The 55368-nt window shown below is 70.3% G+C and carries 53 protein-coding genes, 1 tRNA gene and 1 pseudogene (2 of these 55 only partly in view); 27 read left to right on the top strand and 28 right to left on the bottom strand.

The features are described from left to right. The 5 genes from RSP45_RS09065 to RSP45_RS09045 all read right to left on the bottom strand — a co-directional run. Positions 1-598 carry the 5' portion of an NAD(P)H-dependent flavin oxidoreductase gene (locus tag RSP45_RS09065; protein WP_415391663.1) on the bottom strand. The gene continues 416 nt to the left of window position 1, outside the view, so the window shows 598 of its 1014 coding nt (coding positions 1-598); the start codon lies at positions 596-598; its stop codon lies off the left edge, out of view. Between the two features lie 77 nt (positions 599-675). Then, positions 676-1455 carry a RadC family protein gene (gene radC / locus RSP45_RS09060; RefSeq protein ID WP_324329069.1) on the bottom strand — a complete coding sequence of 260 codons (780 nt, stop codon included), beginning with the start codon at positions 1453-1455 and terminating at the stop codon, positions 676-678. Positions 1456-1627: 172 nt separating this feature from the next. After that, positions 1628-2785, bottom strand: coding sequence for a molecular chaperone DnaJ (gene dnaJ, locus RSP45_RS09055; protein ID WP_415391662.1), 1158 nt, complete (start codon positions 2783-2785; stop codon positions 1628-1630). 132 nt (positions 2786-2917) lie between these two features. After that, a complete protein-coding gene (gene dnaK, locus RSP45_RS09050; protein ID WP_073068002.1) occupies positions 2918-4831 on the bottom strand; it encodes a molecular chaperone DnaK in 1914 nt (637 codons plus the stop codon). 282 nt (positions 4832-5113) lie between these two features. After that, complete coding sequence (locus RSP45_RS09045; protein WP_415391661.1) at positions 5114-5935, bottom strand: ABC transporter permease; 822 nt, start codon at positions 5933-5935, stop codon at positions 5114-5116. A gap of 145 nt (positions 5936-6080) precedes the next feature. Between RSP45_RS09045 and cysQ the strand changes: the two genes are divergently transcribed. From cysQ to RSP45_RS09005, 8 genes are all read left to right on the top strand, one after another. Beyond that, a complete protein-coding gene (gene cysQ, locus RSP45_RS09040) occupies positions 6081-6881 on the top strand; it encodes a 3'(2'),5'-bisphosphate nucleotidase CysQ (protein WP_415391660.1) in 801 nt (266 codons plus the stop codon). A gap of 2 nt (positions 6882-6883) precedes the next feature. Then, positions 6884-7684 carry a 3-deoxy-manno-octulosonate cytidylyltransferase gene (locus tag RSP45_RS09035; protein WP_415391659.1) on the top strand — a complete coding sequence of 267 codons (801 nt, stop codon included), beginning with the start codon at positions 6884-6886 and terminating at the stop codon, positions 7682-7684. 196 nt (positions 7685-7880) lie between these two features. After that, positions 7881-8771, top strand: a complete 891-nt coding sequence (locus tag RSP45_RS09030) for a UTP--glucose-1-phosphate uridylyltransferase (RefSeq protein ID WP_073067994.1) — start codon at positions 7881-7883, stop codon at positions 8769-8771. Between the two features lie 3 nt (positions 8772-8774). After that, positions 8775-9776, top strand: a complete 1002-nt coding sequence (gene galE, locus RSP45_RS09025) for a UDP-glucose 4-epimerase GalE (protein WP_415391658.1) — start codon at positions 8775-8777, stop codon at positions 9774-9776. Continuing rightward, on the top strand, positions 9740-10822 hold the full coding sequence (locus RSP45_RS09020) for a glycosyltransferase family 2 protein (RefSeq protein WP_415391657.1): 1083 nt from the start codon (positions 9740-9742) through the stop codon (positions 10820-10822). Before galE ends, RSP45_RS09020 begins: the two co-directional genes overlap by 37 nt. Positions 10823-11000: 178 nt before the next feature. After that, complete coding sequence (locus RSP45_RS09015) at positions 11001-11999, top strand: glycosyltransferase family 2 protein (protein ID WP_415394032.1); 999 nt, start codon at positions 11001-11003, stop codon at positions 11997-11999. After that, positions 11996-13687, top strand: coding sequence for a beta-1,6-N-acetylglucosaminyltransferase (locus RSP45_RS09010; RefSeq protein WP_415391656.1), 1692 nt, complete (start codon positions 11996-11998; stop codon positions 13685-13687). Before RSP45_RS09015 ends, RSP45_RS09010 begins: the two co-directional genes overlap by 4 nt. Positions 13688-13752: 65 nt before the next feature. After that, a complete protein-coding gene (locus RSP45_RS09005) occupies positions 13753-15132 on the top strand; it encodes a hypothetical protein (protein ID WP_415391655.1) in 1380 nt (459 codons plus the stop codon). Between the two features lie 6 nt (positions 15133-15138). Here RSP45_RS09005 and RSP45_RS09000 read toward each other — a convergent pair whose 3' ends face one another. The 5 genes from RSP45_RS09000 to RSP45_RS08980 form a co-directional block, all read right to left on the bottom strand. After that, positions 15139-16053, bottom strand: coding sequence for a DMT family transporter (locus RSP45_RS09000; RefSeq protein ID WP_415391654.1), 915 nt, complete (start codon positions 16051-16053; stop codon positions 15139-15141). Next, on the bottom strand, positions 16050-17063 hold the full coding sequence (gene queG / locus RSP45_RS08995) for a tRNA epoxyqueuosine(34) reductase QueG (RefSeq protein ID WP_415394031.1): 1014 nt from the start codon (positions 17061-17063) through the stop codon (positions 16050-16052). Before queG ends, RSP45_RS09000 begins: the two co-directional genes overlap by 4 nt. Positions 17064-17115: 52 nt before the next feature. Continuing rightward, complete coding sequence (locus RSP45_RS08990; RefSeq protein WP_073067980.1) at positions 17116-17796, bottom strand: glutathione S-transferase family protein; 681 nt, start codon at positions 17794-17796, stop codon at positions 17116-17118. Between the two features lie 92 nt (positions 17797-17888). Further along, positions 17889-18680, bottom strand: coding sequence for a monofunctional biosynthetic peptidoglycan transglycosylase (gene mtgA, locus RSP45_RS08985; RefSeq protein ID WP_415391653.1), 792 nt, complete (start codon positions 18678-18680; stop codon positions 17889-17891). Between the two features lie 94 nt (positions 18681-18774). Beyond that, a complete protein-coding gene (locus RSP45_RS08980) occupies positions 18775-19395 on the bottom strand; it encodes a DUF1269 domain-containing protein (protein ID WP_415391652.1) in 621 nt (206 codons plus the stop codon). A 170-nt stretch (positions 19396-19565) separates the two neighbouring features. Between RSP45_RS08980 and RSP45_RS08975 the strand changes: the two genes are divergently transcribed. Continuing rightward, positions 19566-20570 carry a c-type cytochrome gene (locus tag RSP45_RS08975; RefSeq protein ID WP_415391651.1) on the top strand — a complete coding sequence of 335 codons (1005 nt, stop codon included), beginning with the start codon at positions 19566-19568 and terminating at the stop codon, positions 20568-20570. Between the two features lie 115 nt (positions 20571-20685). Here RSP45_RS08975 and RSP45_RS08970 read toward each other — a convergent pair whose 3' ends face one another. The 3 genes from RSP45_RS08970 to RSP45_RS08960 all read right to left on the bottom strand — a co-directional run bounded on the left by RSP45_RS08970 (position 20686) and on the right by RSP45_RS08960 (position 23274). Further along, complete coding sequence (locus RSP45_RS08970; RefSeq protein WP_415391650.1) at positions 20686-21318, bottom strand: response regulator transcription factor; 633 nt, start codon at positions 21316-21318, stop codon at positions 20686-20688. Beyond that, complete coding sequence (locus tag RSP45_RS08965; protein WP_415391649.1) at positions 21315-23036, bottom strand: PhnD/SsuA/transferrin family substrate-binding protein; 1722 nt, start codon at positions 23034-23036, stop codon at positions 21315-21317. The genes RSP45_RS08970 and RSP45_RS08965 overlap by 4 nt, the downstream gene beginning before the upstream one ends. Before the next feature lie 153 nt (positions 23037-23189). Continuing rightward, positions 23190-23274: transfer RNA gene (locus tag RSP45_RS08960), tRNA-Leu, on the bottom strand. 222 nt (positions 23275-23496) lie between these two features. On the opposite strand from RSP45_RS08960, the gene RSP45_RS08955 reads away from it, so the two are divergent. The 12 genes from RSP45_RS08955 (at position 23497) to RSP45_RS08900 (ending at position 33219) form a co-directional block, all read left to right on the top strand. Further along, on the top strand, positions 23497-24483 hold the full coding sequence (locus tag RSP45_RS08955) for a complex I NDUFA9 subunit family protein (RefSeq protein ID WP_415391648.1): 987 nt from the start codon (positions 23497-23499) through the stop codon (positions 24481-24483). Continuing rightward, positions 24483-25286, top strand: coding sequence for an undecaprenyl-diphosphate phosphatase (locus tag RSP45_RS08950; RefSeq protein ID WP_073067970.1), 804 nt, complete (start codon positions 24483-24485; stop codon positions 25284-25286). Before RSP45_RS08955 ends, RSP45_RS08950 begins: the two co-directional genes overlap by 1 nt. Before the next feature lie 92 nt (positions 25287-25378). Further along, positions 25379-26092: a hypothetical protein gene (locus tag RSP45_RS08945; protein WP_415391647.1), complete on the top strand. Its 714-nt coding sequence runs from the start codon at positions 25379-25381 to the stop codon at positions 26090-26092. A 105-nt stretch (positions 26093-26197) separates the two neighbouring features. Next, positions 26198-27277 carry an AI-2E family transporter gene (locus RSP45_RS08940; protein WP_415391646.1) on the top strand — a complete coding sequence of 360 codons (1080 nt, stop codon included), beginning with the start codon at positions 26198-26200 and terminating at the stop codon, positions 27275-27277. Positions 27278-27395: 118 nt separating this feature from the next. Continuing rightward, entirely contained in the window at positions 27396-28325 is a 930-nt protein-coding gene (locus RSP45_RS08935) for an SDR family oxidoreductase (RefSeq protein WP_415391645.1), read from the top strand. 83 nt (positions 28326-28408) lie between these two features. Then, positions 28409-29023 (top strand): ribonuclease D, encoded by a 615-nt coding sequence (locus RSP45_RS08930; protein ID WP_415391644.1) that lies wholly within the window; start codon positions 28409-28411, stop codon positions 29021-29023. 9 nt (positions 29024-29032) lie between these two features. Next, entirely contained in the window at positions 29033-29989 is a 957-nt protein-coding gene (locus RSP45_RS08925) for a KpsF/GutQ family sugar-phosphate isomerase (RefSeq protein WP_415391643.1), read from the top strand. Positions 29990-29999: 10 nt separating this feature from the next. After that, a complete protein-coding gene (locus RSP45_RS08920; RefSeq protein WP_073067960.1) occupies positions 30000-30581 on the top strand; it encodes a hypothetical protein in 582 nt (193 codons plus the stop codon). 61 nt (positions 30582-30642) lie between these two features. Then, a complete protein-coding gene (gene lptA, locus RSP45_RS08915) occupies positions 30643-31128 on the top strand; it encodes a lipopolysaccharide transport periplasmic protein LptA (RefSeq protein ID WP_073067958.1) in 486 nt (161 codons plus the stop codon). Then, the gene (lptB, locus tag RSP45_RS08910; protein ID WP_415394030.1) at positions 31128-31889 is read left to right on the top strand and encodes an LPS export ABC transporter ATP-binding protein; all 762 of its coding nucleotides are present in this window, start codon (positions 31128-31130) and stop codon (positions 31887-31889) included. Before lptA ends, lptB begins: the two co-directional genes overlap by 1 nt. A gap of 196 nt (positions 31890-32085) precedes the next feature. Beyond that, positions 32086-32667 (top strand): ribosome hibernation-promoting factor, HPF/YfiA family, encoded by a 582-nt coding sequence (gene hpf, locus RSP45_RS08905; RefSeq protein WP_073067954.1) that lies wholly within the window; start codon positions 32086-32088, stop codon positions 32665-32667. Positions 32668-32754: 87 nt separating this feature from the next. Further along, positions 32755-33219, top strand: coding sequence for a PTS sugar transporter subunit IIA (locus tag RSP45_RS08900; protein ID WP_073067951.1), 465 nt, complete (start codon positions 32755-32757; stop codon positions 33217-33219). A gap of 27 nt (positions 33220-33246) precedes the next feature. Here the strand turns inward: RSP45_RS08900 and RSP45_RS08895 are convergent, their stop codons facing one another. The 4 genes from RSP45_RS08895 to RSP45_RS08880 all read right to left on the bottom strand — a co-directional run bounded on the left by RSP45_RS08895 (position 33247) and on the right by RSP45_RS08880 (position 38924). Next, positions 33247-33972 carry an SDR family oxidoreductase gene (locus RSP45_RS08895; protein WP_415391642.1) on the bottom strand — a complete coding sequence of 242 codons (726 nt, stop codon included), beginning with the start codon at positions 33970-33972 and terminating at the stop codon, positions 33247-33249. Next, positions 33960-34715 (bottom strand): glycerophosphodiester phosphodiesterase family protein, encoded by a 756-nt coding sequence (locus RSP45_RS08890; RefSeq protein WP_415391641.1) that lies wholly within the window; start codon positions 34713-34715, stop codon positions 33960-33962. Before RSP45_RS08890 ends, RSP45_RS08895 begins: the two co-directional genes overlap by 13 nt. A 178-nt stretch (positions 34716-34893) precedes the next feature. Beyond that, the gene (locus RSP45_RS08885; protein ID WP_415391640.1) at positions 34894-35349 is read right to left on the bottom strand and encodes a RidA family protein; all 456 of its coding nucleotides are present in this window, start codon (positions 35347-35349) and stop codon (positions 34894-34896) included. Positions 35350-35477: 128 nt separating this feature from the next. Then, positions 35478-38924 (bottom strand): chromosome segregation SMC family protein, encoded by a 3447-nt coding sequence (locus RSP45_RS08880; protein WP_415391639.1) that lies wholly within the window; start codon positions 38922-38924, stop codon positions 35478-35480. Positions 38925-39104: 180 nt separating this feature from the next. Between RSP45_RS08880 and RSP45_RS08875 the strand changes: the two genes are divergently transcribed. Beyond that, the gene (locus RSP45_RS08875; protein ID WP_415391638.1) at positions 39105-39461 is read left to right on the top strand and encodes a CidA/LrgA family protein; all 357 of its coding nucleotides are present in this window, start codon (positions 39105-39107) and stop codon (positions 39459-39461) included. Then, entirely contained in the window at positions 39458-40219 is a 762-nt protein-coding gene (locus tag RSP45_RS08870; RefSeq protein ID WP_415391637.1) for an LrgB family protein, read from the top strand. Before RSP45_RS08875 ends, RSP45_RS08870 begins: the two co-directional genes overlap by 4 nt. Positions 40220-40417: 198 nt before the next feature. On the opposite strand, the gene RSP45_RS08865 is transcribed toward RSP45_RS08870, so the two are convergent. The 5 genes from RSP45_RS08865 to RSP45_RS08845 all read right to left on the bottom strand — a co-directional run bounded on the left by RSP45_RS08865 (position 40418) and on the right by RSP45_RS08845 (position 45602). Further along, a complete protein-coding gene (locus RSP45_RS08865; protein WP_073067941.1) occupies positions 40418-40738 on the bottom strand; it encodes a DUF6280 family protein in 321 nt (106 codons plus the stop codon). 273 nt (positions 40739-41011) lie between these two features. Further along, on the bottom strand, positions 41012-41884 hold the full coding sequence (locus RSP45_RS08860) for an EamA family transporter (RefSeq protein ID WP_415391636.1): 873 nt from the start codon (positions 41882-41884) through the stop codon (positions 41012-41014). A 58-nt stretch (positions 41885-41942) separates the two neighbouring features. Then, entirely contained in the window at positions 41943-43031 is a 1089-nt protein-coding gene (dinB, locus tag RSP45_RS08855) for a DNA polymerase IV (protein WP_415391635.1), read from the bottom strand. Positions 43032-43116: 85 nt separating this feature from the next. Continuing rightward, complete coding sequence (locus RSP45_RS08850; protein WP_415394029.1) at positions 43117-43863, bottom strand: YgfZ/GcvT domain-containing protein; 747 nt, start codon at positions 43861-43863, stop codon at positions 43117-43119. After that, a complete protein-coding gene (locus RSP45_RS08845; RefSeq protein ID WP_415391634.1) occupies positions 43863-45602 on the bottom strand; it encodes an ABC transporter ATP-binding protein in 1740 nt (579 codons plus the stop codon). The genes RSP45_RS08850 and RSP45_RS08845 overlap by 1 nt, the downstream gene beginning before the upstream one ends. Before the next feature lie 226 nt (positions 45603-45828). Between RSP45_RS08845 and RSP45_RS08840 the strand changes: the two are divergent. Further along, positions 45829-47003 (top strand): annotated as a pseudogene (locus RSP45_RS08840) (pyridoxal-phosphate-dependent aminotransferase family protein). A 29-nt stretch (positions 47004-47032) separates the two neighbouring features. On the opposite strand, the gene RSP45_RS08835 reads toward RSP45_RS08840, so the two are convergent. From RSP45_RS08835 to RSP45_RS08825, 3 genes are all read right to left on the bottom strand, one after another. Beyond that, positions 47033-47506 carry a DUF305 domain-containing protein gene (locus RSP45_RS08835; protein WP_415391633.1) on the bottom strand — a complete coding sequence of 158 codons (474 nt, stop codon included), beginning with the start codon at positions 47504-47506 and terminating at the stop codon, positions 47033-47035. 84 nt (positions 47507-47590) lie between these two features. Continuing rightward, positions 47591-48487 carry a TIGR02186 family protein gene (locus RSP45_RS08830; RefSeq protein ID WP_415391632.1) on the bottom strand — a complete coding sequence of 299 codons (897 nt, stop codon included), beginning with the start codon at positions 48485-48487 and terminating at the stop codon, positions 47591-47593. After that, complete coding sequence (locus tag RSP45_RS08825; protein WP_073067926.1) at positions 48484-49395, bottom strand: sulfite exporter TauE/SafE family protein; 912 nt, start codon at positions 49393-49395, stop codon at positions 48484-48486. The genes RSP45_RS08830 and RSP45_RS08825 overlap by 4 nt, the downstream gene beginning before the upstream one ends. 183 nt (positions 49396-49578) lie before the next feature. On the opposite strand from RSP45_RS08825, the gene surE reads away from it, so the two are divergent. Genes surE through RSP45_RS08810 form a run of 3 tightly spaced genes read left to right on the top strand, consistent with a single transcriptional unit; the run spans position 49579 to position 52112 of the window. Beyond that, a complete protein-coding gene (gene surE / locus RSP45_RS08820; RefSeq protein ID WP_415391631.1) occupies positions 49579-50373 on the top strand; it encodes a 5'/3'-nucleotidase SurE in 795 nt (264 codons plus the stop codon). Between the two features lie 3 nt (positions 50374-50376). Beyond that, complete coding sequence (locus RSP45_RS08815) at positions 50377-51066, top strand: protein-L-isoaspartate(D-aspartate) O-methyltransferase (protein WP_415391630.1); 690 nt, start codon at positions 50377-50379, stop codon at positions 51064-51066. A 32-nt stretch (positions 51067-51098) separates the two neighbouring features. After that, positions 51099-52112: a peptidoglycan DD-metalloendopeptidase family protein gene (locus RSP45_RS08810; RefSeq protein ID WP_415391629.1), complete on the top strand. Its 1014-nt coding sequence runs from the start codon at positions 51099-51101 to the stop codon at positions 52110-52112. Between the two features lie 377 nt (positions 52113-52489). On the opposite strand, the gene RSP45_RS08805 is transcribed toward RSP45_RS08810, so the two are convergent. The 3 genes in view from RSP45_RS08805 to RSP45_RS08795 are tightly spaced (at most 24 nt apart) and all read right to left on the bottom strand, a layout consistent with a single transcriptional unit that may run on beyond the window. Further along, positions 52490-53338, bottom strand: a complete 849-nt coding sequence (locus RSP45_RS08805) for a hypothetical protein (RefSeq protein WP_415391628.1) — start codon at positions 53336-53338, stop codon at positions 52490-52492. A 24-nt stretch (positions 53339-53362) separates the two neighbouring features. After that, complete coding sequence (locus tag RSP45_RS08800; protein ID WP_415391627.1) at positions 53363-54763, bottom strand: TolC family outer membrane protein; 1401 nt, start codon at positions 54761-54763, stop codon at positions 53363-53365. Further along, positions 54760-55368, bottom strand: partial view of a protein-L-isoaspartate O-methyltransferase family protein gene (locus RSP45_RS08795; RefSeq protein WP_415391626.1) — the 3' portion only. Its footprint extends 45 nt past the window's final position; 609 of the gene's 654 nt are visible here — the last part of the coding sequence; its start codon lies off the right edge, out of view; it ends in the stop codon at positions 54760-54762. Before RSP45_RS08795 ends, RSP45_RS08800 begins: the two co-directional genes overlap by 4 nt.

Genomic DNA, 55368 nt, shown 5'->3' with positions numbered 1-55368 from the left:
GCAGCGCCAGCGTGTCCTGCCGCTCGTCCGGGCCGTCGGGGTCGAAGATGCCGCGGTGGCCGCCGGCCTGCCAGCCCTGGGCCACGATCAGATCGAGCCCGGCGTCGCGGATGCGCTCGCCCTCGGCCAGGCTGGTGGCGGTGGCGCCCAGCAGGCAGCCGCGGGCGCGCAGCGCGGCGATCTGGTCGGGGCGCGGCAGGCCGAAGTGGAAGGTCACCAGCGCAGGCGCCGCCGCCAGCACCTGGTCCAGCAGCGCGTCGCTTTCCAGAGTGCTCGGATAGGCATCCGCCAGCGCCGCGGGCGGTGCCGCGCCAAAGCGGGCGAAATGCGGGGCGAGCCGGTCCAGCCAGCGCGCCTCGGCGGCCGGGTCGCGACGCAGCGGCTGGTGGCAGAACAGGTTCACCCCATAGCTGCGGGCGGTCAGCCGCCGCGTCTCGGCCATGGCCTCGGCGGCCTGTTCGGGGCTCATCGCCGCAAGCCCGAGGCTGCCCAGCCCGCCCGCATTGCTGACCGCCGCCGCCAGCGCCGGGGTCGACACCCCCGCCATCGGCGCCTGGATCACCGGCACCTGCATCCCCAGCCGCGCGATGATGTCCATGGTTCCCTCCGGTCCTTGCTGCGCCGCCATCTTGCGCCCCCGTGCGGCGCTGTCCAGCCTTGCCCCGCAAATTCCGGCTATAGAAGTCCGGCGCCGCGGAAGCTCAGCTCGCGGCTCTTGCCGATGATGATGTGGTCGTGGACGGTGATGCCCATGGTGCCGGTCGCAGCCACGATCTGCCGGGTCATGTCGATATCGGCCTGGCTGGGGGTCGGGTCGCCCGAGGGATGATTGTGGACGAGAATCATCGCGCTGGCGTTCAGTTCCAGCGCGCGGCGGACGATTTCGCGCGGATAGACCGGGACGTGATCCACGGTCCCGCGGGCCTGCTGGTCGTCGGCGATCAGCACGTTCTTGCGGTCCAGATACAGTACCCGGAACTGTTCTACCGCGCCGTGCGCCATGGCGGTGTGGCAATAATCCAGCAACGCGTCCCAGCTGGTCAGCACCGGCCGGTTCATCACCCGCGAGCGCGCCAGCCGCTGCGCCGAGGCCTCGACGATCTTCAGTTCGGCGACGATGGCCTGGCCGACGCCCTCGACCTGCAGCAGCTGCCCGGGATCGGCCGAGAGCACCCGGTTGAAGTCGCCGAAACGGTCGAGCAGCCGCCGCGCCAGCGGCTTCATGTCCTGCCGCGGCACGGCACGGAACAGGATCAGCTCCAGCAGCTCGTAATCCGGCATCGCGGCGGCCCCGCCCTGCATGAAACGGTCGCGCAGCCGGGCGCGGTGATCGGCGATGTAGCTGGGCGGTCGGTCGCGCGCCCCCCGCGGGCGGACGGCGATGCAGTCATCCTCGGCCGCGGCAAGACCGAAGAGCGGGATCGGGGCTTCCTGAAAGGCATGATTCGCTGTCATGCCCCCATCCTGCCGCAGGGCAGGTTAAGGTCCGGTTAACGCGGCCCTGACATGGCGTCCTCGCGCCGGATGGCGGTGTTGCAGGGGTATTTGGACCAGAAAGAAGTCCTTGGAGCTGCTTCTTTCTGGCTCAAATACCCATACGGCAGCGCCGCCGGACCAGGGCTGCCGGTCAGGCGCCCAAACCGTCCCAGAAGGTCTTGATCTTCGAGAAAAAGCTGGCCGTCTGCGGGTGGTTGTCGGCGGCGATGCCGTCGAACTCGCGCAGCAGTTCCTTTTGGCGCGCGGTCAGGTTCACCGGGGTCTCGACCACAAGCTCGATCACCATGTCGCCGAAATCGCCGGTCAGCCCGGCGCCGTGGCGCAGCGGCGGCATTCCCTTGCCGCGCAGCCGCATCTGTCGTCCGGTCTGGCTGCCCGCGGGCACCTTGACGCGCGAGCGGCCGCCCTCGATCGTCGGCACCTCGACCTCGCCGCCAAGCGCGGCCGTGGTCATCCCCACCGGCACCTGGCAGGCCAGGGTGCGGCCGTCGCGCATGAAGATCGGGTGCTCGCGGACCTCGACGAAGATATAGAGATCGCCGGCCGGGCCGCCGCGCATCCCGGCCTCGCCCTCGCCGGCAAGCCGGATGCGGGTGCCGGATTCCACGCCCGCGGGGATCACCACCGACAGGCTGCGGTCCTGGGCCACGCGGCCGGCGCCGGCGCAGGATTTGCAGGGGTTCTTGACGATATGGCCGTTGCCGCCGCAGGTCGGGCAGCTGCGTTCGACGGTGAAGAAGCCCTGGCTGGCGCGGACCTTGCCCATGCCCGCGCAGGTGGGGCAGGTGGTGGGTTCCACCGCGCCCTCGGCGCCGGTGCCGTTGCAGGCCGAACAGGCGGTGGCGCCCGGCACGGTGATGGTCTTTTCGACCCCGCGCCAGGCTTCTTCCAGCGTGACGCGCAGGTCGTAGCGCAGGTCCTGGCCGCGGGTGGCGCGGCTGCGGCCGCCGGCGCGGGCGTTGGCGAACTCGCCGAACAGATCCTCGAACACATCGGCGAAGGCGGCGCCGAAATCGCCGTGGCCGCCGCGGCCGCCAAAGCCGTTGAACCCGGCCCCGCCGCCCTCGAACGCCGCATGGCCGAAGCGGTCATAGGCAGCCTTGCGCTGCGGGTCCTTGAGGCATTCATACGCCTCGTTCACTTCCTTGAACTCGGTTTCCGAGACCTTGCAGTCGGGGTTCAGGTCGGGGTGCAGGGACTTGGCCTTGCCACGGTAGGCCCGCTTGATCTCGTCGCTTGACGCGCCGCGAGCAACACCCAGAACGTCGTAATAGTCACGTTTTGCCATGGTCGTCCGTGTCGGTCCTTAGACGCCGCGAGGGCCTTGACGCCGCGGGTTCCGCAGCTTCGGCGCCGCCTGAGCGGTGGCGAAAGGCCCGGCCCGCGGGAGAACGCGGGCCGGGCCGGAATCGGGGCGCGCTTACTTGCGCTTGTCTTCGCCGAGATCCTCGAAATCGGCGTCCACGATGTCATCGTCCACGTCGCGCGGCGCGTCGGCGTCGCGCTCGGCGCCGTCACCCTCGGACTGGCCGGCCTTGTAGATGGCCTCGCCCAGCTTCATCGAGGCGTCCATCAGGTTCTGGATGCCGCCCTTGATCTTGCCGGCATCCTCGGACTTGATCGCCTCTTCCAGCGCGCCCGCGGCCAGTTCGATCGCCTCGACGGTCGAGCTGTCGACCTTGTCGCCGTGCTCTTCCAGCGACTTACGGGTCGAATGCAGCAGGCTTTCGGCCTGGTTGCGGGTCTCGACCAGCTCGCGACGGGCCTTGTCGGCCTCGGCATTGGCCTCGGCGTCGCGGACCATCTTGTCGATATCCTCATCCGACAGACCGCCCGAGGCCTGGATGGTGATGTTCTGCGACTTGCCGGTGCCCTTGTCCTTGGCCGAGACCGAGACGATGCCGTTGGCGTCGATGTCGAAGGTCACCTCGATCTGCGGCATCCCGCGCGGGGCCGGAGGAATGTCCTCAAGGTTGAACTGGCCCAGCAGCTTGTTGTCCGCGGCCATTTCGCGCTCGCCCTGGAAGACCCGGATGGTCACCGCGTTCTGGTTGTCCTCGGCGGTCGAGAAGGTCTGCGACTTCTTGGTCGGGATGGTGGTGTTGCGGTCGATCAGCCGGGTGAACACGCCGCCCAGCGTCTCGATCCCCAGCGACAGCGGGGTCACGTCCAGCAGCACCACGTCCTTGACGTCGCCCTGCAGCACGCCCGCCTGGATCGCCGCACCCAGCGCCACCACCTCGTCGGGGTTGACGCCCTTGTGGGGTTCCTTGCCGAAGAAGCCCTGCACCTCTTCGATGACCTTGGGCATCCGGGTCATGCCGCCGACCAGCACCACCTCGTCGATGTCGCCCTTGGCCAGCCCGGCGTCCTTCAGCGCGGCCTGGCAGGGTTTCAGCGTGGCCTTGATCAGGTCGCCGACCAGCGATTCCAGCTTGGCGCGGGTCAGCTTGACCACCATGTGCAGCGGCGTGCCGCTGTTCTTGTCCATCGAGATGAACGGCTGGTTGATCTCGGTCTGAGACGAGGACGACAGCTCGATCTTGGCCTTTTCGGCGGCTTCCTTCAGCCGCTGCAGCGCCATCTTGTCCTTGGTCAGGTCGACGCCGTGCTCTTTCTTGAACTCGTCGGCCAGGTAGTTGACGATCCGCATGTCGAAATCCTCGCCGCCGAGGAACGTGTCCCCGTTGGTCGATTTCACCTCGAACAGCCCGTCGTCGATTTCCAGGATGGTGATGTCGAAGGTGCCGCCGCCAAGGTCATAGACCGCGATGGTCCGGCTTTCCTTCTTGTCCAGACCGTAGGCCAGCGCGGCGGCGGTCGGTTCGTTGATGATGCGCAGCACCTCGAGCCCGGCGATCTTGCCGGCGTCCTTGGTGGCCTGGCGCTGGGCGTCGTTGAAATAGGCCGGGACGGTGATGACCGCCTGCTCGACCTTTTCGCCCAGATAGGATTCGGCGGTTTCCTTCATCTTCTGAAGGATCATCGCGCTGATCTGCGCGGGGGAATATTTCTCGCCCCGGACCTCGACCCAGGCGTCGCCGTTGCCGCCGTCCACGATCTTGTAGGGGACGAGGTTCCTGTCCTTTTCAACCTCGGCATCGCCCACGCGGCGACCGATCAGGCGCTTGACGGCAAAGACGGTGTTTTCGGGGTTGGTCACGGCCTGGCGCTTGGCCGGCTGCCCGACAAGGCGTTCGCTTTCGGTGAAGGCGACGATCGAGGGGGTGGTGCGCGCACCCTCGGCGTTCTCGATCACCCGCGGCTGGCTGCCGTCCATGATCGCGACGCAGCTGTTGGTGGTCCCGAGGTCGATCCCGATGACTTTGGCCATGGAAATACCTTTCTTGCGGCGATGGTCAGGCCGCGGGTCCGTTCGCGGCCCCCGCGCCAAAATCCCGATTGGTTGACTAGGTCCGAAGCGCTGCTTCGGGGGTTCGATGGCTATATAAGAAGGCGTTTGCGGCGTGCAAGCGCCGCTGCTCGCGGAATCCTGCATTGAATGCGCGGCGTTAGGCAGGCCCTCGCCGGCAGCGCCCGCCATGGAGGGAGCCGGGCGGCGGATTCAGGCAAGAACCCCCGGCAAATCCCTGTGCGGAAACGCGGCCGCCGCCCGTCATCGCCCGGCCATGTAGCTCAGCGACATCATGTTGCGGGTCACGAACTCGGCCATCAGCCCGATCATCAGCAGGGTCAGCGTCAGGTAGAACGGATAGGTCAGGTTCGAGTTGTGCGGCGTATAGTTGATGAACACGAAGCCGCGGTTCTGGTCGATCAGGTGGAACAGCGGGTTCCAGTCGAAGGCCCGCAGCAGGAACCCGGGCAGCATGTTGGCCACGAACATCTTGCCCGAGGCGATCATGTTCACCCGCCGCACGATCCTGGTCAGCATCGGCCCGATTTCCGGCAGCCACGAGGTGATGGACAGCAGGATCAGCCCCACCGTGCAGCCGGAAAACCACGAAAACAGCAACATCGCCAGCGCGCCGCGCCAGTTTTCCAGGTCCAGCGGCATCCACAGCGCATGATACATCCCCAGCAGCACCAGCGCGGACAGCATGTTGTTGTAAAGCGCCCCCAGCGCCGCCGCGCACATGGAAATCGCGGTGTTCAGCGGCCCGTGCTTGAGCATGGCGCTGGTGGATTTCCCCGCCCCGGCCACCGCGCCGACCGCCATGTTGAAGATCATGAACAGCAGGATCCCGCTCATGATGAACAGCAGGAAGTCGCCGCGGATCGGGGAATGGCGCACGCCAAAGACCCAGTACATCACCACGAAGGCCAGGATCATCACCGAGGATTGCGCGATGGTCAGCAGCAGCCCGATCACCGCGTTGCGGTGCTTGCCGCGCAGGCTGTGGACGGTCTGGTGATAGATCAGCGCCAGCGTGGTGAAGGCGGCGCCGACCATGGTCCGGGGTCTGCTCTGGACGAACATGCTGCGCGCTGCACCCTTTTCGGACCGGCAGCGCCTGCGCGCTTGCCCATTGCCTGCGGGGCGATCATAAATTCGCAAACTGCCGCGTTCAACCGCCCCGCAGCAGGCAATATCCCGGAACCCCGTCGGATCAAAAGGAAAATCCATGCAATTCGACAGATTGATCTTCGAGATGCGGCGTCTGGCGCTTGAGGCCGGGGAGTTGATCCTCGACATCTACCGGCGCCCCGACTTCGAGGTGCGGGCCAAGGACGACGCCTCGCCGGTGACCGAGGCCGACGAGGCCGCCGATGCGCTGATCTCCTCCGGGCTGCGCGCGGCGTTCCCCGACATCCCGCTGGTGACCGAGGAACAGCAGGCCACCCACGGGCAGCGCCTGTCCAGCTTCCTGATCGTCGATCCGCTGGACGGCACCAAGGAGTTCGTCCAGCGCCGCGGCGATTTCACCGTCAACATCGCCTATGTGCAGGACGGGGTGCCGCTGCACGGGGTGGTCTATGCCCCGGCCCGCGGGCGGCTGTTCTATACGCTGGCCGAGGGCGGCGCGGTCGAGGAAACCGGCCCCTTCGGCCCCACGCCCGGCACCGTCCATCCCATCGGGGTCAACCCCACCCCCGACAACCGCGCGCTGATGGTGGTGGCGTCGAAATCCCACCGCGACCAGGCGACCGACGACTATATCGCCCGCTATGCGGTGCGCGACATGACCAGCGCCGGCTCGTCGCTGAAGTTCTGCCTGGTGGCGACCGGAGAGGCGGATCTCTACCCGCGGCTGGGCCGCACCATGGAATGGGACACCGCCGCGGGCGATGCGGTGCTGCGCGGCGCCGGGGGCGAGGTGGTGCGCTTTGACGACCACAGCCCGCTGACCTATGGCAAGCCGGGGTTCGAGAACCCGTTCTTCATCGCGCACGCGCCGGGCGTGCTGCTGCAACCGGGGGTCTAGGAATGTCCGTCGTCATCGTCATCCCGGCGCGCTTTGCGTCCAGCCGCTATCCCGGCAAGCCGCTGGTCGAGCTGCGCGGCGCCGATGGCACCAAGCGCAGCCTGATCCGGCGCAGCTGGGACGCGGCGCGGCAGGTCGCGGGCGTGGACAGGGTGATCGTCGCCACCGACGATTCGCGCATCGCCGACCATGCCGCGGGCTTCGGGGCCGAGGTGGCGATGACCTCGACCACCTGCCGCAACGGCACCGAACGCTGCGCCGAGGTGCTGGCCAACCTGCCCGACACCCCCGAAATCCTGGTCAACCTGCAGGGCGACGCGCCGCTGACGCCCTCGTGGTTCGTCGAGGATCTGGTCGCCGGGCTGCGCGCCGCCCCGGGGGCCGAGGTGGCGACGCCGGTGCTGAACTGCTCGGGCGCGATGCGCGCCGATTTGCTGGCCGACCGCGCCGCCGGGCGGGTGGGCGGCACCACCGCGGTGTTCGGCGCCGACGGGCGGGCGCTGTATTTTTCCAAGGAAGTGCTTCCCTTCGTCCCCCATGACGTGGCGCCCGACGCCGCCAGCCCGGTGTTCCACCATGTCGGCGTCTATGCCTATCGCCCGCAGGCGCTGGCCGCCTATGCCGGCTGGCCCGAGGGGCGGCTGGAAAAGCTCGAGGGGCTCGAGCAGCTGCGGTTCCTGGAACACGGCCGCCCGGTGCTCTGCGTCGAGGTCGAGGCCCGTGGCCGCGAGTTCTGGGAGCTGAACAACCCCTCGGACGTCGAGCGGATCGAATCGATGATGCGGCGCATGGGCATGGGCTGAGCCGCCCGGCCGCCCGCGCCACCCGCATCCGGGCGGCTGGAATGCGCGAAAACCCGCTGTGCGGGCGGTCGCGAGGTGGGAAAGCGGCCGGAATGCGTCCAATCCCTTGCCGTCCCTTCGCGACAGGGACATAGGATGGATCTGTCGGCACGCAGACATACGATGTAATTGTAACAGGTAAGAAGCTGGGGTTCAGATGACGCGCAAGGTTACGAAGGCCATCTTTCCTGTGGCCGGTCTGGGAACGCGTTTCCTGCCGGCGACGAAGTCGATCCCGAAAGAGATCATGACGCTCGTCGACCGGCCGCTGATCCAATACGCCATCGACGAGGCGCGGGCGGCGGGAATCACCGAGTTCATCTTTGTCACCTCGCGCGGCAAGGGCGCGCTCGAGGATTACTTCGACCACTCGCACGAGCTGGAAAACCACCTGCGCAAGACGGGCAAGAAGGACCTGCTCGAGGTCCTGCGCCAGACCAACATGGAATCGGGCGCCATCGCCTATATCCGCCAGCACAAAGCGATGGGGCTGGGCCATGCGGTCTGGTGCGCCCGCCGCCTGATCCACGACGAGCCCTTTGCCGTGGTGCTGACCGACGACGTGGTGATGGGTGAGCCGCCCTGCCTGCAGCAGATGATCGAGGCCCATGCCGAGACCGGCGGCAGCATGGTCGCCACCATGGAAGTGCCGCTGGAAAAGACCAAATCCTACGGGATTCTCGACGTGGCCGAGGATATGGGCGCCATCGTCCGCGCCCGCGGCATGGTGGAAAAGCCCAAGGAAAACCCGCCCTCGAACCTGGCGGTGATCGGGCGCTACGTGCTGGCCCCGACGGTGCTGCAGAACCTCAACAAGCTGAAAGAGGGCGCGGGCGGCGAAATCCAGCTGACCGACGCCATCGCCGACGAGATCGCCGAGGGGCGCGACGTGTTCGGCCTGCGCTTCCGCGGCCAGCGCTATGACTGCGGCTCCAAGGCCGGGTTCCTGCAGGCGACGGTGGCCTTTGGGCTGGCGCGTGACGACCTCAAGGACGAGTTCGCGGAATATCTTCACGACATCATGGCGATGCGCAAGGCGGCGGAATAGCCCATGCCGCCGAAGATCCTGGTCACGGGCGGGGCGGGCTATATCGGCTCGCACGCCTGCAAGGCGCTGGCCGCGGCGGGCTATGTCCCCGTCACCTATGACAATCTCTGCACCGGCTGGCGCGATGCGGTCCGGTTTGGCCCGTTCGAGCGTGGCGATCTGTCCGACCGCGCCCGGCTGGACCAGGTGTTCGCCGACCACCAGCCGGTCGCGGTGATGCATTTCGCCGCGCTCAGCCAGGTGGGCGAGGCGATGCAGGACCCCGGCAGATACTGGCGCGGCAATGTCTGCGCCTCGCTGACGCTGATCGAGGCGATGCTGGCAGCGGGCGTGCGCGACATGGTGTTCAGCTCGACCTGCGCCACCTATGGCGACCAGGACGGGGTGGTGCTGGACGAAACCACCGCGCAGGCGCCGCTGAACGCTTATGGCGGCTCGAAACGCGCGATCGAGGACATGCTGCGCGACTTTGGCGCCTCGCACGGGCTGCGCTCGGTGATCTTTCGCTATTTCAACGTGGCCGGCGCCGACCCCGAGGCCGAGGTCGGAGAATTCCACCAGCCCGAGACGCATCTGATCCCGCTGATCCTGGACGCGCTCGACGGGCGGCGCCCGGCGCTAACCATCCACGGCACCGACTATCCCACCCCCGACGGCACCTGCATCCGCGACTATGTGCATGTGATGGATCTGGTCGAGGCGCATCTGCTGGGGCTGAACTGGCTGCGCGCGCCCGGCCACCTGCCGCAGGGCGGCACCGAGCTGTTCTGCCTGGGCACCGGCCGCGGCTTTTCCGTGCGCGAGGTGCTGGACCAGGCCGGCCAGATCACCAACCGCACCGTCCCTGTGACCGAAGGCCCGCGCCGGCCCGGCGATGCGGTCAAGCTGGTGTCGGGCAGCGAAAAGGCCGGGCGGGTGCTGGGCTGGCAGCCGCAGCGCTCGACGTTGTCCTGCATGATCTCGGACGCTTGGCGCTGGCACCAGACCGGCCATTACGCCGGCTGATCCCGGTGGCCGCCTTGCCGGACCGGCCGACCCTGCGACAGCGGCTGCGGGTGCAATGGCTGCGCGCCCGGCTGCTGGCGCGGGCGTTGCGCAGCCGCCGCGACCTGCGGCTGGTCTCGGCCCGGGGCGGCCGGGCGGGGCGCGGCGACATCCTCGCCTTTGCCGTGGTGCGCAACGAATCCGAGCGGCTGGCGCATTGGCTGGACCACCACCGCCGCCTGGGGGTGGCGCGGTTCCATGTCGTGGACAACGGCAGCGACGACGGCAGCGCCGAGTTCCTGGCGGCGCAGCCCGATGTCTGGCTGTGGACGACGCAGGCCAGCTATCGCGAATCCCGCTTCGGGCGCGACTGGACCAACTGGCTGCTGACCCGCTACGGCGCCGGGCACTGGTGCCTGACGCTGGATGCCGACGAGCTGCTGAGCTTTCCCCACGACGACCGCGCCGACCTGCATGATCTGGTGGCCGAGCTGGACCGGCGGCGGGTGCCGGCGCTGGGGGCGCTGATGCTGGATCTTTACCCGCGCGGCCCGCTGTGCCCCGACCCGCGCCCCAAGGGCGAACAGGCGCTGCGGCGGCTGGAATGGTTCGACGCCGGCAACTATCGCTGCCGCATCATGGCCCCGATGCGCAACCGCTGGGTGCAGGGCGGGGTGCGCGACCGGGTGTTCTTCGCCGACCGCCCCCGGCGCGCGCCCACGCTGAACAAGCTGCCGCTGGTGCGCTGGCGCCGCGGCTTCGCCTATGTCAACTCGACCCACTCGGCGCTGCCCTCGCGGCTGAACGACGCCTGGGACGGGCCCGGCGATACGCGGCTGTCCGGGGCGCTGCTGCACACCAAGTTCCTGCCCACGATCATCGAGAAATCCCGCAGCGAGCGCCGCCGCGAACAGCATTTCAGCGACCCCGCCGCCTATCGGCATTATTACGACGCGGTGATCGCCAACCCCGATCTGTGGCACGAGGGCGCGCGGCGGCTGGCCGGCTGGGAAAGCCTTGTCGCGGCCGGGATCATGTCGGCGGGCGACTGGCGCGGGCCGGGCTGATCGCTGCGCGCCCGGGGTGCGGCGCCCTGTCGCACCTGAGGTCTGAATGCAGCGGATTCTCGCTATCTTGTTGATTAGTGTTTGGTAATAAAATAATCCCGCCTTAAAATAATTTAGTCAAAATTCGACAGCCGCTGAAACCGGCAAGAGAAGCGTCGTGCGAAAAACCCGTTTGGCAATGCTGGTCCGGTTGCGGGCGCTGAGGCAGTATTTCCTGCTGCGGGCGCTGGCGCGGAGCTTCCGGCTGGCCTCGGTCAGCGACCGCACGGGCCGCATCGGGCGGCGCGATATCCTCGTGTTTGTCACCTTGCGCAACGAACACGTCCGGCTGCCGTGGTTTCTCGACTATTACCGGCGGCTGGGGGCCGGGCATTTCCTGGTGGTGGACAACGCCAGCACCGACGGCAGCCGCGAGTTCCTGGAAGCGCAGCCGGATGTCTCGCTGTGGACCACCGCGGACAGCTATCGCGAATCGCGCTTCGGCATGGACTGGATCAACCATCTGCTGCGGCTTTACGGCAGCGGCCACTGGTGCCTGACCGTCGACCCTGACGAATTCCTGGTCTACCCGCATTGCGACAGCCGCCCGCTGCCGGCGCTGACCGACTGGCTGGACGCCTCGGGGCGCCGGTCGTTTCCGGCGATGCTGCTGGACATGTATCCCCGCGGCCCCGTCGGCGCGCAGCCCTATCGCGAGGGGCAGGACCCGTTCGAGATCGCCGCCTGGTTCGACCCGGCGAACTACGCGATCCGCAAGAATCGTTTCTACCGCAACCTCTGGATCCAGGGTGGCCCGCGGGCGCGCATGTTCTTTGCCGATGATCCGCAAAGCGCGCCGGCGCTGAACAAGGTGCCGCTGATCCGCTGGCAGCCGCAATACGCCTATGTCAGCTCGACCCACATGGCGCTGCCGCGCGCGCTGAACGTGGTCTACGACGAAAACGGCGGCGAGATGGCCTCGGGGGTGCTGCTGCACGCCAAGTTCCTGCCCGGGCTGGCCGAGAAATCCGCCGAGGAACTGTCCCGCCGCCAGCATTACGCCGACAGCCAGGAATACCGCGCCTATCACCAGGGGCTGCAGGATCGCGTCGATTTCTGGTGCGAGCAGTCGCGCCGCTTCAACGGCTGGCAACAGCTCGAGCGGCTGGGGCTGATCTCGCGGGGGAACTGGGCATGAACCTTCCGGCCGCGGGGGCATTTGCGCTGTCGCCCGGCACCGGGACCAGCCTGCTGCCGCTGCCCGAGGTGCGGCTGGGCATCGTCATGCTGTGCCACGACAACCTGGACCTGGCCGCGCGGATGGTGCGGATCTGGACCGAGGGCGGCGCGGTCGTCTCGATCCACGTCGACCGCAGCGCACCCGCCGACGAGCTGGCGCGGATGCAGGCGGCGCTGGTCGATTGCCCGGCGGTGTTCGCGCCCCGCCGGACCTGCGAATGGGGCACGTTCAGCCTGGTGGCGGCCACGCAGGCGGCAGCGGCGCGGCTGCTGGAAAGCTGGCCCGAGGTCTCGCATGTGATGCTGGTCTCGGGCGCCTGCCTGCCGCTGCGCCCGGTGGCCGAGCTGCGGCAGTATCTTGCGCACCACCCCGGCACTGATTTCATCGAAAGCGTCAGCGTGCGCGAGGTCGGCTGGACCATCGGCGGGCTGAACGAGGAACGCTTTACCCTGCGCTTTCCCTTTGCCTATCGGCGGAATCGCAAGCTGTTCGACCGCTGCGTGCGGCTGCAGCGGCGGCTGGGGCTGACCCGCCTGCCGCCCGAGGGGGTGTCGCCGCATATCGGCTCGCAATGGTGGTGCCTGACGCGGCGGACCTTGCAGGCGATTCTGGACGACCCCCGGCGGCGCGAGTTCGACCGCTATTTCCGGCAGGTGTGGATTCCCGACGAAAGCTATTTCCAGACGCTGGTGCGCCGCCATTCGGCGCGGATCGAAAGCCGCTCGCTGACGCTGGCCAAGTTCGACGGGCAGGGGCGGCCGCATATCTTCTACGACGACCACCTGGGGCTGCTCGGCCGCTCGCGGGTGTTCGTGGCGCGCAAGATCTGGCCGGGGGCTCGGGCGCTTTACGATGCGTTTCCCCGCCCCTCGCCCCCCGGGCTGCAGCTGGCCGAACCCGATGCCGAGCGGGTCGAGGCGGTGCTGGACCGCGCCGCTGCCCGCCACCGGCAAGGGCGGCCGGGGCTGTACATGCAAAGCCGCTTTCCGCGCAAGGATGCCGAGGGCAGCAAGACCTCGCAGCCCTATGTCGTGCTTTACGGGGTCGCGGACCTGTTCCGGGACCTGCCCCTGGCCGCCGCGCAGGCCACGGGGCGGGTGGTGCACGGCCATGTGCTGGCCCGGGACGAGGTCGAGTTCGCCGGCGGCGCCCGCATCGGCCCCGGGGCGCTGTCCAGCAACGCCGGGCTGCGCGATCTCGACCCGCGGGGGTTTCTGGCGGCGCTGATCCGCTCGTCCGAATCGATGCCCGTCTTTCTGCATTCGCCGCGCGACCGGCAGCATCTGGACTGGTTCATCGCCACCGATCCCAATGCGCGGCTGCTGGTGGTGACCGGGGCGTGGATGGTGCCGCTGCTGGGCTGCGACATGCCCTTTGACGACATCCGCCGCATCGCCGCCCGGCTGCACCGGTCCGAGCGGCGGTTTCTGGACGTGCTCGGCTCGGTCTGGGTCAAGGCGCAGGTCCGCCGCTGGACCCTGGACGAGGCGCTGTCGCAGCCCGAGACCGTGTGGCAGGCGCTGTGCTCGGCCCTGCGGCCGGACGAGGGCATCACCGGTGTGCCGCCCCCGCCGCCGCTGCGCGACACCAGCGGGCTGCGGCCGCTGACCCGGCGCCTGCGCAACGCCGGGCTGAAACCGGGCTGAGCCTGCGCCCACCCATATCCACACCGACCGGGCCGCGCGGCGGCCGCGCCCAAGGGGACCTGCCGATGACCGTGTTTCGCAGCTTCGTGATCTTCGCCGGGATGCGCACCGGCTCGAACCTGCTCGAGGCGACGCTGAACGCCCATGACATCGCCTGTTTCGGAGAGGCGTATAATCCCTATTTCATCGGCTGGCCCGATCAGGACACCCTGTACGACATGACGCTGGCCGATCGCGACGCGGACCCGGTGGCGCTGTGGCAGCACATGGTGAACGCGCGCAAGGTCAAGGGCTTCCGCTATTTCCACGACCATGACCCGCGCATGTTCCAGCCGCTGATGGACGATCCGACCTGCGCCAAGATCGTGCTGACCCGCAACCCGCTCGACAGCTGGGTCTCGACCCAGCTCGCCTATGCGACCAACCAGTGGAAGCTGAACGAGACCGAGACCCCGATCCCGGCGCAGGTCCGGTTCGACGCCGCCGGTTTTCGCGACAGCCTGGCGGCAACGCAAGCGTTTCTGGACCGCATCCAGCACGGGCTGCAGATCCGCGGGCAGACCGCGTTCTGGCTGAACTACGACGATCTGCGCGACGCGCAGGTGATGACCGGGCTGCTGCACTGGCTGGGCCGCACCGATCTGGAACGGGTGGAACCCGCGCAGGACCAGGTGCCGCAGAACCCGCGCGAGATGTCCGAAAAGATCAGCAATTTCGCCGAACTGCAGCAAGAGCTGGTCGCCACCGACCCGTTCCAGCTGCACCGCATCCCGGGGTTCGAGCCGCGGCGGGGCCCGGCGGTGCCGTCCTTCCTGACGACTGATGCCGGGCAGGGGCTGCTGTTCATGCCGGTGCGCGGTGGCCCGACCGGGACCGTCCGGCGCTGGCTGGAAGATCTGGGCCGGGTCGAGGGCGAGCTGACCCGCAACGCCCTGCGCCAGTGGAAACGCGCCCACCCCGGTCACCGCAGCCTGACGGTGCTGCGCCACCCGCTGCCCCGCGCCTGGGACGCCTTCAACGCCATGCTCTCCGCCCGCGCGCCTGAACTGCGCGACCTGCTGCGCCGGGTCCACCGGGTGGACCTGCCGGCGGACGAGGCGCTGCCCGCCCTGACCGAGGCCGGGAAACTGCCGCTGTTCGCGGCGTTCCTCGATTTCCTGCGCCGCAACCTGAACGGACAGACCGGGCTGCCCACCCATCCCGGCTGGGCCACGCAGGCGCAGGTGCTGGCGGGGTTCGCCGAGTTCGGCGCCCCCGACCTGATCGCGCGCGAGGATCGGATGGCGGCCGAGCTGGGATTCCTGGCGCGCGCGGCGGGCATCGACCGCGACGGCCCCGCGCCCGAACCGCTGCCGGACTGCCTGGACGACCCGGCGCTGCGCCGCGCCGCCAAGGCCGCCTATCTGCGCGACTACGTGGCCTTCGGCTTTGCCGACCGGCCGTGACGGGCCCTAACGCGGCGTCTCGGCCCGGCGGGCGCGGTTGATGCCCAGCTGCCGCTCGCGCAGGATGATCGCCACACCCGCGGCGATGATGACCGCCGCCCCGGCCAGCATCCGTCCCGAGGTCGGCTCGGCGAACACGAACCAGCCGATCGCTATCGCCAGCAGCATCGAGGCGTAATCGAACGGCGCCACCAGCGAGGCATCGGCAAAGCGATAGGACGAGGTCAGCATGATCTGCGCCGCGCCGCCCATTACCCCCGCCGCGATCAGCAGCGCCGCGGTCACTGCATCGGGCACCCGCCAGCCAAAGGGCAGCGTCACCAGCGACAGCACGGTCGAGGTGGCCAGGAACCAGAACACCACCGCCGAGGGTTTTTCGGTCAGCACCATTCGGCTGATGAAGATCTGCGCCAGCGCCCCGAAGCTGGCCCCGGTCAGCGCCAGCACCGCGCCGAGGCTTTGCGAGGCCGAGACATCGCCCACCCCCACCGACAGCCGCGGCGACAGCACAATCAGCACCCCCGCCAGCCCCAGCGCCACCATGCTCAGCCGAAACACGCCCACGCGCTCGTTCAGGAACATCGCGGCGAAGATCACGATCATCAGCGGCATCGCATAGCCAAGGGCGGTCGCCTCGGGGAAAGGCAGCAGCCCCAGCCCGGCAAAGGTGCAGCCCATCGAGATCGAGCCGACGATGCCGCGATAGGCGTGGCTCATCGGGTTGGCGGTGTGCAGCCCGGTGGCAAGCTCGCCCCGCAGCGCCAGCCAGACCAGGATCACCGGAATCCCGAACAGCGAGCGGAAGAACATCTGCTCGCCCGCGGGCACCGCCGCCGCCGTGCCCTTGAGGATCGCGGCCATCGCGGTGAACAGCGCCACGCTGCCCAGCTTCAGCAGGATCCCCGTGGTGGGGTTTCTCATGGCAGCCGCCCCAGCGCCCAGGCAGCGGCATCGGCGACCGCAGGGTCGGGGTCGCCCAAGCGCGCCGCGGCCAGCGGGCGCAGCGCCGGGTCGCGGCTGTTGCCGATCGCATACAGCACGTTGCGCACCATGCGGTCGCGCCCGATGCGCTTGATCGGGCTGCCGGAAAACCGGGCGCGGAATGCGGCATCGTCCAGCGCCGCCAGCTCGGCCAAGGGCGGCGCGCGATGGGGGCCGTGATAGCGCATCTCACGCGCCTCGGCCGCGAACTTGTTCCACGGGCAGGCAGCCAGGCAGTCGTCGCAGCCATAGATGCGGTTGCCCAGCAGCGGCCGCAATTCCTCGTCCACCGGCCCCTTGTGCTCGATGGTCAGATAGGAAATGCAGCGCCGCGCATCCAGTTGGAAAGGCGCCGGAAAGGCATTGGTCGGGCAGGCGTCCAGACAGGCCCGGCAGGACCCGCAGCGGTCGGGTTCCGGCGGATCGGGGGGCAGGGGCAGGGTGGTGAAGATGGCGCCCAGAAAGAACCAGCTGCCCAACTCGCGGCTGACCAGATTGGTGTGCTTGCCCTGCCAGCCCAGCCCGGCGGCCTGCGCCAGGGGCTTTTCCATCACCGGGGCGGTGTCCACGAACACCTTGATCTCGCCCCCTGCCTGCTCGATCAGCCAGCGGCCCACGCGCTTCAGCCGCGCTTTCACGATGTCGTGGTAATCCTTGCCCTGCGCATAGACGCTGACCGCGCCGCGATCCGTCCGCGCCAGATCCTCGCGCGGGTCGTGGGGGGGCGTATAGGTCTCGGCCAGCATCACCACCGCGCGGGCCTCGGGCCACAGCGCGTCCGGGGCGCCGCGCCAGTGCATCCGCTCTTCCATCCAGCCCATCTGCCCGTGGCGGCCCTGCGCCACATATTCCGCCAGCCGCGCCGCCGCCTGCGGGATCGCGTCGGGGGTGGTCACGCGCACCGCCGAAAACCCCTCGTCCAGCGCGCGGGCGACCAGCGCCTTCTTCATCACCCAAATATCCCGGGGGGAGGCCGAAGGCCGGGGGGCAGCGCCCCCCTTCTCAGAAATCGAGCTCGGCATAATGCGGGGCCGGCGCCAGCCCCGACACCTGGTCGGCCAGCACGCTGCGGAAGGCCGGGCGCGATTTCACCGTCGCATACCAGTCCTTGAGCGAGGTCGAGCGGTCCCAGTCCACGTCCGAGATGTAGTCGAGACAGGACAGATGCGCCGCCGCCGTGAAATCGGCCAGCGTCAGCATGTTGCCGGCCAGCCATTTCCGCTCGTCCAGCAGCGAGCCGAGATAGTCGATATGTTCCTTGACCGCCCGCAGCCCGGACTTGACCAGCCGCGAATCCGGGTAGCCGGCCTTCATCACTTTTTTCCACACCCGCTCCGACAGGATCGGCCGCGTCACCTCGGCGTTGAACTTGTCGTCGAACCAGGCGCAGAGCCGGCGCACCTCGTGCCGCCCGGCGGGGGTGTCGGGCATCAGGGGCGGGTTCGGGTGGGTCTCGTCCAGATATTCGACGATCGCCTGGCTTTCCGCCCACAGCCGCCCGTCCATCCGCAGCACCGGGATCTTGCCGGCTGGGTTGCGGCGCAGGATCTCGGACCCCGGCTCCCACCAGCGCTCCTCGACCAACTCGACGTCGATGCGCTTTTCGCCCAGCACCAGCCGCACCTTGCGGCAATAGGGCGACAGGGGAATATGGTAGAGGCGAGGGGTCGAGGGCGTGTTCATCGGCCGGAATGACTGCTTCTTGGGGATGAGAGGTTCATACGCGCGCCGGTTGCGTGTTTCAACTGCGCGCGGCGACCGGGGTCCCCCGCCGGTCACTCCCGCTCGAAACAGGCGGCGCGGCCGTCGCGCCGGATGGTCGCGGCCCCGTCGGCGATGGCGCGGGTCCGCCGGCTGCCGGTCTGTGCGGCGCGGGTCTTGGGCCCCGGCAGCACCGAGGCCAGCGCCGCCGCCTGCCGCGCGCTCAGCGCGTCGGGGGTGGTTCCGAAATGATGCGCCGCGGCGGCGTGGATGCCGAACACCCCGGGGCCGAACTCGGCCACGTTCAGATAGACCTCGAGAATGCGGCGCTTGCTCCACACCGCTTCGATCATCGGGGTGTAGAGCGTTTCCAGCGCCTTGCGAGCCCAGCTGCGCCCCTGCCACAGATAGACGTTCTTGGCGGTCTGCTGGGTCAGGGTCGAGGCGCCGCGCCGTTCCCCGCGCGCGATCACGCGGCGGATCTCGGTCATGTCGAAACCCCAGTGCAGGCAGAAATTGGCGTCCTCGGCCGCCACGACCGAGCGCAGCATGACCGGCGCGATGTCGTCGGCGCGGGTCCATTGCCGCTTCACGCTGGTGCCCTCGGCCAGGATCGTCCAGGTGGTCGGCGGGTTCAGGATCCAGCCGAACAGCACCACTAGCGCCAGCATCAGCGCCAGGAACCGCAGCCCCAGCCAGCGCAATGCGCGCCAGACCGGCGCCAGCGCGGCCCGCCGCAGCGACCGCCAGCCGCGGCTGACCGCTGCCGCCCAGCCGCCGCGCCGCCGGCGCCGTCTGGCGGGCGGCGACGGCATGGGCAGCGCGTCGGGGGGCGGCGCGCCGGAAAAGGGGTCCGGTGACGTCATGACGCGTGGTGTCACGCCACCGCGGCCCCCGTCAAGGAAACCCTGTCACGGCATTCCCGGGGAAATCCGCCGTTATCCCGTGGAGTTTGGGCAGCTACAGCGTCTCGGGCGGCACGGGATGGCGGCCCGCCACCGGCGCGCCCTCGGTCGGGGACGCCGCCCCGACCGCCACCGTCGCCGCGCCCCCCGCGGCCGCACCCTGCGCCGCGCCGGGGGCAGGCTGTCCGCCGGTCCCGGCCAGCGCCGCGCGCAGCCGCGCCTCGTCGGTATCCGACAGCGAGGTGCGGATCACCCGCGCCCCCGCATAGCGTTCCAGCCGCGGCAGCAGCTTGTCCAGGTTCACGTTCGAGGCGAGGATGAACACCGCCGCCGCGCCCTCGGGCACGGTCCTGCCGATCTCGCGGATGAAATCGTCGTTGATCCCGTAATCCGTGGCGCTGCCCGCGAGCGCCCCCGAGGCCGCGCCGATCGCCGCCCCCGCCAGCGGCGCCAGGAACAGCAGCCCGATCAGCCCGCCCCAGAAGGTGCCGGTCAGCGCCCCGGTGGCGGTCAGGTTCATGGCCTGGTGCAGCTGGTATTCCCCCGCCGAGGGGCGGGTGACCACCACCGCATCCTCGAGCCGCAGCAGATATTCCTTTTGCGCGGCGGCAAGATCCTTGCGCAGCGCGAACGCATCCTCCTCGGCATCGAAGCCGACGACGATCAACTGGGACATGGGAACCTCCGAAACATGATGATGCCGCCCAACGCCGCAGGAGTCGCCCCGGTTCGCCGCCTGCGACCTCGCGCCACTTCGGGTTTTCCCTAGCTGGACGGTCCGCCCCCGGCTTGGGACCATAAGCCGTGCCGACAAAGAGGGTTCGGCCAAAGCAAGCGAGTATCCCGATGAGACATTTCCACGCCCCCCTGACCGCCATTCCGCTTGTGCTTGCATTTTCCGCCGCCGCGCTGGGGCAGGCCGCCCCCGCGGAAATCGACCTGCGCGACTGGCCCATCCCGGATATCGAGACGCTGGGCGACGACGATTTCGGCCGCGCCGTGCGCTATGGCCACCGGCTTGCGACCGAAACCCATGCCGTGATCGGCCCCGAGGTCGCCGACGAATCCATGCGTTACGCCGGCAACAACCTGGCCTGCACCAGCTGCCACCAGGACGAGGCAACCAAGCCCTTTGCGATGCCCTGGACCGGCGTGACGGCGGTGTTCCCGCAATACCGCGCCCGCGAAAACGACCTGCAGACGGTCGAGGACCGGATCAACGGCTGCATGGAACGCTCGATGGCGGGCCGGCCGCTGCCGCTCGACAGCGCCGAGATGCGCGGCATTTCGGCCTATATCGCCTTTCTGTCCGCCGGAATCCCGGTCGGCGCCAAGCTGATCGGCGGCGGCACCATCCCCGAGCCAGCGCCCGACCGCGCCGCCGACCCGGCCGCCGGCAAGCTGGTGTATGAGGAACATTGCGCAGTCTGCCACGGCGACGACGGCGAAGGGATGCGCAATGGCGAGGTGGGGGACCTGGCCGGCTATCTCTATCCGCCGGTCCATGGCGACGACAGCTACAACGACGGTGCGGGCATGTACCGGGTGGTGATGGCCTATCGCTTCATCCTTGCGAACATGCCCGAAGGCGCGGATCACGAAAACCGCGTCCTCTCCCCGGACGAGGCCTATGACGTCGCCGCCTATATCAATACCCAGTCGCGCCAGCAGAAACCGGGCATGGAAAACGATTTCCCGGACCGGCTGCGCAAGGCGGTGGACATGCCCTTCGCCCCCTGGGCCGGCGACTTCCCGGCCGAGCAGCACAAGTTCGGCCCCTTCAAACCCATCGCCGAATGGCAGGCGGCCGAGCTGAAGAAACGGCAAGAGGCCGAACGCGCCGCGCAATGACCATCAAAAGGGGCGCCACCGCGCGCCCCTTTCGCCACCTCGGGATTTCTTTCTGGCCCAAATACCCTGGGGGAAGCCGGCCCCGGCCGGCGAGGGGGCGAAGCCCCCGTTTCCCTCAGCCCCGCGCCGCGCCATCCCGGTGCGACGCGACCAGCAACGCCAGCTCGGCCACCGAACCGGCCTGCATCTTGTCCATCAGCGCGGCGCGATAGACCTCGATGGTCTTGATCGACAGGTCCAGCTCGTGGGCGATGACCTTGTTGGCCTTGCCCTCCAGCACCCGCTCCAGCACCTCGCGTTCGCGGCGGTTCAGCCGGGCCAGCCGCTCGGCCACGCCGCGGCGCCTTGCGTCGCGTTCCAGCCAGTCGCGCGACACCGCGGCCGCCGCCTCGACTGTATCCAGTAGGTGCTGTTCGCGGAACGGCTTTTCGATGAAGTCATAGGCTCCGGTCTTGAGCGCCTCGACCGCCATGCGGACATCGCCGTGGCCGGTGATGATGACAACGGGCAGCGGATAGCCGCGTTCGCCCAGCAGGCGCAGCAGCGCCAGCCCGCCCATGCCGGGCATCCGGCAGTCCAGCACCAGCGCGCCGGGCCGGACCGGGCCCCCCGCCGGCAGGTCGGCCAGGAATGCCTCGGCGCTGTCCCAGCTTTGCGATTCCAGCCCGGCCGAGGCGAACAGGAATTGCAGGGACCGGCGCAGCCCCTCGTCGTCGTCCACGATCAGGATCAGCGCTTCCGCGGTCATTCTGCCTCCTCTGGTCCTGTTGCCACGGGCAGCGAGAAATGCATCGCCAGCCCGTCCGGCCGCGGCTCGGCCCATAGTTGCCCGCTGTGGCTTTCGGCGATGGTCCGGCAGATCGGCAACCCCAGCCCCAGCCCGCGGTCCTTGGTTGTATAGAATGCGTCGAAGATATGCTGCGCGTCCTCGGGCGAGAGGCCGCTGCCGTGGTCGCGCACCGTCATCGTCACCATGCCGCCACCGCAAGAGGTGCTCAGCCGGATCTCGCCCCGAGGCGCGTCCTCGGAGGCATCCAGCGCGTTCTGCAGCAGGTTCAGCAGCACCTGCTCGATCTCGACCCTGTCCCCCATCACCGGCGGCAGCGCGGGCGCGGGATCGAAGCGCAGCGTAATCCCGCGCCGCCCGGCCGCGGCGCCGAACAGCGACAGCGGCCCGCGCGCCACCTCGTTGAGGTCCAGCGCCTCGCGTTGCGGCTCGCGCCGGTGCAGGAAGCTGCGGATGCGGCGGATGATGGTCCCGGCGCGGTCGGCCTGCCCGGCAATGCCGCGCACCCCGTCGCGCAGAAAGACCGGGTCCGGCTGCCCGCGGTCGATAGCGCGGGTCAGCCCCTCGGCATAGTTGGTGATCGCGCCCAGCGGCTGGTTCAGCTCATGCGCGATCGACGAGGCCATCTCGCCCAGGATTCCCAGCCGCGCATACTGGTCGCGTTCCTCGCGGTGCTGGCGGGCCTCGGCTTCGGCGCGGCTGCGCTCGGCCATCTCGCGGGTCAGCTCGGCGGTGCGGCGGCGCACCAGAACCTCGACGCGGGCGGAATGGATCGCCCACCACAGCACCGCCAGCGCGAAGCCCGCGAACCAGTGCCAATGGGCGCGCAGATAGTCCAGCAGGCTGCGGTGGGGCATGTCCTCGAAAGCACCCAGCCGCAGCTCGCGGAACAGCTCTTGCACGGCGCCATAGTCGTGGGGCACGGCCCAGCGACGGCCCTGGGCCGCGGGCATGGTCAGCAACGCCACCGCCACCTGCCGCGCCAGTTCGCGGTCCACGCCCGGCAGCCGCGCAAAGGGCCAGTCCGGGTACAGGCGCGAGGACAGGCGGCAGGGCAGGCCGCCCGCGTCGCGTTCCGCCACCACGGCGAATTCGCCCTCGGCCACCAGCCCGCGGTCGATCAGCGATTCCAGCAGGCAGGCGCGCAGCACCCCGGCGTCGGCGTGACCCGCGCGCAGCGCCTCGACCACGTTCATCATGGGAAAGCCGGTCTCGACCAGCGGCCCGCGCGGGCGCGCATCCGCGTCCAGCATCTCGCGCAGGGCGACCTGCCAGCCGCCAAAGGCGTCGCGGGTGGTGATGGCGATGCGCAGGTCCGCCAGATCCTGCCAGTCCCGCGGGTGCCCGGGCCGCAGCGGCGTGATCACGGTCGAGCCGACCCGCCCGCTGGCATCGCCGCCGTCCAGCCGCTCGATCGTGGCGATGCGCGTGACGCCCAGCCGCGACCCCAGCGCGGCGTAATGCCCGGGGTTGGTGATCAGGAAATCCACCGCCCCGGTCGCCGCGGCCTGCGACAGCGCGTCCAGCGGCAGCGGCACCAGCACGAAATCCCGCCCCGGCAGCGCCTGGTTCAGATGGGCGATGGTCGGGGCGAATTCGCGCGTCGCATCGGATTCGTCCTGCACGACCAGCACGCCCACGCGGACCTGCGCCAGCGCCGGCGGGGCGGACAGCGCCATGCAGGAAAGCACAAGCACAAGACAGATAACGGCGAATCGCGGGAAAATCGACATGGGTGCAGGAAGCAATCGCAGCCCCGAAAGGCAACAGCGGCGTCCCCGCCCCGGAAACGCAGAACGCCGGGAAGCAATGCTTCCCGGCGTTCTAGACGATGGTGCCCAGGAGAAGACTCGAACTTCCACGCCTTGCGGCACACGGACCTGAACCGTGCGCGTCTACCAATTCCGCCACCTGGGCCGGTGTCGTGAGCGGGGGATGTAGAGCCAGCCGCGGGGAGTGTCAACGCCCCTTCTGCGGGTGGCGGTGAAATTTTTCGCGGCCCCTTTTCCTGCGCCCTCCTCGGTGCGTTTCCGGCGGCGGAATGGCGCAGGGACCCGGCTGCGCTTGATGCCCCGGCGGCGGTTCGCTATCACGCTTGCGGGCGCGAAGTTGACGCGCCGGCACCCCGGAGGGCGAGGCATGGCACGGCTGGTCACCATCTATGGCGGTTCTGGCTTTCTGGGCCGGCAGATCGCGCGGATCATGGCCGCGGACGGGTGGCGGGTCCGCGTCGCGGTGCGCCGGCCCAACCAGGCGGGCATCGTGCGCACCTATGGCCATGTCGGCCAGGTCGAGCCGGTGTTCTGCAATGTCCGCGACGACCTGTCGGTGGCGGCGGCGATGGCCGATGCCGATGCGGTGATCAACTGCGTGGGCATCATGCGCCGCCAGGGCCGCAACACTTTCGACGCCGTGCATGACGAGGCCGCCGGCCGCATCGCCCGCATCTCGGCTGAACGCGGGGTCGAGCGATTCGTCCATGTCTCGGCGCTGGGGGCGGATCTGAAATCGCCCAGCCATTACGCGGCCTCCAAGGCGGTGGGCGAGCATCGGGTGCTGGAACACCGCCCCGACGCGGTGATCCTGCGCCCCTCGGTGATGTTCGGGCCGGATGACACGCTGTTCAACAAGCTGGGCGGGATGATGCGGCTGGGGCCGATCCTGCCGCTGCCCGCGCCGCGCGCGGTGCTGCAGCCGGTCTATGTCGAGGACGTGGCCCGCGCCGCGGCCAAGGGCGCCACCGGCGAGGCCGCCCCCGGCATCTACGAGCTGGGCGGCCCCGACGTGATGACCATGCGCGAGATCGCGCGGATGGTGGCCCGCACCACCGGGCGCCGCCGCGCCTTTCTGGGGCTGCCCGGGTTCGTGACCGGGATCCTGTGCTTTTCCCTTGACGCGGTGTCGGCGCTGACCGGCGGGCTGGTGTCGAACCCGGTGATGACCCGCGACCAGGCCCGGTTCCTGCGCAGCCCCAACCGCGTGCGCGAGGGCGCGCCGGGGCTGGCCGAGCTGGGCATCACCCCCACTGCCGTCGCAGCGGTGGTGCACGAATATCTGTGGCGCTTCCGGCCCTCGGGGCAATATGACGCCATCAAGGCATCGGCGAAGAACCTGCGCCAAGAGTGATGCAGGACGGCACGATCGTTGCGGCCTTCCTTGGTCTGCTGGAGGGGCTGACCGAGTTCATCCCGGTGTCCTCGACCGGGCATCTGCTGCTGGCGGGGCATTTCCTGGGCTTCGACAGCCCCGGTCGCGCCTTCGAGGTGCTGATCCAGCTGGGCGCGATCCTGGCGATCCTGGGGGTCTATGCCGGACGGCTGTGGGCGATCTTTTCCGCCGCCCCGCACGATCCGCGCGCGCGCCGCTTCATCCTGGCGGTGCTGGTCGCGTTCCTGCCCGCGGTGGTGGTGGGGGTGCTGGCGCACGGGCTGATCAAGCAGGTGCTGTTCGAGACCCCGGCGCTGATCGCGGTCATGCTGATTCTGGGCGGTTTCGTGCTGCTGTTCGTCGACCGCATCGCCACCAACCCCAGCTTTGACGAGGCCGAGGACCTGCCGCTGCGCGCCGCCGTCGCCATCGGGTTCGCGCAATGCCTGGCGATGGTGCCGGGGGTGTCGCGTTCCGGCGCCACCATCGTGGGCGCGCTGCTGATGGGGGCCAGCAAGCGCGCGGCGGCCGAGTTCAGCTTTTTCCTGTCGATGCCGACGATGGCGGGCGCGTTCGCCTATGACCTCTACAAGACCCGCGCGGCGCTGGATGCGGCGGCGCTGACCAATGTCGCGGTGGGGTTCGTCTGTGCCTTTGTCGCCGGGATCTTCGTGGTGCGCTGGCTGCTGAATTACGTCTCGGCCCATGGTTACGGGCTGTTCGCCTGGTGGCGCATCGCTGTCGGCACGCTGGCGCTGGCCGGGCTGTGGCTGGTCGGCTGAACCGGGCGTCAACCCCGCAGCTGGCAGCGTGGGCACCCACGCGATTGCCTGCCGCCCCCGCGCGGGTTTAAGCTGCCGCGACAGGGGGAACCATGCGCGATTCACACTGGACCAAGGCCGGAATGCTGGCGGTCGCCACCGCGGGCCTGCTGCCGGCGCCCGCGGCCGCGGCCGAGTTCCGCCCGCCTGCCGGTTGCACGCTGGAACTGACCGTCCAGCAGCGTTCATGCACCGTCGCCCAGCATTACCGCTGCGATTCGGACCCGCCGGGCGACCAGCATGTGGTCTATTTCACCCGCGAGGGTGCGGTCTATCATTCCCGCATCGACGCCGAGACCCGCTGGATGGAAAGCACCGATCTGGTCAGCGGCATCAGCGACCGGCTGGAGCCGCAATCCCGCGACCACGCCAGCCTGTCGGGGCTGCTGCGCACCGGGCAGGACGATTTCGACTTCTGGACCGTCTCGGACAGCGGCGAGCGGCTGCGCCATATCGGCCGCGACGAGCTGACCGGCCAGGTCGAGATCGACGGCGAGCAGCTGGACACCACCCGCTTCCAGCTGCGCAGCTTTGCCGAAACGGGCGAACTGCTGATCGAGCGCAGCGGCACGCAATTCGTCAGCCGCGAGTTCGGCCGCTTCTTCGGCGGCGTCGAGCATTCGGCCGACTGGCAGGGGCAGGAAGTTGACAGCGACGACAGCCCCGTGCGCTTCATCCGGCGCGGAGAGCCGGGGTTCGGCTCGACCCGGCCCGACTATGACTGCGACGTGCAGATGGTCAGCCTGGGCGCGGGTGGCTCTCATTAAGGGCGCCGCTGCCATCCCGGCCGCCCCCGGGTCGGCCCGGCGTGCCGCGTTGCGAAAACCGGCGCGGTCGCCGATAGTCCGGGCCGATATCGGGGGGCAGATGCAATGCTGGTAATGGTTCGGCCGCGGACGATCTGGGCGCTGGCCGCGGTCGCGCTGGTCGTGGCGCTGGTCTACCGGCTGGGCCATGTGCTGGCGCCCTTCGTGCTGGGCACGGCACTGGCCTATTTCCTGAATCCGCTGGCCAACCGGCTGCAACGGATCGGGTTGTCACGGGCCTGGGCGGTGGCGGTGATCGCGCTGGTCGGGCTGTCGGCGCTGGTCGCCTCGGCGCTGTGGCTGCTGCCGGCGCTGCTGGGGCAGGTGCGCGAGGCGGTCGAGGCGCTGCCGCGCACGGTGCGCGCCGGCTTCGACCTGCTGACCCTGCGCTTTCCCGAGGTGATGGAGGACGACGGCTCGTTCCTGCGCCAGATCATGACCGACTTTACCGAGCGGCTGCGGCTGATGGCGCTGGCGCTGGTGGGGGGCACGGTCAACACGGTGCTCAGCGCGGTCGGCACGGTGGTGTTCATCATCGCGACGCTGACGATCTCGATCTACCTGCTTTACGATTGGAACCGCATCGTGGCCGGGGCCGACCGCAGGCTGCCGCCCGACCAGGCGCCGCTGATCCGGCGGCTGGCGCGCGACATCGACGGGGTGATGACCGGCTTCGTGCGCGGGCAGGTGATCGTGGGGGCGCTGCTGGCCACGTTCTATTCCACGGTGCTGATGACGCTGGGGCTGAACTATGCGCTGCTGATCGGGCTGCTGTCGGGGGCGCTGAACTTCATCCCCTATCTGGGGTCGTTTTCCGGCTTCATCCTCGCCACCGGGGTGGCGCTGGTGCAGTATTGGGGCGACTGGGGGCAGGTGGCGCTGATCGCCTTTGTCTTCGTCGCCGGGCAGGTGGTCGAGGGCAATTTCATCACCCCCCGCATCGTCGGCGATTCGGTCAAGCTGCACCCGGTGCTGCTGCTGCTGGCGCTGGCGGTGGGCGGCACGCTGTTCGGCTTTGCCGGGCTGCTGCTGGGGGTGCCGCTGGCCGCTGCCGCCGGGGTGGTGGTGCGCTATTTCGACGCCGAATACCGCGCCCGCATCCGCCGCCGCCGCTCGCCCCAGACCGACCAGCCGCGCCCGGACTGAGGCTGCGCCCGCCCGGTTCGCCCGCGGCGCGATCCTGCCACAGGCGGCGGGTGCGGGAACATCCGCCCCGGTCCCGCGTTTTTCGCACTGATTCCCCCAGTTTGCGAAAGGCCCGCCCATGTCCGGAAAGGAAAAGGACAAGACCGAACCCGTCATCCCCCCGTATCGCTCTGGCGCGATCGAGGATCCGCGCCTGCCGCTGAACCCCTATTCCGACGACCAGCAGCCCTGGCCGGGGCTGGTGGAAAAGATGGAGCCGGCGCCCGACCACGGCGAGGAAAGCTACAAGGGCCGCGACCGGCTGACCGGCAAGCGCGCGCTGATCACCGGCGGCGACAGCGGCATCGGCCGCGCCGCCGCCATCGCCTTTGCCCGCGAGGGTGCCGATGTCGCGATCTGCTATCACCCCGACGAGCAGTCCGACGCCGACAGCGTGATCGCGCTGATCGAGGCCGAGGGCCGCACCGCCGTCGCCCTGCCCGCCGACATCCGCGACGAACATGCCGCCCGCCAAGTGGTGGACGATGCGCTGCGCCAGCTGGGCGGGCTCGAGGTGCTGGTGCTGAACGCCGGCCGCCAGCAGGCGCAGGATTCGATCGCCGACATCACCTCGGAAGCCTTCGATGCCACGATGAAGACCAATATCTATGCGCCGTTCTGGATGGCGCAGCAGGCGCTGCCGCATCTGCAGAAAGGTGCCTCGATCATCGTCACCGCCTCGGTCAACTCTTTCGCGCCGTCCAAGGACCTGCTGGATTACGCGATGACCAAGGCGGCGGACAAGGCGTTCGCGCAGGCGCTGGCCAAGCAGCTGGCGCCCAAGGGTATCCGCGTGAACGCGGTGGCGCCGGGGCCGTTCTGGACCGCGCTGCAGGTCAGCGGCGGCCAGCCGAAAGAGGCGCTGAAGGATTTCGGCGCCGACACGCCGCTGGGTCGCGCCGGCCAGCCGGTGGAGCTTGCCCCGATCTACGTGCTGCTGGCCAGCGACGAGGCGAGCTATATCACCGGCGAGGTCTATGCCGCGACCGGCGGCAGCGGCACCGGCTGATGCCGCGCCCCGCCGCCGCTGCGGTTGACGCTGGCGGCGGCGGCGGGCATTCCCCGTGGCGATAGCCTTGGGGACCAGCGCATATGACCATCCATCTTCACCGCCACGACCTGCCCGACGGGCTGGAGCTGGGGCCGGTCGTGGCCATCGACACCGAAACCATGGGGCTGGACCCGCGCCGCGACCGGCTGTGCCTGGTGCAGATGAGCAGCGGCGACGGCAATGCGCATCTGGTGCAGATCGCGCCGGGCCAGCGGCAGGCCCCGAACCTGGTGCGGATGCTGGCCGACCCCGCCACGCTGAAGCTGTTCCATTTCGGGCGCTTCGACATCGCGGCGCTGGAAAACGCGTTCGGAGTCGTCACCGCCCCGGTCTGGTGCACCAAGATCGCCTCCAAGATGGTGCGCACCTTTACCGACCGGCACGGGCTGAAATACCTGCTGTCCGATCTGGTCGGCGTCGATATTTCCAAGCAGCAGCAGACCAGCGACTGGGGCGCGGCCGAGCTGTCGCCGGCGCAGCTGGAATATGCGGCCTCGGACGTGCTGCATCTGCACGCGCTCAAGGCCGAGCTGGAACAGCGGCTGGCGCGCGAGGGGCGGACGGAACTCGCGCAGGCGTGTTTCGATTTCCTGCCGACCCGCGCGCATCTGGACCTGCTGGGCTGGGGCGATGACAATGACATCTTTCATCACTAGGTCGGGCGCATGAGCGAATATGTCGATACCGCCCGCCGGGTGATCCGCACCGAAGCGCAGGGGCTGTCCGCGCTGGAAACCGCGCTGGACAACGGGCTGGCGCAGCCGTTCCAGGACGCGGTGCGGCTGATCCTGCAGGCCACCGGCCGGGTGGTGGTGTCGGGCATGGGAAAATCCGGCCATGTCGGGCGCAAGATCGCGGCGACGCTGGCCTCGACCGGCACGCCCGCGCAATTCGTGCACCCGGCCGAGGCCAGCCACGGCGACCTGGGCATGGTGACGAAAGGCGACGTGGCGCTGGTGCTGTCCAACAGCGGCGAGACGCCCGAGATCGCCGATATCGTCGCCCATACCCGCCGCTTCGCCATCCCGCTGATCGGCATCGCGGGGCGCGAGGGCTCGACGCTCTTGCGCCAGTCCGATGTGGCGCTGCTGCTGCCGCAGGCGGCAGAGGCCTGCGGGACCGGGATCGTGCCCACCACCTCAACCACCATGACGCTGGCCCTGGGCGATGCGCTGGCGGTGGCGCTGATGGAACATCGCCGCTTTACCCCGGAACATTTCCGCACCTTCCACCCCGGCGGCAAGCTGGGGGCGCGGCTGGCGCGGGTGCAGGACCTGATGCACGAGGACATGCCGCTGGTGGGCATGGACGCGCCGATGACCGACACGCTGCTGGAAATCACCCGCAAGGGCTTCGGCGTGACCGGGGTCACTGACGATGGCGGGCGGCTGGTCGGGATCATCACCGACGGCGACCTGCGCCGCCACATGCAGGGGCTGCTCGACCGCCGTGCGGGCGAGGTGATGACCCGCAACCCCCGCTCGATCGCGCCCGAGGCGCTGGCCGAGGCCGCGCTGGCCGAGATGCAGGGCAGCAAGATCACCAGCCTGTTCGCGGTGCGCGACGGCCTGCCGCAGGGGATCCTGCATATCCACGACTGCCTGCGGGCGGGCATGGTCTAGGCGGGCTGGGATGTTCCGCACCCGCCTGGTCAGGCTGCTGCGCGTGCTGCTGCCGCTGGCGGCCCTGGCGCTGCTGTCGGTGCTGTTCCTGCTGGGCCGCAAGTCCGAGACCGTCGAGCCCGCGATCCCCTATGCCGAGGGCAGCGCCGAGGATCTGGGCCGCAGCCCCGGCATCGGCGCGCCCGAATACACCACCGTGACGCCGGAAGGCGCCAGCGTCACCCTGCGCGCGGCGCGGGCGGCGCTGGGGAACGGCGGCGGCGACAGTGGCACCGCCAGCGCGCTGGTGCTGGACTGGCGCGCCCGCGACGGGCTGATGATCGAGCTGACCGCCCCCCGCGCCGAGACGCAGGACACCAGCATCCGGCTGGACGGGGGCGTGCGGATGGCGCTGTCCTCGGGGTGGGAGATGCGCGGCCCCAGTTTCGAGGCCGACACCGCCGCCGACACGCTGCGCGCAGATGAGACCGTGCAGGTCACCGCCCCGTTCGGCCAGCTCGAGGCCGGGCGAATGCTGATCCGCCCCTCGGACGCCGGGGCCGGGCAGGTTCTGGAGTTGAACGAAGGCGTGCGCCTGCTATACCGCCCGTGATGCCTCTGCCCCCGCTTCACGAAACCGGCCCGCAAACCGGCCGCGATACAAGGAGCCGACGATGCTGCGAGTCCTGACCCTTGCCGGCCTGCTGGCCCTGGGTGGCGCCGCGCCCGGACTGGCGCAGACCGTCACCTTTGGGGGGATGCGGGCCGACACCGCGGCCCCGGTCGAGGTCACGGCCGATTCGCTGCGCGTCGACCAGGCCACCGGCCAGGCGGTGTTCACCGGCAACGTGTTGATCGGGCAGGGCGAGATGCGGCTTTCGGCCGCAACCGTCACCGTGATCTACGGCGAAGGCGGGCAGCAGCGGATCAAGGCGCTGGATGCCTCGGGTGGGGTGACGCTGGTCAGCGGCGAGGATGCGGCCGAAGCCGCGCAGGCGGTCTATGACGTCGATTCGGGGCAGGTGGTGCTGACCGGTGACGCAATCGTGACCCGCGGTGAAAGCGTGCTGGCCGGCGACCGCATCGAGGTGAACCTGAAGGACGGCACCGCCACCGTGTCAGGCCGGGTGCGCAGCGTCCTGCAACCGGGGCAGGAATGATGCCGGGCACCGATCAAGCCGCCGCCCCCGACCCGTCGCGCGGCCTGTGGGTCGAGGGGCTGCGCAAATCCTACAGCAACCGGCTGGTCCTGCGCGACGTGTCGCTGCGGCTGGACCGGGGCGAGGTGGTGGCGCTGCTGGGGCCGAACGGCTCGGGCAAGACCACCTGTTTCTATTGCGTGGCCGGGCTGGTGATGCCCGACGCCGGCCGGATCAGCATCGACGGCCGCGATGTCAGCGCCCTGCCGATGTTTCGCCGCGCGCAGCTGGGCATCGGCTATCTGCCCCAGGAAATGTCGATCTTCCGCGGGCTCGACGTCGAACAGAACATCATGGCGGTGCTGGAAATCACCGACAAGCGCCGCCACAAGCAGCGCGACCGGCTGGAAGAGCTGCTGGGCGATTTCTCGATCGGCCATCTGCGCCACGCGCCCGCCATGGCGCTGTCGGGGGGCGAGCGGCGGCGGGTGGAAATCGCGCGCTGCCTGGCGGCGAATCCGTCGTTCCTGCTGCTGGACGAACCCTTTGCCGGCGTCGATCCCATCGCGCTGGCCGATATCCGCGTGCTGGTGCAGGATCTCAAGTCGCGCGGCATCGGGGTGCTGATCACCGACCACAACGTCCGCGCCACGCTGGGCATCGTCGACCGCGCCTATATCCTGCACGACGGCACCGTGCTGATGTCGGGCACCACCGACGAGATCATCGCCGACGAGCGCGTGCGCGAGGTCTATCTGGGCGATACTTTCACCGCCACCTGACCGGCAGCGGCGCCCCGCCGCAGCGGCGGGTTCGCGTCCGCGTGATGCCGCGATGCGGCAATTTTCCGCCGAGATTGACAGCGCCGGGAAGCTGTCACCAAATGACTCTCAGGGGTCCGCAACGGGCTCTGGTCCCGGCCCCCTCCGCCCGCAGCGGCCCTGCGGCAGGGCCGGGTTTTCGGAAAGGTAAAGAACCATGCGTTATCAGATCAGTGGAAAGCAGATCGACGTCGGCGAAGCGCTTCAGACGCACGTCCGCAACGAACTGGGCGAAACCTTCGAGAAATATGCCCAGCGGCCGACCGACTCCACGGTGATCTTTTCGCGCGATGCCCATTATTTCATCTGCGACGCGGTGGTGCATCTGGCGACCGGCCTGACCGTGCAGGCCAAGGGGCAGGATGCCGACAACATCTATGCCGCCTTCGAGAAATGCCGCGAGAAGATGGACAAGCAGCTGCGCCGCTACAAGCGCCGGCTCAAGGACCATTACAAGGACCGGACCTCGCCGGTTGAATACGCCGCCGCGTCCAGCTATGTGCTGGCGGCCGATGAGGATGAATGGGAATCGCAGGACGATGCCGGCCTGCAGCCCATCATCGTGGCCGAGATGGAAACCCGCGTGCCGACGCTTTCGGTCGGTGACGCAGTCATGCAGATGGAGCTTGCGGGAGTGCCGATGCTGGTCTTCCGCAATGAGAAACATGGGGGCGTCAATGTGGTCCACCGCCGCGACGACGGCAATGTGGGCTGGATCGACCCTCGAAACCTGAGCTGACGCCGCGGGCGTCGAATACCCCGGGCCGGAGGTGGGGCGCCATCTCCGGCCTTTGGCTGCGGCAAGGACGGGCTAGGACAGCAGGAAATGCGGATCAGCGAGATTCTTTCCCCGGCGGCCGTGCGCTCGCAGGCGCAGGTCAGTTCCAAGAAGCGGCTTTTTCACGACCTGGCCGAAATGGCGGCACAGGCTTACGGGCTGGATGCGGCGGCGACGCTGGATGCGCTGCAGGAACGCGAAAGCCTGGGTGCGACCGGGGTCGGCCACGGCGTGGCGCTGCCCCATGCGCGGATTCCGGGGCTGGAAAAGGTCGCCGGGCTGTTCCTGCGGCTGGACAAGCCGATGGATTTCGACGCCGTGGACCGCCAGCCGGTCGATCTGGTGTTCGCGCTGCTGGCCCCCGACAGCCCCGGGGTGGAACATCTCAAGGCGCTGGCGCTGGTCAGCCGCACCCTGCGCGACGCCGACATGCGGGCCAAGCTGCGCGCCAACGACGACCCGGTGGCGCTGCATGCGGTGCTGGCGGCGGCGCAGGAAACCTCGGCCGCCTGAGGTCTCCCGCCTGAGCTTTTGGGGCGGCTAGCGCGCCCCCGCCACGTCGATGATGGCGCCGCTGGTATAGCTCGCCTCGTCCGACAGCAGCCAGACCACGGCCGCCGCGACCTCTTCGGCCTGGCCGGCGCGGCCCAGCGGCAGGCCGGGACCCAGCAGCGCCACCCGGTCCGGCTCGCCGCCGTCGGCGTGGATCTCGGTATCGATGATGCCGGGCCGCACCCCGTTCACCCGGATCCTGCGCGGGGCCAGTTCCAGCGACAGCCCGGTGGTCAGCGTGTCGACCCCGCCCTTGGCCGCCGCATAATCGACGTATTTCCCCGGAGAGCCCAGCCGCGCCGCGGCCGAGGACATCAGCACCATCGCACCCCCGTCCGGCAGCCGCCGCGCTGCCTCGCGCGCGCAGTAGAGCGCCCCGGTCAGGTTGACCCGGACCACGCGCTCGATCCGCTCGGGCGTCATCTCGGCCAGCGGCATCACCGGTGCGACGATCCCTGCATTGACCACCACCGCGTCCAGTCCGCCCATCGCCGCGGCCGCCGCATCGAACAGCGCCGCCACCTGTCCGGGGTCGGCGATATCCGCGGCATGGACGCTGGACTTCCCCCCGGCCGCTTCGATTGCGGCCAGCGTTTCCTCGGCCGCGGCGCTGTCGCCGCGATAGCCGAGCGCCGTGGTCCAGCCCCGCGCCGCGCAGGACAATGCGGTGGCGCGGCCGATGCCGCGGGTGCCGCCGGTGATCAGGATGCGCATGGTCGATACCCCTCGAAGGTGATGTTGCGGGCGATGCGGCGCGCGGCAGCCTCGGCCGCGGCCGAGCGGATGGTCCAGCACAGCACGGGAACCCCGCGCCGCGCCAGCCCCAGCACCGCCGGATTGTCCAGATCGGCGCAGTCGTGCGAGATGAAACAGGCGCCGGCTGCGTCGAACCCCTCGAGCCGCGCCAGCGCCGCCCGTCGCGCCGCGTCGAGCAGCGGCCAGTCCGCGGCGGCAAAACCGCAGCTGGTCAGCCCGGCGGCCAGTCCGGGCCGCGCCATCGCCGCCACCATATGCGGGTTGAAGCTCATCACCGCGACCGGATGCCCCTGCGCCGCATCGGCGGCCGCAATCCGCGCCACACGGTCCGGCAGTTCGCCGATCTTCGGCCCCAGCGTGTCGTCCCGGTCCTTGACCTCGATCAGCACCGGCACCCGGCCGGCGACCAGCGCCAGCACCTCCTCCAGCGTCGGGATGCCGTGCGCGGTGCCCAGCAGGCGGCAAGCGGCGGCCTCGGCCACGCTGAGGCTGCTGACCGGCGCGTCGATCCCCGCCAGCCGCCGCAGCCCGGAATCGTGGAACACCAGCGGCGTGCCGTCGCGGGCGGGCTGCACATCCAGCTCGATCCCGTAGCCCGCGGCGATTGCGGCCCGGAACGCGGGCAGCGTGTTTTCCGGCACCCCCGGCCCGTGCAGGCCGCGATGCGCCAGCGGGCGGGTCAGGAAATCCGGGTGCAGCATGGGATTGCGCCGGGGGCGGGACCGGGGGCCAGTCCCCGGGCCGCTGCCGGCGTCCTCCTCGCTGAAAACGGTCCACTGGACCATCCGGCGGGAAAACAGCCTTGGGGGCTGTTTTCTGATCCGCCTCCTATTCCGGGCGCTCGGAAGCCCGGGATATTTTTACAAGAAAGAATCAGCCTCACGCGATTTCGAAGATCGCTTCGACCTCGACCGCGACGCCGCGGGGCAGGGCGGCGGCGCTGACCGCGGCGCGAGCGTGGCGGCCGGATTCGCCGAACACCTCGACCATCAGGTCGGAACAGCCGTTCACTACCTCGGGCTGGTCGGTGAAATCGGGGGTCGAGTTCACGAAGCCGGTCAGCTTCACCACCCGCGCGATGCGGTCCAGAGACCCCAGCGCCGCCCGTGCCTGCGCGATCAGCGCCAGCCCGCAGGCCCGCGCCGCTGCAGCGCCCGCGGTGGCGTCCATGTCCTCGCCCAGCCGGCCGCGAATCAGCCCGTCGGGGCCGGCCGAGATCTGGCCCGATACGAACAGCAGATTGCCGCTTTGCACATAGGGCACATAATTGGCCGCCGGGGCGGGGGCGTCGGGCAGGGTGATGCCAAGCTGGGCGATGCGGGCGTCGAACGACATGGGCTCCTCCGGGGATTTCGTCGCGGGCAGGCTAGCGGGCGCCGCGGCGCTTGACCATGCCCCCTTCGGGCGGTTCCCAAATATCCCGGGGGGAGGCGCTGTGCGCCGTGGGGGGCAGCGCCCCCCCCTTATGCCACCAGCGCCTCGGCGCGTTTCAGGTCCACGCTGACCAGTTGGCTGACCCCCTGTTCCACCATCGTCACCCCGAACAGCCGGTCCATGCGCGACATGGTGACGGCGTGGTGGGTGATGATCAGGAACCGCGTGTCGGTGCGCCGGGTCATCTCGTCCAGCAGGTCGCAGAACCGGGCCACGTTGGCATCGTCCAGCGGCGCGTCGACCTCGTCCAGCACGCAGATCGGGGCGGGGGTGGCCAGGAACACCGCAAAGATCAGCGCCAGCGCGGTCAGCGTCTGTTCACCCCCCGACAGCAGGCTGAGCGTGGACAGTTTCTTGCCCGGCGGCTGCGCGAGGATTTCCAGCCCCGCTTCGAGCGGGTCGTCGGATTCGACCAGCACCAGCCGCGCCTCGCCGCCGCCGAACAGATGGGTGAACAGGGTGGTGAAATTGCCGTTCACCGTGTCGAAGGCCGCCAGCAGCCGCTCTCGCCCCTCGCGGTTGAGGCTGCCGATGCCGCCGCGCAGTTTGCGGATCGCCTCGGTCAGGTCCTGCTTTTCCGCCGACAGCCGGTCGCGCTCGGTCTCCAGCTCGCTCTTGTCGGCGTCGGCGCGCAGGTTGACCGGCCCCAGCGCATCGCGCTGGCTGCGCAGCCGGGCGATGTCGGTTTCCAGCTGCGCGGGGTCGGGCAGGGCGGTGGGGTCCAGCGTCTCTGCCAGCGCCGCGGGGGTGGTGTCGAGCTCTTCGGCGATGCGGGCGCCGGCCTGCGCCTCGGCCTCAAGCGCGGCGTCGCGGCGCGCTTCGCTGCGGGCGCGGGTTTCGCGGGCATCGGCGGCGGCGCGTTCGGCGTCGCGTTCGGCCGCGGTGGCAGCCAGCAGCGCGGCATCGGCGGCCGCCAGCGCGGCGCGGGCGCGGGTCACGCGAGCGTCGGCATCAGCCATGCGCTGCGCCAGCGCCTGCCGCTGGGCGGTCAGGGTTTCCGGCAGCGCCTCGGCCTCGGCCAACTCGGCGGCAGTGGTGCTGCGCCGTGCCGCCAGCTCGGCGGCGCGGGTGCCGGCCTGTTCCAGCCGCAGCCGCCAGCCGGAATCCTCGCGCGAGATTTCTTGCAGCCGCTTGACCCTCGCGCTGCCTTCGCGGCGCAATTCGTCCAGCGCGCCACGGCGGGTCAGCGTGGCGATGCGGGCGGCCTCGACCGCGGTTTTCGCCTGCTCTACGGCGGCTGCGGCCTCGGCGCGGTCGGGCAGGGCGGCCAGCGCTGCTTCGGCCTCGGCCAAGTGGCGGGCGGCGTCGGCCTGATCGCCCTCGTGGCGGGTGCGTTCGGCGCGGGCGGATTCGGTGCGGCCCTGCGCCAGCGACAGTTCCGATTCGGCGCGGGTGGCGGCGCGCGAGACATCCGACAGCGCCCGTTCGGCGGCGCGGCTGGCATCGCGGGCGGCGGCCTCGGCGGCAGTGGCGTCCTTCAGGGCGGCGCGGGCGGTTTCATGCGCGGCGACGGCGGTCGCGGCGCGGGTGCGTGCGGCCTCGGCCTGCGCGGTGGCGTCCTTGAGCCGGTTGACCTGTTGCAGATGCAACGCTGCCGCCGATCCCGCCTCGCCCGCCGGCAGCACCAGCCCGTCCCAACGGAACAGGTCGCCCGCGGCGGTGACCAGCCGCTGGCCCGGGCGCAGCCGCGGCTGCATCTGCGCGGCGCTGGCGGCGTCCGGGGCGATGCCGATCTGCGCCAGCCGCCGGGCCAGCGCCGGGGGCGCCTGCACCCGCGCGGCCAACGGCGCCACGCCATCGGGCAGCGCGGGGTCGCCCGCGGGGGCGGGCAGGCTGCGCCAACCGGGGCCCGAGTCGGTCGCGGGCAGGCGCAGCTCGTCGCCGAGCGCGGCGCCCAGGGCGGCCTCGAACCCCGGCGCGACCGCGATCTCGTCCAGCACCGCCCCGCCCTCGGCCCGGCCGCGCGCGACCAGCCGCGACAGTGCCGCGCATTCGGCCTGCAGGGCGGCGGATTCGCCCTCGGCGGTGGCGCGGGCGGTGCGGGCGGCGGTTTCGGCATCGGCGGCGGCGGCGCGGGCGGCCTCGGTCGCGGCCAGCCGCGCCTCGGCCGCGGCCGCGGTGTCGGCGGCGCCCTGCTGCGCCGCCTGCGCCTGTTGCAGCGCTGCCGCTGCCTGTTGCCCGGTGGCATCGGCGCGCCGCACCGCCTCGGCCGCTTCGGCCTGCGCGCGGGCGGCGCGGTCGCGCATGGCGCGCAGGTCGAGGACCAGCCGCTCGGCCGACTGGTGGCGGGCGGCGGCGCGGGCGGATTCGTCGGTCAGCTCGCCCAGCCGGGATTCGAGATGGCGCAGCGCTTGCGCGGCCTCGGTCGCCGTGGCCTCGGCCGCAGCCAGCCGGTCGTCGTGGCCGGTATGGGCTTTCTCAAGCTCGGTCCGTTCCCAGCTTAGCCGGGCCAGAACTTCGCCCGCGTCGCGGTTCAGCGCCGCCTCGCGTTCGATGTCGCGGTCGAGCTGCGCCAGCCGGGCAGACAGCGTGGCGATGGCGTCGCGGGCGCGGGCATCGGCGTCGTCCAGCGATTCGGTTTCCGCCATCGCGCGGGTGCGGATGGCGGCGGCGATGGCGTCTTCCTCGCGCAGCGGCGGCAGCGCCGATTCGGCGGCGGCGCGGGCGGCAGTGGCGTCCCTTGCCGCGGCCTCGGCCGCCTGCGCGGCCCGCCCGTCGGCGGCCAGCGTCGCCTGCGCCTGTTCTAGCGCCGCAAGCGCATCCGCCCAGCGGCGATAGAGCAGCGCGCTCTCCGCCGTCCGCAGCGCCGTCCCGATCTCGCGGTAGCGCGCGGCGGTGCGGGCCTGCCGCGCCAGCGCCGCGGCCTGCGTGGACAGCTGGTCCAGCGTGTCGTCGACGCGGGCCAGGTTCTGTTCGGCCCCGTTCAGCTTCAGCTCGGCCTCGTGCCGGCGCTGGTAGAGCCCCCCGATGCCCGCGGCCTCTTCCAGCACTCGGCGGCGGGATTTCGGCTTGGCGTTGATCAGCTCGGAAATCTGCCCCTGCCGCACCAGCGCCGGCGATTGCGAGCCGGTCGAGGCATCCGCGAACAGCATCTGCACGTCGCGCGCCCGCACCTCGCGCCCGTTGATGCGATAGGCGGAGCCCGCGTCGCGGGTGATGCGCCGGGTGATTTCCAGAGAATCACTGTCGTTGAACCCCACCGGCGCCAGCCTTGCGCTGTTGTCGATGGCCAGCCCGACCTCGGCATGGCCGCGGGCGGGGCGGCGGGTGGTGCCGGCGAAGATCACATCCTCCATCCCCTCGCCGCGCATGGCAGTGGGGCGGTTCTCGCCCATCACCCAACGCAGCGCCTCGAGCAGGTTGGACTTGCCGCAGCCGTTGGGACCGACCACGCCGGTCAGGCCCCGGCGGATGACCAGCTCGGTCGGGTCCACGAAGCTCTTGAAGCCGTTGAGGCGAAGGCGGTCGAACTGCACGGTCGGATCCCCGGGCCGGTTTTGTCCGTTTTGGCGCGGGCAGCGGCCCCGAGTCAAGGAAGCGCCGCAACATCTGGTAGCGGATCGGCGATTATCCACAAGTTATCGCCGGTTTCCGGCCAGCGCAAAACCACGGCGACAGGGGTTCCGCCGCGCCGGCCCGCGCGGCAGGATGCGGCCATGGTTCCGGTGCTGTTCACGATCCTGGCGTTCCAGCTGGCGGGCGAGGCGATGTCCCGCACGCTCGACCTGCCCTTGCCGGGGCCGGTGGTGGGGCTGGTGCTGCTGCTGGCGGCGATGCGGCTGCGGCCGGGGCTGGCCGAGTGGCTGCGCACCGCCGCGCAGGGGGTGCTGGCGCATCTGGCGCTGTTCTTCGTGCCGGCGGGGGTGGGGGTGATCGCGCATCTGTCGCTGCTGCGCGACGATGGCGTGGCGCTGCTGCTGGCGATCTTCGGCTCGACGGTGCTGGCGCTGGTGGCGGGGGCGCTGGCCTTCACGCTGGTCGCGCGGCTGACCGGGCAGGAGGGCGGCGAATGACCGCCGATCCGGCGCTGATCTGGGCCTACCTCACGCAAGGGCCGCTGTTGTGGCTGACCGCGACGCTGGGCGCCTATGCGCTGGGGGACGCAGTGTCGCGCGCGATGGGGCGGCAAAGCTGGGCCAACCCGGTGCTGATCGCGGTGCTGGCGCTGGGGCTGCTGCTGACCGTGACCGGCACCGATTATGCCACCTATTTCGAGGGCGCGCAGTTCGTGCATTTCCTGCTGGGTCCGGCGACGGTGTGCCTGGCGCTGCCGATGCACGACAATCTGGCGCGGATGCGGGCGGCGGCGCTGCCGATCGTCGCGGGGCTGTTGGCGGGGTCGCTGGTGGCGGTGGGATCGGCGCTGGCGATCGCGCATCTGTTCGGGCTGGGGCCGCAGGTGCTGGCCTCTCTGGCGCCGAAATCCACCACTGCCCCGGTCGCCATCGGCATCGCCGAGCGGCTGGGCGGGCTGCCCACCCTGACCGCGGCGCTGGTGCTGATCACCGGGATTTTCGGCGCCATGGTGGTGACGCCGCTGTTCGACGCGCTGGGGCTGCGGGACTGGCGGGCGCGCGGGCTGGCGGTCGGCACCGCCGCGCATGGCATCGGCACGGCGCGGGCATTGCAGGTCAACCCGACCGCGGGGGCCGGCACGGCGCGGGCATTGCAGGTCAACCCGACCGCGGGGGCATTCGCCGGGATCGGCATGGGGCTGAATGCGGTGCTGACGGCGATCCTGGCGCCGCTGGTGTTGCGGTTGTTCGTGTGAGGGCTGCCGGACCGGGGCTCTGCCCCGGGCCACTGCCGTGGCCTTCCTCGCTGAAAACGGTCCACAGGACCGTTTTCCGGGCGCTCGGAAGCCCCGGGATATTTTTAACCGCCCGAAGACCAGGAGGAGCGGCCAGAAGCCGCATGAAAAAAGCCGCCCTGCGGACGGCTTTTCTGCGTGAGGATGGGCGGGGTGCGGTCAGGCGGCCTCGGCGTTCTCGGCGGCCATGCGGCGTTCGCTTTCCTCGCGCGACAGCGCCACCGAGGTGCGCACGCCCTTGGCCACGAACTCGACCAGCCCCTTGACCACCCGCTCGTTCGGGTCGATCCCGGCGCAGCTCAGCACCTCGCGCCCGTCGCGCGAGCGCGCCCAGCGGGCGATCTGCTCGGCGCCGTTGCCGTATTTCTTGTCGTCGGCGATGGCATCGTCCAGCGCCGCCAGCACCACCGCCGCGAACAGCTTGCGGGCGCGCTGGCCCTGTTCGAAGTTGAATGCCGAGCCGTCAACGAAATCACGCATCGAAGTCTTCCTGTTTCCATATCCCCCGCCGTGCGAGGGAACCGGGGTCGCCCAACCCCGTCATCTTCTGCCCTATGAGGGTGTCGCGAAGCCTTAGCCGTTCCGGCAGGTGATTCGTTATCCCTCTGGCCGCAAGGCGGCCATGCGCCTGACGCAATCCGAACGGAGCGCGGTATTTCCCCCGATTTTCAATGCAGTCCCATGCCACATAATCCCCCGCGGCCGCTTGACAACCCCTGCAATGGTTAAAACCCGTCGCAGAACGCGGGCGGGTCAGCCGATCCGCGGCCGGGGTGCCCGGCTGGCGAGGATCACGCCCCCGATAACCAGCAGCCCGGCGGCAAGTTCCAGCGGGTGGGGATTTTCGCCGAGCGCCACCCAGGACGAGGCGATGCCGACGATGGGGACCAGCATCGACCACGGCGCGACCTCGCTGGCGGGATAGCGGGCCATCAGCCCGTTCCAGATCCCATAGCCGATCACGGTCGAGAAGACGACGATATAGGCCAGCCCCAGATTGGCGGCCATCGCCTGCGGCTGCAGGGCGCCGGCCAGCGCCGGGCCGATCAGCGGCCGCTCGATCAGCAGCGACAGCGCCAGCAACGGTACCGGCGGCACCACCGCCATCCACATGGTCAGCTGCAGCGGATCGGGGGCGCGGGCCATCCGGGCCGAGACATTGCCGATCGCCCAGCCAAAGGCGGCCAGCAGCGTCAGCGCCATCGGCAGCCACGCCGCGGCCAGTGCCCGGCTGGCGCCGATGATCGCCAGCCCCAGCACCGCGATGCCGATGCCGGCCAGCCGCCGCGGGGTCATCCGCTCGCCCAGGAACAGCACCGCCAGCAGGATGGTGAACGGGGCCGACGCCTGCAGCACCAGCGACGACAGCCCCACCGGCATCCCCGCCGCGATCCCCGCGTAGAGGAACGAGAACTGCAGCACCCCCAGCCCCAGCCCGGTGCCGATCAGCCAGCGCAGCCGGACCTTGGGGAACGGCACGAACAGCAGCGCCGGCAGCATCAGCAGAAAGCGCAGCGCCGCCGCCAGCACCGGCGGGTAATGCTGCAACGCCAGCGCCGTGGCGGGAAAGTTCAGCCCCCAGAGGATTGGCACCAGCAGGACCAGTCCGCGATCGCGTCCCTGCATCGGCCGCCCTTTCTTGATAACGGCGCGAGATGACCCGATTGCCGCGCCGGGCGCAAGCTCAGCCGAACAGGTCCAGCTGTTCGGGCGCGGGCTCATCCGGCAGCGGGCACAGCGCCGACAGGGTGATCCCCAGCAGCCGCACCCCGCGCGGATCGGGCAGCACCTGCGGCAGCATTGCGACTGCCCGGCCCAGCAGCTCGGTCGCCGAACCCACCGGGCGCTCGGCGCTGTGGGCGCGGGTGATGATGCGGAAATCGGCGTATTTCGCCTTGAGCGTCACCGTCCGCCCAGAAAGCGCGCGCGCCTCGGCGTAGCGCCAGACCTTGGCGGCCAGCGGCGCCAGCTCGGCCTCGGCCGCGGGCAGGTCGTGGATGTCGTGCTCGAAGGTGGTCTCGGCGCCGATCGACTTGCGCTCGCGGTCGGGACGGACCTCGCGGTGGTCGATGCCGCGGGCGATGTGCCAGTAATGCCGCCCGGCCTTGCCGAATTGCGCGGTCAGGAACTCGAGGCTCTGGCGGTGCAGGTCGGCGCCGGTGCGGATGCCGTGACGCTCCATCCGGGCGGCGGTGGCGGGGCCGACGCCGTGGAACCGCCCTACCGGCAAGGACAGCACATAGCCGGGCCCGGCCTCGGGCGGGATCACGAACAGCCCGTCGGGCTTGCGCTGGTCCGAGGCCAGCTTGGCCAGGAACTTGTTGTAGCTGACCCCGGCCGAGGCAGTCAGCCCGGTTTCCGCCCGGATCAGCGCGCGGATGTCCTGCGCGATGGCGGTGGCAGTGCGGCCCTGCAGGTGGTCGGTCAGGTCCAGATAGGCCTCGTCCAGCGACAGCGGCTCGATCAGCGGGGTGAAGCGGGCGAAGATGCCGCGGATCTGGGCGCTGACCGCCTTGTAGACCTCGAACCGCGGCTTGACGAAGATGAGATCCGGGCAGAGCCGCGCCGCCCGCACCGAGGGCATGGCCGAGCGCACCCCATAGGGCCGCGCCTCGTAGCTGGCGGCGGCCACCACGCCCCGCGCCGACGAGCCGCCCACCGCCACCGGCCGGCCGCGCAGTTCCGGGTTGTCGCGTTGTTCCACGCTGGCGAAGAACGCGTCCATGTCGATATGGACGATGCGGCGGATGCGTTCGGGCGGCTCAGGGGCCATGGTTCACACCCCCGGCCATGGCGCCCGTAGGGTGCGTGGTGTCCACGCACCGCGAGCGGCGGTCGGTGCGTGCAGAGCACGCACCCTACGGTGCGGCCGGTGCCTGCTCATCGGTCGCGACGATCGCCGCGTCCCCGGCGGTCAGCGGCCCTTCCATCCGATCAAAGCGCAGATGCGCGATGCCGCGGCCGCCGGACTGGGTGTAAAGTACCCCGGCCTCGCGCCCGTTTTCAGTCAGGATCGGCGTGCCCACCGGGGCCTTGCCGTCCACCGCCACCCCGACCAGACCCTTGCGCAGCTCGGTCTTGTGGCGCATCCGGGCGGTGACCTCTTGCCCGACATAGCAGCCCTTGCGGAAATCGACGCCGTGCAGGCGCTCGAACCCGGCCTCGAGGATATAGGTCTCGTTCGGGACCAGCTCGACCAGCGTTTCCGGGATGATATGGGCGACGCGGATCGCGCCCCAGTCGGTGCCGTCATCGCCGCCCTCGTCGCCGTAAAGCCGCCAGCCGAGCGCCTGATGCCGCGGGTCGGGGATGGCGCCCGCGGGCGCAGGGCCGGTGCCGCGCGCGACCTGCAGCGGGGTTTCCGACAGCTCGACCGCGGCGCGCAGCCGGTACATCGACAGCCGCCGCATCAGCTCGTCCGCCAGCTGCGCATCCACGTCCAGCAGCAGCGAGTCGCCGTCGGGCACGATCAGGAAATCGGCCAGATACTTGCCCTGCGGCGTCAGCAGCGCCGCCCAGCAGGGCGCGCGGGTGACGTCGTTGCTGACCAGCCCTTGCAGGAATTCGACCCGGTCCTTACCGCCGACCCGCAGGATCTTTCGCATCATTCCCCCCCGAATTGCAGCCGGACAAGCGCGGCATAGGTGCCGTTCAGTTCCATTAGCTGGTCATGGCTGCCCTGTTCCACAACCCGGCCGGACTCGATCACCACGATGCGGTCGGCGTTGCGGATGGTGGACAGGCGGTGCGCGATCACCAGCGTGGTGCGGCCGATGCTGAGCTCGTCCAGCGCCTGCTGGACCAGCCGCTCCGAGGCCACGTCCAGCGCGCTGGTGGCCTCGTCCAAGAGCAGCACCGGGGCGTTGCGCAGCAGTGCGCGGGCGATGGCGATGCGCTGGCGCTGCCCGCCCGACAGCGACGAGCCGCGCGGCCCGGCCGGGGTGTTCAGCCCCAGCGGCAGCCCGTCTGCGAACTCGGTCACATGCGCCGCCAGCACCGCCGCCTGCAGCTGCGCGTCGGTGACGTTGGTGCCCAGCACCATGTTTTCGCGCAGGGTCTCGTCGAACAGCGCCGAATCCTGGCTGACGGTCGAGAACTGGTCGCGCAGCGTGGCCAGGTCGAACTCCTGCACCGGCACGCCGCCGATGCTGATCGTGCCCGAGTCGGCGTCGACCATCCGGGTCAGCAGGTTGAAGATGGTGGATTTCCCCGCCCCCGAGGGCCCGACCACCGCCGTGGTTTCCCCGGCAAGCGCGGTGAAGCTGAGCCCGCGCAGCACCGGGTGGCCGTCATAGGACAGATGCACGTCTTCGAGCCTGATCGTGGTGTCGGGGGGCGGCTCGCGCCGTTCCCCCGAGGCGATGGTGGGCCGCATGTCGAAGATCGCGTAAAGCCGTTCCAGCGAGGCCGCCGCCGTCTGCCAGCCGCCGGCAAGCCCGCCCAGCCGGCGCAGCGGCTGGAAGGCCAGCGACAGCGCCGCAAAGAAGGACATGAAATCGCCCACGCTGCGTTCGCCGCTGGTGACCTGTGCGCCCCCCAGCGCCAGCACGCCGACAAAGCCAAGTCCGGTGACGATATCGACCAGCGCCGGGACCACCGCGTTCACCGCGCTCATCCTTGTCTCGGCGCGTCGGATGTCGCCGACCACCCGGGCAAAGCGCGCGGTCTGGTAATCCTCCATCTGATAAAGCCGCACCGCGCGGATGCCGTGCAGCACCTCGTCCAGCCGCGTGGCGCGGGCGCTCGCGGCGGCGCGGGTCTGCCGGGTCTTGCGCCGGATATAGCGCTGCACCAGCGCCGTGGGCAGGATCAGCAGCGGCGCGCCCACCAGCGCGGCGGCGGTCCACCACGGGTCGGTGGCGATCGCCACCCCGAACAGCGCCACCAGCGAGATCGCGTCCCGCGCCGCCCCGGTGATGAAGGTGGTCCAGATCCCCTGCACCGCCTGGGTGTCGCCCTGGACCCGCTCGATCAGCGCGCCGGGTGGGTTGGTCTGGAAGAACGCCCCGTCCAGCGTCAGCAGGTGGCGCAGCAGGTCGGTCTGCATCCGCGTCGCCACGCCCTGCTGGACCGAGGTCAGGATCGCGCGGGTGATCACATAGGTGGTGGCGCGGACCAGGAACAGCGACAGGATCACGCCCCCGACCCACCACATCGCGCTTTCGTCGCGGCCGACGAACACCCGGTCAAACAGCGGCTTCAGCATCCAGCTGAGCAGCGCCAGCGTCGACCCCTCGATCACCATCAGCACCGCGGCAAAGCCCATGCGGGGCCAGTAGCGGCGCAGGTAATCCTGCCAGAGCCTTCCGAAGAGGCCGCGTTGTCGGTCGGCGCGTGACGGCATCCGGGCACTCCTGCGGTTCATGCGGGGATAGCCGGGGACACAAGGCGCGACAAGTCCGCGGCGCGCGGCGCGGAGGGGAAGGGGCGCTGCCCCTCGGCCCGTTGCGGGCCTCACCCCAGGATATTTGGGGCAAGGCGAAAGGGGCCGGCGTGGCATGGCGGCGGGGATGGAAAGTGCCCGGGGCGGGCGCTATCCCTGCGGGCGCTTGTCCTTGCGAAGGTGTCCCATGAGCTTTGCGGCCGGTCGTCCCATGCTTGCCATTCCCGGCCCACGCCGGTGCCCGACCGGGTGCTGCGCGCCATGCACCGGCCCTCGCCCGACATCTATGCCGGAGAGCTGGTCGATCTGAACCTGCGGCTGATGCAGGACCTGCGGCGGCTGGCGGGGACGCGGCAGCACCTGGCCGCCTATATCGGCAACGGCCATGCGGCGTGGGAGGCGGCGGCCGTCAACCTGCTGGCGCCGGGCGACCGGGCGCTGGTGCTGTCCTCGGGTCATTTCGGGCAGGGCTGGGCCGAGGCGGTGGCGGGGCTGGGCGTGCAGGTCGAGGTGCTCGAATCCGCCCCCTTTGCTGCCCCCGACCCGCAGCGCCTGCGCGAGCGGCTGGCGGCGGACCGGGCGGGCGAGATCCGCGCGGTGCTGGTCTGCCAGGTTGACACCGCCAGTTCCGTGCGCGCCGACATCCCGGCGCTGCGCGCGGCGATGGCGGACCACCCGGCGGCGCTGGTGGTGGATGCGATCGCCTCGCTGGGCTGCGACGAGATGCGGATGGACGACTGGGGCGTCGACGTGCTGATCTCGGCCAGCCAGAAGGGGCTGATGGTGCCGCCCGGCATGGCTTTCGTCTGGTATTCTGAGCGGGTGGCGGCGGGGCGGGGCGCGGCCTCGCCCTATTGGGACTGGCGGCCGCGGACCGCGGCGGCCGAGCTGTGGCGCCATTGGGGCGGCACGCCCCCGGTCCAGCATCTTTACGGCATGGCCGAGGCGCTGGCGATGCTGCTGGACGAAGAGGGGCTGGAGGCCGCCTGGACCCGCCACGAGGCGCTGGCCGCCGCGACCTGGGCGGCGCTGGAGGCTTGGGGCGCTGGTGGCACCGGGCCGCGGGCGCTGGTGGCCGAGCGGGCAGCGCGGGCGCATTCGGTGACCGCAGTGGCACTGCCCGGCGCCGCGCGGCTGCGAGAGTGGACCGAGCGGGTGGCAGGGCTGACGCTGGGCGTGGGGCTGGGCGCGGCCGAGCCGGGCGACGCGCTGCGCATCGCCCATATGGGGCATCTGAGCGCGCAGGCCCATCTGGGCACGCTGGCCACCATCGAGGCCGGGATGGTGGCCCTCGGCTTGCCGCATTCGCCGGGCGGCGCTGCCGCCGCGGCCGCAGAGATCGCCCGCCGCGCCGGGGGCTGAGGGCGCCCCCGTGCGAAGGGCGCCTGCGCCTATTCCTGTTCAGGCGGGGCGCCGGTGGCCGGGTTGGCGGTCAGCGATTCCATCTTGGCGGCGTCGGCATTGGCGGCGTCGGGGGCGTTCGCTTGCAGCCATTGCTGCATCCGGGCGATCTCGTCCTCTTGCGCGGCGATGATTTCCTCGGACATGGCGCGCAGCTCGGGGTCCTGGCCGAACTCGAGCTGGATGCGGGCCATGTCGATGGCGCCCTGGTGGTGCGGGATCATGCCGCGGACGAAATCGACATCCGCATCGCCGGTGGGGGCGACGGTCATCGCCGCGTGCATCTTGGCCATCGCCTGCGCATAGGCCTGGTCGGCGGTGGCGGGCGGGGTCGCGGGGGCGGCCGCGGCGGCGTGGTCCCCGCCGTGGTTACTGCCCTCTTGCGGGGCGGTTTGGGCGGCGGCGGGCAGGGCCAGCAGCAGCGCGGCGGCGGTGGTCAGCAGCGTGGTGCGGATCGGGGGCATGAGGTCCTCTCGACTTGGTTGCTCATCCCCCAACGTCGCAACCGGCGCTGCTGGTCTTGCACAAGACCGTGATCGCGCGCCGCCCTATCCGCGGCGCAGCACCCTAAACGCCGCCGAGGCCAGCGCCCCCGCCGCGATGGCGATGCCCAGCGACATCAGCCCGTACCAGAAGGAATGCCTGATCGAGAGCCGGTAGAGCCAGCGCTCGATCCCGACCTTTTCCACCCGGATCGGCACGGTGTTGCGGTCCACCACCTTGCCGCCGCGCACCAGGAAGATGCGGGCGCGGTAATCGCCCTCGATCAGGTTCGAGGGCAGCACCACATCGGCGCGGAACAGGGTCTCGTCCACCAGCTGCACGCTGCCCTCGTCCACCCGGTAGCGGCCCGATTCGGTGCGGATGCGCAGCATCGCCTCGGTAAAGGCGGTGGCGTCCTCGACATCCACCGTCCCCAGCGCCCGGATCGCCAGCGCGGGGGAAATGCGGTGGCGCACGTCCTCGTCGGGGTCGAGCAGCTGGTCCAGCGGGGCTGAGCTGGACACCGCATAGAAATCGGGCGCGGCCCCGACCCGCAGCGTGGCGGTGTTCATCCAGATCGGCCCGACCCGCCCCATGCGCCGCACGGTGACGCTTTGCGACGGCCCCTCGAGCGTGACGATGATGCCCGGAGAGGTCGGGTCATCGACCGGCGCATTGCGGCGGATCGCGCCGTAGATGAGGATGTCCGAGCCGGTGAAGCTGGCGGTGATGTCCACCTCGTCCTGCGACAGGCCGGTGACGATCTGCTCGGGCGGGGGGGTGTCGCTGTCGCTGCGGGGCTGCGGGATGGCCGGGCCGCGTTCCATCGGCACGGGCGGGCCGATCGTCCCGGTCGGCTGCGTGGGATGGGCCGGCGCGGGCTCCTGCGCGGCGGCCGGGACCGCCAGCGCCACGGCCAGGGCTGCGGCCAGCGCGGCCGGAAACAGGCGCACCCCCGTCATCGTGCGGCGATCGAATAGATGTCCGCGGGCGGCACCACCAGGTCAAAGGCGATGCGCGCGCAGACCGCCAGCACCAGCAGCGCCAGCAGCACCCGCAGCTGTTCGCCCTTGAGCCGCGCGCCCAGCTGCGTGCCCAGCTGCGCCCCCACCACGCCGCCGATGATCAGCAGCACCGCCAGCATGATGTCCACGGTGTTGGAACTGACCGCGTGCATCAGCGTGGTGTAGCCGCTGACCGCCGCGATCTGGAACAGCGAGGTGCCGATCACCACCTTGGTCGGCATCCCCAGCAGATAGATCATCGCCGGCACCATGATGAAGCCGCCGCCGACCCCCATGATCGCCGCCAGCACCCCCACCGCGACGCCGACCAGCAGCGGCGGCAGCACGCTGATATACAGCCCCGAGGCGCGGAACTTCATCTTCCACGGCAGGCGGTGGACCCAGCTGTGTTCGTGCAGCCGCCGCCGCGGCGGGGTGGACGAGCGTGCGGCGATCATCGCCGACAGGCTTTCGCGCAGCATGGTCAGGCCGATGAAGCCCAGGAACACCACATAGCTGAGCTGCACCACCAGATCGACCTGCCCCACCCGCTGCAGCAGCGTGAACACCCCGACGCCCAGGGTCGAGCCGACGATCCCTCCGATCAGCAGCACCACCCCCATGCGGATGTCGACCGACTTGCGCCGCAGATGCGCCAGCACCCCCGTCACCGACGAGGCCACGACCTGGTTTGCCCCGGTCGCCACCGCGATCGCGGGCGGGATGCCGATGAAGAACAGCAGCGGCGTGATCAGGAACCCCCCGCCCACGCCGAACAGGCCGCTCATCAGCCCGACGATGCCGCCGAGCCCGATGAGGGTCAGCGCGTTCACCGACACCTCGGCAATGGGAAGATAGATCTGCATGGCTGCCCGGGTTTTCCCCATCCTGCTATCCCGCGCCGGGGGCGTCAAACCCCGATTCGGCGCTTTTCTCTGCGTCTTGCACGCGGGGCGCTGGCAGGGCAAATCAGGACAGGCAAAGGGAACGGTCGGATCGGGCAGGGCGGGGGCATCGCGCAGGGGCCGCGCCGCAGGCAGGAAGACAGGATGCGGATACTGATCACCAACGACGACGGCATCAACGCGCCGGGGCTGGACGCGCTGGCCGAGATCGCGGCCGAGGTCGCGGGCCCCTCGGGCGAGGTCTGGACCGTCGCACCGGCGTTCGAGCAGTCGGGCGTCGGCCATTGCATCAGCTATGCCCACCCGACGCTGATCGCCCAGCTGGGCCCGCGCCGCTGGGCGGCCGAGGGCAGCCCCGCCGACTGCGTGCTGGCGGGGCTGGGCGACATCATGCTGGACCGGCGCCCGGACCTGGTGCTGTCGGGGGTGAACCGCGGCAACAACGCCGGCGAGAATGCGATGTATTCCGGCACCGTCGGCGGCGCGATGGAGGGCGCTCTGCAGGGCGTGCGCGCCGTCGCGCTGTCGCAGTATCTGGGGCCGGGCACCGCGCGGCTGGACGACCCGTTCGAATGCGCCCGCCGCCACGGGGCGCGGGTGATCCGGGCGCTGCTCGACCACGCCGACTGGGGCGAATCCGACGAATACCCGCTATTCTACAACGTGAATTTCCCGCCCTGCGCGGCCTCCGAGGTGCAGGGCATCCGCGCCGCGCCGCAGGGACGGCGGGTGGATGTGCGCTTCGGGGTGCAGGCGCAGGTGGCGCCGAACGGCCGCCGCTTCCTGTGGATCGCGGGCGGCGGGCAGACCGCCGCCGCCACCCCCGGCAGCGATGTCGAGGCGCTGCTGGCCAACCATGTCGCGGTGACCCCGATGCGGCCGGACCTGACCTGCATGGCTACCACCGGCCGGCTGGCCGCGGTGCTGGGCGAGGTCTGAGCCATGGTCCCCGGTCCAGACGACGATCACGGCGGGGCATTCGACGACGACGCCGCGGACCAGGCCGAGCGGCAGATGCGGTTCCTGTTCGCGCTGCGCTCGCGCGGGGTGACCGACCCGCGGGTGCTGGCCGCGATGGAGCGGATCGACCGCGGCGCCTTTGTCCGCGGCCATTTCGAGGACCGCGCCTACGAGGACACCCCCCTGCCCATCGCCTGCGGACAGACGATCAGCCAGCCCTCGGTCGTGGGGCTGATGACGCAGGCGCTGAGCCCGGGGCCGCGGGACACGGTGCTCGAGATCGGCACGGGATCCGGCTATCAGGCGGCGGTGCTGTCGGTGCTGTGCCGCCGCGTGCTGACCGTGGACCGCCACCGCCGGCTGGTGACCGAGGCCGAGGCGGTTTTCCGCGCCCAGGGGCTGACCAACATCACCGCGCGGGTGGCCGACGGCTCCTTCGGGCTGCCGGAACAGGCGCCCTTTGATCGCATCATGGTGACCGCGGCGGCCGAAGACCCGCCGGGGCCGCTGTTGTCGCAACTGAAGGTCGGCGGTATCATGGTGGTGCCGGTCGGACAGTCGGACGCGGTGCAGACGCTGATCCGCGTGACGCGGACCGAGACGGGCTTCGCCTATGACGAGATGCGGCAGGTGCGGTTCGTGCCGCTGGTCGAGGGGTTGGGACAGACATGACCCCCGGCGCAATGACGGATGAGGACGGGCAGATGAGCAATTCGGTTGCGGCGCTTATGCGGGATCGCGCGGGGCTTGCGGCAGGGGCGGCGCCTGGCTGCAGGCGGGTGCCGGGCGCGGTCCGGGGCCTGGGCTGCGCGCTGGTGCTGGCGCTGGCGGGTTGCGCGGCGCCGGGGACGATGCCCGGCACCGCCGCCCCGGCGCAGCCGGGGGCGGCGGCCGGGACCCAGGCGGTGATCCCGGGGCTCGGCAGCTTCCAGATGCCGGTGCTGCGCTGGCCCTCGGGCGGGATCTTCGGGGGCGCGGCCGGCGGCGCGGCGACCCAGCAGGTCACCGACCCGTTCGCGGGGCAGGGGGTGAAGACAACCGGGGCCGCCGCAGGGCAGCAGGCCGCCGCCGTCCACACCGTGGTCGCGGGCGAGACCCCGTGGTCGATTGCGCGGCGCTACGGGATCACCGTGCAGGACCTTGCCCGCGCCAATGGCCTGCCCGAGACGATGACCGTCCGCGCCGGCCAGCGATTGGCGATCCCGGCGACGGGCGCGGCCGGGCGCGCGGTGGTCGCGGCCCCCGGCGTCGGCTCGGCCACGCCGCAGCCGCCCTCCTCGACCCAGCCGCTGCCGAACGAACAGACCCGCCCGGCCACCGCCGCGCCGGCGACGGCCGCCCCCGACCTGGGCCAAACCCGCACCGCGGCCTCGGGCAGCGGCAGGTTCGCGATGCCGGCCAGCGGCTCGATCATCCGCACCTACAAGAAGGGCACGAACGAGGGCATCGACATCGCCGCCGCCCCCGGTTCACCCGTCAAGGCGGCAAGCGGCGGCACCGTCGCGGCGGTGACCCGCGACACCGACGGCGTGCCGATCGTGGTGGTGCGCCACGATGACGGGCTGATGACCGTCTACGCCGGCGTCGACAAGCTGTCGGTCAACAAGGGTGACAGCGTGTCCCGCGGGCAGAGCATCGGCGCCGCCCGCAGCAGCGGCGTGCTGCATTTCGAGGTCCGCAAGGGCTTCGACAGCGTGGACCCGGAGGGGTATCTGTAAACCTCGCAGCAGATTGTCGGGGGCGGGCTTCGCGGTTTGGGAGTCTCGAGGCCTGCACGGGGTTTTGCAGAGCAGGCTCCGGAACTGCTTGTGGCATCATCACCGGTTGAGGCGGCGGGCATAGCGGCTACGGTCCGGCGCTGCTTTCGAGGCCCGCAACGCTTCGGTAGCACCCTGATATGCTGCCCGTGAGTTCCGTCGCGGGTCGGGAAGCGGGCATCACATCTTAGACTCCCGCTGGGACCCATAGTGAGAGTTTACCGGGCTTTCGTCCTCCCTAGCGCAGCGCTGCAGGGACGCTGCGCCTGAGGATCTGCGCTGTTGCCGCGTGGTCACATCGGGATTCCGCCATGAGCGTCCGCGCTTCCGCTCTCTGCTCAGGCGGATGCGGGGCGGGTCAGGGCCTCGGTCAGGACGGCGGAAAGCTCGGTGCGGATCAGTTGCCGCAGGTCGGTTTCCAGCCGGTGGCGCATCTCGCGTTCCAGTTCGTCGCGCACCGCCTCGCGCAGGAGCGCGCGCAGCGGGTTGTCGGCGGGCGCGGTGTCGGGGGTAGTGCCGGCCGGCGCGGGGATGCGCAGCTGCGGGGTGGCCACTGCCGGTTCGGCGGTTGCGTCGGGGTGGAAATGCGGGGCGGTGGCGGGGTGCAGGGCGTGCATGCCGGTTCCTTCGTCTTCGGATTGAGGTTCGGGCCGGGCGGCCGGGAGCGGGGCGGCTGCGCAAGCAGCAGTCGGGTCCGTCGGTGGAGGGGAGATGTGCGGCGCCTCGGCGACCTCGGCCCGGTTCCGGGACAGCGGCGCCGAATCAGCAAGGCTGGGGGACAGCAGAGCCGGATCGGCAAGGCTGCGGGGCGGCGCAGGGTTGGCAGGGGGCTCGGGCGGCTCGCCCATATCGCCAGCTGCCACCAGCGCCTCCGGCTGCTCGGCGCGTCCGGGGGACCGCGGTGCCGAATCGGCGTGGCCGGGGGACCGCAGGGCCGGATCGGCAAGGCCGCCGGGCGGCGCAGGGTTGGCAAGGGGTTCGGATTGCGCGCCCATGTCGCTGGTTGCCACCAACGCATCCGGCCGCAGCCGCAACGGCATGTTGGGTGAGGTGCTGCCAACGGCCGCGCCCTGCGGCGCGAGGGGCGGCGCGGCTGCATCGCCGCTGGAAATCAGCCGCCGGATCGAGGCGAGCACGTCGCCGTTGTCAGCCCCCTCGGGGCTTTCCATGTGCAGGGGCGCGCTCATCGCACGCCCCCGGCAACGGGGCGATCAGTTCCGCGGCTGCTTGCCGATCGCACGCAGCACGCGGTCGAGGTTCTCGCCCTGGGTGCTGGTATAGGGCGCGTTGCGCACCGCGTTGTAATAGGCCGATGGGTCATAGGTCGGAATCCCCAGCTTCAGGTGTTCTACCGTCAGCAAACCCATAGAGGCCAAGAGTTGATAATGTGCTAACTGCAGGTTGGCTTCTGCAGTAATTTTATCGGCCCGCGCCTGAAGCAGGTTCTGTTCCGCGTCCAGCACGTCCAGCGTGGTGCGCGCGCCCAGCATCGCTTCCTCGCGCACACCCTCATACGCCTGTTGCGCGGCCGAGATCTGTTCGTCGATGGCGCCGATCTGGGCGCGGGCCACGTCGATGTTGGCCCAGGCCACCGCCACCGATTCGTCGACCTGGCGCGAGATGTTCAGCAGCGCCGAGCGTGCCGAATCGCGCTGCGCCATGGCGCGGCGATGGACCGCGGGCAGGCGGCCGCCGGAATACAGCGTCTGGTTGGCCTGGATGCCCGCCCGCAGCGACGACGGAGTCTGGGTGGTCCGGCCCAGGGTGGTCGAATCGCCCGAGTTGCGCGTGGTGCCCACTCCAACGCTGGCGGTAATGGCCGGGCTGCGCTCGGCTGCGGCGGCGGCGACGCCCAGCTCGGCGGCGGCGACGGTGCGCTTGGACTGGCGGATCGCCGGGTGGCTGCCGCGCGCGGTGTCCTGTGCCGATTCGAGCGAGGCCGGACGTTTCGGCAGCGGCGGCGGCGGGTCCAGCCGCCCGGGCGCCCGTCCCACCGCGGCGCGATAGCTTTCGCGGGCGATCTCCAGCTGTCCCTGCGCCGCGGCGCGGGCGGCACGGCTGGCGGCCAGCTGCGCCTCGGCCAGCGCCACGTCGGTCGAGGTGATCTCGCCCACGTCGAAACGGTCCTGCGCGGCCTGGCGTTCACGGGTCAGCACGGTGACCGAATTTTCCTGCAGCGCCACCTGCTGTTCGGCGCTGCGCACGTCCAGGAATGCCTGCACCGCGCCCAGCAGCACGTCCTGTTCCACGGCGACCAGCGCTTCGCGGGTTGCCAGAACTTGTTCCTTGGCGATGTCGATGGCCAGCTGGTTGCGGCCCCAGTCGAACAGCGTCATCTGCGCCTCGAGCCGCAAAGAGGTCGCGAGGCTTTCCGACCCGTCTGTTTGCTCGAAGGTATGATTTGCAATCCATTGTAGCACCGGCCGCAGCGAGGCCATGGCGGCTGCGACATCCTCATCCGCGGCGCGCAGCACGGCGCGGTTCTGGTCCAGCAGCGCAGAATGGCGATAGGCGCCGACCAGCGTGTCCGCCAGCGATTCGGCCCAGGCCGCGGGCGAGGACAGCAGCGTCCCCAGAACCAGCGCGGCTGCGGCAAGGCGACGGCGGATCATAGGGTGAACCCCGGGCGGCGCGCGAAGCCGGGCAGCACCGGGGCGACCGCGTTGAAGGCGAAGCGCCAGTTGATCACCCCGTCGAGCTTGATCCCCAGCCGCGCCACCCCCAGCGCGCCGTCGCGGAACAGGGCGATGATGCGGCCGCCCTCGGCCAGCTGCTCGGTGAAGGCGTCGGGGAACACCTCGATGCCGCCGCCGATCAGGATCGCGTCATAGGGCGCCTGCGCGGCGTGGCCCTGGGCCAGCGGCCCCTGCACCACCGCCACGTTGTCGGCGCCGGCGGCGGCCAGGCTGCGGGTGGCGGCGGCGGCGAGATCGGCGTTTTCCTCGACCGCGACGACGGCCTGCGCCAGCCGCCCCAGCACCGCGGCGGAATAGCCCAGGCCGGTGCCGACATCGAGCACCAGTTCGTCGGGCTGCACGTCCAGCGTGTCGATCATCTTGGCCAGGGTGCGCGGCTCAAGCAGCACGCGGCCGTGGCCCAGTTCGATATTCTCGCCGACATAGGCGACGTCGCGGCGGGATTCGGGGACGAAATCCTCGCGCGGGATCTCGAGCATGGCGGCGATGACGTTGTATTTCGTCACGTCGTTGGGGCGGAC

This window comes from Paracoccus sp. SJTW-4 (assembly GCF_047716885.1).
Classification (GTDB): Bacteria; Pseudomonadota; Alphaproteobacteria; order Rhodobacterales; family Rhodobacteraceae; genus Paracoccus; species Paracoccus solventivorans.
The sequence above is the reverse complement of the archived record's forward strand: the minus strand, read 5'-3'. Positions and strand labels throughout refer to the sequence as shown.

Coding starts and splice junctions, on each gene's coding strand:
- radC (WP_324329069.1), bottom strand. CDS start 1,455: ATGACAGCGAATCATGCCTTTCAGGAAGCCCCGATCCCGCTCTTCGGT.
- dnaJ (WP_415391662.1), bottom strand. CDS start 2,785: ATGGCAAAACGTGACTATTACGACGTTCTGGGTGTTGCTCGCGGCGCG.
- dnaK (WP_073068002.1), bottom strand. CDS start 4,831: ATGGCCAAAGTCATCGGGATCGACCTCGGGACCACCAACAGCTGCGTC.
- RSP45_RS09045 (WP_415391661.1), bottom strand. CDS start 5,935: ATGTTCGTCCAGAGCAGACCCCGGACCATGGTCGGCGCCGCCTTCACC.
- cysQ (WP_415391660.1), top strand. CDS start 6,081: ATGCAATTCGACAGATTGATCTTCGAGATGCGGCGTCTGGCGCTTGAG.
- RSP45_RS09035 (WP_415391659.1), top strand. CDS start 6,884: ATGTCCGTCGTCATCGTCATCCCGGCGCGCTTTGCGTCCAGCCGCTAT.
- RSP45_RS09030 (WP_073067994.1), top strand. CDS start 7,881: ATGACGCGCAAGGTTACGAAGGCCATCTTTCCTGTGGCCGGTCTGGGA.
- galE (WP_415391658.1), top strand. CDS start 8,775: ATGCCGCCGAAGATCCTGGTCACGGGCGGGGCGGGCTATATCGGCTCG.
- RSP45_RS09015 (WP_415394032.1), top strand. CDS start 11,001: ATGCTGGTCCGGTTGCGGGCGCTGAGGCAGTATTTCCTGCTGCGGGCG.
- RSP45_RS09010 (WP_415391656.1), top strand. CDS start 11,996: ATGAACCTTCCGGCCGCGGGGGCATTTGCGCTGTCGCCCGGCACCGGG.
- RSP45_RS09005 (WP_415391655.1), top strand. CDS start 13,753: ATGACCGTGTTTCGCAGCTTCGTGATCTTCGCCGGGATGCGCACCGGC.
- RSP45_RS09000 (WP_415391654.1), bottom strand. CDS start 16,053: ATGAGAAACCCCACCACGGGGATCCTGCTGAAGCTGGGCAGCGTGGCG.
- queG (WP_415394031.1), bottom strand. CDS start 17,063: ATGAAGAAGGCGCTGGTCGCCCGCGCGCTGGACGAGGGGTTTTCGGCG.
- RSP45_RS08990 (WP_073067980.1), bottom strand. CDS start 17,796: ATGAACACGCCCTCGACCCCTCGCCTCTACCATATTCCCCTGTCGCCC.
- mtgA (WP_415391653.1), bottom strand. CDS start 18,680: ATGACGTCACCGGACCCCTTTTCCGGCGCGCCGCCCCCCGACGCGCTG.
- RSP45_RS08980 (WP_415391652.1), bottom strand. CDS start 19,395: ATGTCCCAGTTGATCGTCGTCGGCTTCGATGCCGAGGAGGATGCGTTC.
- RSP45_RS08975 (WP_415391651.1), top strand. CDS start 19,566: ATGAGACATTTCCACGCCCCCCTGACCGCCATTCCGCTTGTGCTTGCA.
- RSP45_RS08970 (WP_415391650.1), bottom strand. CDS start 21,318: ATGACCGCGGAAGCGCTGATCCTGATCGTGGACGACGACGAGGGGCTG.
- RSP45_RS08965 (WP_415391649.1), bottom strand. CDS start 23,036: ATGGCGCTGTCCGCCCCGCCGGCGCTGGCGCAGGTCCGCGTGGGCGTG.
- RSP45_RS08955 (WP_415391648.1), top strand. CDS start 23,497: ATGGCACGGCTGGTCACCATCTATGGCGGTTCTGGCTTTCTGGGCCGG.
- RSP45_RS08950 (WP_073067970.1), top strand. CDS start 24,483: ATGCAGGACGGCACGATCGTTGCGGCCTTCCTTGGTCTGCTGGAGGGG.
- RSP45_RS08945 (WP_415391647.1), top strand. CDS start 25,379: ATGCGCGATTCACACTGGACCAAGGCCGGAATGCTGGCGGTCGCCACC.
- RSP45_RS08940 (WP_415391646.1), top strand. CDS start 26,198: ATGCTGGTAATGGTTCGGCCGCGGACGATCTGGGCGCTGGCCGCGGTC.
- RSP45_RS08935 (WP_415391645.1), top strand. CDS start 27,396: ATGTCCGGAAAGGAAAAGGACAAGACCGAACCCGTCATCCCCCCGTAT.
- RSP45_RS08930 (WP_415391644.1), top strand. CDS start 28,409: ATGACCATCCATCTTCACCGCCACGACCTGCCCGACGGGCTGGAGCTG.
- RSP45_RS08925 (WP_415391643.1), top strand. CDS start 29,033: ATGAGCGAATATGTCGATACCGCCCGCCGGGTGATCCGCACCGAAGCG.
- RSP45_RS08920 (WP_073067960.1), top strand. CDS start 30,000: ATGTTCCGCACCCGCCTGGTCAGGCTGCTGCGCGTGCTGCTGCCGCTG.
- lptA (WP_073067958.1), top strand. CDS start 30,643: ATGCTGCGAGTCCTGACCCTTGCCGGCCTGCTGGCCCTGGGTGGCGCC.
- lptB (WP_415394030.1), top strand. CDS start 31,128: ATGCCGGGCACCGATCAAGCCGCCGCCCCCGACCCGTCGCGCGGCCTG.
- hpf (WP_073067954.1), top strand. CDS start 32,086: ATGCGTTATCAGATCAGTGGAAAGCAGATCGACGTCGGCGAAGCGCTT.
- RSP45_RS08900 (WP_073067951.1), top strand. CDS start 32,755: ATGCGGATCAGCGAGATTCTTTCCCCGGCGGCCGTGCGCTCGCAGGCG.
- RSP45_RS08895 (WP_415391642.1), bottom strand. CDS start 33,972: ATGCGCATCCTGATCACCGGCGGCACCCGCGGCATCGGCCGCGCCACC.
- RSP45_RS08890 (WP_415391641.1), bottom strand. CDS start 34,715: ATGCTGCACCCGGATTTCCTGACCCGCCCGCTGGCGCATCGCGGCCTG.
- RSP45_RS08885 (WP_415391640.1), bottom strand. CDS start 35,349: ATGTCGTTCGACGCCCGCATCGCCCAGCTTGGCATCACCCTGCCCGAC.
- RSP45_RS08875 (WP_415391638.1), top strand. CDS start 39,105: ATGGTTCCGGTGCTGTTCACGATCCTGGCGTTCCAGCTGGCGGGCGAG.
- RSP45_RS08870 (WP_415391637.1), top strand. CDS start 39,458: ATGACCGCCGATCCGGCGCTGATCTGGGCCTACCTCACGCAAGGGCCG.
- RSP45_RS08865 (WP_073067941.1), bottom strand. CDS start 40,738: ATGCGTGATTTCGTTGACGGCTCGGCATTCAACTTCGAACAGGGCCAG.
- RSP45_RS08860 (WP_415391636.1), bottom strand. CDS start 41,884: ATGCAGGGACGCGATCGCGGACTGGTCCTGCTGGTGCCAATCCTCTGG.
- dinB (WP_415391635.1), bottom strand. CDS start 43,031: ATGGCCCCTGAGCCGCCCGAACGCATCCGCCGCATCGTCCATATCGAC.
- RSP45_RS08850 (WP_415394029.1), bottom strand. CDS start 43,863: ATGCGAAAGATCCTGCGGGTCGGCGGTAAGGACCGGGTCGAATTCCTG.
- RSP45_RS08845 (WP_415391634.1), bottom strand. CDS start 45,602: ATGCCGTCACGCGCCGACCGACAACGCGGCCTCTTCGGAAGGCTCTGG.
- RSP45_RS08835 (WP_415391633.1), bottom strand. CDS start 47,506: ATGCCCCCGATCCGCACCACGCTGCTGACCACCGCCGCCGCGCTGCTG.
- RSP45_RS08830 (WP_415391632.1), bottom strand. CDS start 48,487: ATGACGGGGGTGCGCCTGTTTCCGGCCGCGCTGGCCGCAGCCCTGGCC.
- RSP45_RS08825 (WP_073067926.1), bottom strand. CDS start 49,395: ATGCAGATCTATCTTCCCATTGCCGAGGTGTCGGTGAACGCGCTGACC.
- surE (WP_415391631.1), top strand. CDS start 49,579: ATGCGGATACTGATCACCAACGACGACGGCATCAACGCGCCGGGGCTG.
- RSP45_RS08815 (WP_415391630.1), top strand. CDS start 50,377: ATGGTCCCCGGTCCAGACGACGATCACGGCGGGGCATTCGACGACGAC.
- RSP45_RS08810 (WP_415391629.1), top strand. CDS start 51,099: ATGAGCAATTCGGTTGCGGCGCTTATGCGGGATCGCGCGGGGCTTGCG.
- RSP45_RS08805 (WP_415391628.1), bottom strand. CDS start 53,338: ATGAGCGCGCCCCTGCACATGGAAAGCCCCGAGGGGGCTGACAACGGC.
- RSP45_RS08800 (WP_415391627.1), bottom strand. CDS start 54,763: ATGATCCGCCGTCGCCTTGCCGCAGCCGCGCTGGTTCTGGGGACGCTG.